This is a genomic window from Clostridium sp. UBA7791 (assembly GCF_002480755.1).
Lineage (GTDB): Bacteria > Bacillota > Clostridia > Clostridiales > Clostridiaceae > Clostridium_J > Clostridium_J sulfidigenes.
Map to the genome: position 1 here is coordinate 299,218 of NZ_DLCT01000013.1, position 57,671 is coordinate 356,888.

The window sequence follows — 57,671 nt, forward strand, 5'->3', positions numbered from 1 at the left end:
TATCTTCTTTATTTATTATACACTAATTTTATACATTCATTGTATTTTTTACTTCTTCATTATATTTTATTTTTTTAAGTAGGCTGAATACCATTAGATATGATATTATAATACCTATTACACCAACAATTATTGAAACAATCACTACTGGTGCCATACTATAATCCATTGTAATTAAACCTAATAAAAAGTTAACAGGATAGTATACTGCCAAAGCATATACTGCCGCCTTTTTCCACATGAAAATTCCTATAGAAATAAGGATAATTATTATACCAGATATGATTGAATATACTACCATACCACTGCTAAGAGCAGCCTCTGGAACTATTTCAGCTAACGACTTATTTATAATAGCAGTTACTATTGAACTAATTCCTCCAAGAATGTAAAATACTAACACTAATGTGGTCCAAAATCCCCTCGTCTTTTTTTCCATTTTATAATTCCCCCTTATATAATTATATTAAATAATTTCTAATACTATTTTAGCAGAAATCTATACTTTTTTGTATATATTACTTAAAATTACTATTTTTATACCTAAAAGTATGTGGAATTAAAAACTATAGAATTTTTTATGCTATTTCTATTTACTAAACACTTCCTAAATCTTCGACTTCTTTTTTATATTTATCATATAACTCTTTTAAATTAAGAAATTCATTTAGAAAAGCTCCTCCATGCTTTAATCCTTCATCAATATACTTCATCCCTTCCTTTGCAAAAATAAAACAATATTTTACTATTTCTTCTTTAGCAACATTACACTTTATATATTGGGGTATTGCTTTCATATTTATATGATTTTGAATTTGATTATAATAAAATTGAGCTATTACATAATTTTTTAGCTGGTCCCTATCCTCAAATTGACTCCATTTAATTTCAGATGCATATACTTCTTCTTTAAAATTTTTAATTATATAATCGAATATAGTAACAGATGAATCTATTCTCCTTTGTAAGTTATGTGATAAATTATTTGAATGAATTCTATAATTTATTACTGCACCATCTACTTTTCCATAATTCCAATTATATTTTATTAACTGCAGACAATTCAATGTATCTGCAGAAAAATCATTGTTTTTATAAACTATCCAATTTATTTTGTTGTCCTTAAAAAAGTTCAATCTATGAAGACAATTCATAGGTATAATACCCGATGCAGATTTAAAAATACGTTCAATGACCTCATCTTTAGGATGAACTTGGTAGTTCCATTGCTGAACTATTATATTATCTTCATCCACTATATTAAAGTCACTAAATACATAGTCCTTATTGGTATTTTTTTCTAAATACTCTACAAATTTGTAAATAGCATCCCTTTCTACAAAATCATCACAAGCAATCCATTGAAAATACTTCCCCTTTGCGTTACTAATAATTTCTTGAATTCCTTTTGATGCTCCACCTGAGTTCAGACTATGATAAATTCCGCGTATATTTTTATGTTTTTTCTCATAATTTCTAATTATTTCATCAGAGCCGTCTGTTGAACAGTCATCTATAAGTAAAATTTCTATATTAGGATAGGTTTGATTTATAAAAGAATCTACACATTTTGATAAGTATTTATTACCATTATAATTTGTTATTCCTATAGTAACTAATGGTTGCTCAATCATTGAAACTTTTTTTATTTCAGATAGAGTTATGAATAATGCCTTTAGTTTTTCTATTTGATCCTGCAACTCAAAATCATTCTTAACAAAACAATTATACTCTTGAGAATCATATTTACTATCAATTACCATCTCAAGAGCATCATTTATTGTATTCCAAATTAAACACTGAGGATATATTTCTTTTGCACCAACAAAATTATGGATTATAGGTTTTATCCCTTTTGCCATAGCTTGCATAACACTAATGTTTTGTGATTCTAAAATACTTGTACATAATATATAATTTTTATCTTCTAGCCATTTATCTAGGTTATCCTGCCAACCCTCATAAACTACATTATTTTCTAATTCAAATGCTTTTATCATTTGATTAAAATACAAAACATCTCTAGTATCTTGAAATTTACCAGCAATATATAATTTGTATTGGCTGTTTTTATCATATATAGCTTTAAAAGTATGAAGCAATAGCATAGGTCCTTTCTTATAGTTTATATAACCTACATACGCAATATTAAACCCAGGTTTTCTATCTTGAAAAGTCCATTTAGGAATATCTATACCATTAGGAATTACTATGGTTTTTTCTTTATCAATATTGAAATTATCAATAGTAAAATTCCTTATATGTTCTGCTACAAATATGATTTTATCAACATTTTTCCAGTAAACATTACATGGATATTCAGTAAAGGATTCATAGCTGTGTATTCTACATATAATATTCTTTTCTTTAGCAATGCTAAGTTTACTTCCATAGGATATTAATTCATCACACCACTCAAACCAGCATATATCGGCACACTTCATCCCTTCATCAATTTGCTTTAAATTTGTTACCACTATTTTTTTAGTCACATAGTCATGAGATAATCCATTAATAATATCTTCTAAAAAACTATCTAGCCCTTGTTTTACAAAAAAGACAATATTTTTTCTATTACTTTTCTCAGAATCAACTCTCATACTACTTACATTTTCAACCATACTATTGCTCCTTCATTATTATTATTAAATATAGTAAGAATAGATACTTATTCTATTGATAACCTATCCAATAAAATCTCATTTATCTTTACCATATCTTATGTTAATTAGTAATCATACAGTTTTATATTAATTTGAACAAAAGATTACTAATTATAGTAGAAACTAATAATCTACTCCTTATATGAACCATAAAAGCTTACAGTCTCTATATCTCCTGGATTTTCCTTTGGTACTATAGCCATATTATAGATTTTATCTACATAAAGAGGACTACTATTTGATAAATTGTTATATTCATCAGTTATATAATAATTATCTGTATGTCCAGTACCACTTCTTGTTACTCCAATATTTACTATGGCTACATACTTTGAATTCTCTGCAACAGTTCCCTTGACATTTACCTGTCTTATAGTGCCTTCCCCTTTGTTACAACAATTGCATTCCTTACAACATTTACACTCGTCGTTTATAACCACTTTCAAAAATGGAACAAGATATCTATCCTTACATATTGAAGAACCAAATTGTGTAAGAATGCTATTACTTCTATCAAGTAATGCTATACCTCTATTACTTAATTTATTCTGTAACCATAATACAACAAAATCAGTTAAATCCACTGTTATAGCCACATCTGAAGTTATTGGATGAAAATTTTTTTTAATATTGATATCTACTTCTGGTCGATTATTGAAAGTTGTATAAGTGCTGAAATAATCACATAGGGGGTATATTGAAAATATTTTCCTACAATCATTATAAAAATTATTTGTCTTAAACAATACAAGTTCTGCACTAGAAATTGATGCATTACTTGGTATACTAGAAATATCAAAAAATAGGTAACTAATATAGTTGTGTATACCATCACTACCTACAGTTATAGTAGGTTTATTCATATTTCCGTTTATCAATTTACTGGTTACCGTAAGACTCTTAGTAGCATAAATTATTATATTTGACAAATTTGTCACCTCTTTTTTAATCCATTAGTTTAAAGCATGGAGCAATAAATTGCTCCATGCCATTATAAATAGTTCTAGATGGTATATGACCATGCAGTTACTACACCAGTAGATTCGTCAACAGTATCACCTGTTATAAATTTTGGTACAATTGACAAAGTATAAGAGGTATTAACAGCTAATGATGTTCCATTTGCTGTATTATCATAAGCAATTACTCTATAAAACGATCTATCTCTTCCTGTTGAAACAGCGTTTGTAACATTAAGTCTAATTGTTAAATAAGCAAGACTATTTCTAGCAACAGTGCCTGTAACTCCAACAGAACGAGGTGTACCAGTTTGAGGAGTATCAAAATCAATTGTTAAAGCCATAAAATTCATCCCCCAAATTTTTTTAGGATTTTGCTCCTGATATATTATATGACCTTATATACAAAATGTGATTTTAAATTTATTATCCTGTAATTACTTTTCTAAATACAAGTATAGTAGTTATACTTTTTCTCCTTCACTCTATTTTATTTCTCACAAATAGAACTAAATATTATTATATAAATAGTAATGTTTACTACAAGAACAGTTCATTAAATTTTTACATAGTATATATGGTAAAACTAATAGAATATTTTATTTATTCAACAATGAAGGTTTTATTTAAAAGAGGAGATAATATATTATGAAAAATGAAGTAAGCTTGTGTATGATTGTAAAAAATGAAGAAAACTATTTGCCAAGCTGTCTTAACAGCATTAAAGATATTGTGGATGAAATTATTATTGTTGATACAGGGTCTACGGATAAAACTGTAGATATTGCCAAAAGCTTTGGGGCTAAAGTTTACTATTTTCCTTGGCACAATAACTTTAGTGAAGCTAGAAATGAATCACTAAAGCATGCTACCAAAGATTGGATACTCATATTAGATGCAGATGATGAATTATCCCCTAAGAATCAAGAAAACTTGAAAGATTTACTATACAGACAATTAGATGAAAATGCGATTTACTACTTTGAAACATTAAATTATTATGGAAATATTGTTGATGATAATTCAATAACTATAAATTTAAATCCTAGACTATTTAAAAATAACCATGGAACTCACTATGAAGGAGAAATTCATAATCAATTAGTATACTCAGAAAACAAATATAAAGCAATTTATCAATTAATGCAAATTAATCATTATGGATATATGACTAAATCAATAGAATCTAAGAATAAAAGAAATAGAAATATACCTATTTTAAATGATCAAATAAAAAAAGACCCCAATGATTCCTTTGCTCACTTTAACCTCGGTACTGAATACGCAGCATTAAACGATAATGAAACTGCGTTAGAACATTACTATAAATCCTATGAGAAATTTGACCCATACAACGGATATAGTTATTTACTAATATTTAGGATAATTTTCTTAAACTATAAAATTAAAAATTATGATACAGCTTTTAAGTTCATAGACATCGGTATTAAGCATTATCCTAAATTTACTGACTTATATTTTTTAAAATCTCTTATTTTTAAAGATATGAATATGCCTACACTTCAGATAAAAGCTCTTAAAGAATGTATTGAGCTAGGTGAAGCACCATCTGAATTAAAATGCTTATACGGAATAGGAAGTTTCAAGGCATACTATGAGTTAGGCAATGCCTACTTCGCACTAAAAGACTATGATGCTGCATACAATTATTATATTGAAACACTTAAATCAAAGTCAGATTTCCTTAATCCCTTATACCTTATTGGAGATATATTAAAATTCAAAAATACCCCAATGGATAACTTTAAAAGGATTATAGAAGATCTTATTTCTAGTTCTCCAAAATCTAATCATATTATTGCAGATTTGTTTTATAATGAAGGACTCTATGAAATAGCATTGGAATACGTAGAAAAATGTGAACTATCTGAAACTATTACTGAAGAGCTGGTATTACTTAAAGCTAAATGTCTTGTAATGTCTGGTTCCTTTACCAAGTGTATTGACATGACCAATATAGTTGATGATAATTCTTCAAATTTATATTTTTCAATGTACAAAGTTATAAGTAGTGTATTAACTAATAATTATGATAAGGCGTTATCCTTATTATCCAATTTTAAAGAGGATTCCTTATTAGGTTACAATAAAAAACTATTAGAAGTGTATTCACAGTTTTTAAAATTATTTACCAAAGAATCCACCACTCTTTTATCCGAAGATGAAAATGAAAGGGAATATCTTGATATTATTCTAGAAATATGTGAAATATTGCTTATAAATGATAAATATGACGAACTTAAAATAGCTGTACACTTACTAAATTTAATAAATAATAAATTTGTGCTTCTTAATCTAGGAAAACTATATTTTAAACATGGATATATTGAGCATGCCAAAAAAGAAATCATTAGGTCAATAAAAGAATTTGAAGTTTATGATAGTGATAGTCTAGATATATTGCAATATTGCATTAATAATAAAGACGTCTCATAAATCTATATAATTAAAGACTCCCAAACGTTAATTTAGGAGTCTTTATTAGTTCTATACTATACTATATTATAGTATACACTTTAATGCATTATCTAAATCATTTATTATGTCTTCCACATTTTCTAGACCAACAGCTATTCTTATTAATCCATCACTAATACCAGCCATTTCTCTTTCTTCTTTAGTGTATGGTGAATGTGTCATTGATGCTGGATGTTGAATTAAAGTTTCAGCATCTCCAAGACTTACTGCTATTGTACAAAGCTCTGTACTGTTTATAACTTTCTTACCTTCTTCGATTCCACCTTTTACCTCAAAAGCTATTACAGCTCCTGGTAAAGACATTTGCTTTTTAGCTAATTCATATTGTGGGAAGCTTTCTAAACCTGGATAATATACTTTTTCCACTGCATTATGTCCTTCTAAAAATTTAGCTACTTTCATAGCATTTTCACAATGTTTTTCCATTCTTATTTCTAGAGTTTTCATACCTCTAATGATTAAAAATGCATCAAAAGGACTCAAGCTAGCTCCTGTCATATCCTTTACACCAAATAATCTAACATTTTTTATAAATTCTCCACTTCCAACTACAAAACCAGAAATTACATCTCCATGACCATTTAAGAATTTTGTTCCTGAATGAATTACTACATCAGCTCCAAATTCTAATGGTCTTTGAATATATGGAGTACAGAAAGTATTATCAACCATTACTATACAATCCTTATTTTGGTGAGCTATCTCACTTATAGCTTCTATATCTGCAACTTCAAGGTTTGGATTTGCTGGTGTTTCTAAATAAACTACCTTAGTATTTTCTCGCATAGCCTGTCTTACTTCTTCAAGATTGGTGGTATCTACAAAAGTTACCTCAACCCCATATCTGCTTATTCCATGATTCAAATAAGCATAGGTACATCCATAAAGAGTTTTTGCTGCTACCACATGGTCTCCAGCTTTTAACACTGTCCAAAATGCTGATGCAACAGCTCCAATGCCAGACGCTGTAGAAATTGCCGCCTCTGCACCTTCTAGCATTGCTAACTTATCTTCCAATTGAGTATTTGTTGGATTTCCAAGTCTTGAATATATATATCCACCTTCTTCAAGAGCAAATCGTCTACCACCTTGCTCTGCAGATTCGAAAGTAAAGGTTGCTGTTTGATGAATAGGAGTAGCTAAAGCACCAAATTGATCCTTAACGTGTCCACCATGAATTGCTCTAGTAGCAAAGCCCATTGTTTTTAAATTATTCCCCATTAATTTGACCTCCCAATATAAATTATTTTTACAATAATATATAGCAATTCTAGTGCCAAATTAAGGATAATTTAAGTGATACTTAGATCTAGGTGAATATAGTTTTAGACAAAGCTTTAATAACAAGGAAAGGAGAATCTCATTTATTTTTATAATATGCAACTCTTAATATTTATACTAATTTAGTGTAAATATATCTTTACTTATCAGAATTTTTTGTAAATGTTTTTTTACATCTGTAAATTAATTTTTACATACTTTAATACAAAAACACCTACATTTTTATATGGTACTTATTAATTTTATTCATTATTGTAGTATGAGAAACTTTAAGTACACTTGCAGCTTTTCTATAACTCTTATAATTATCTATAGTTTTTTTAATAATTTCTTTTTCACATTTCTCCATTATATCTTTTAATGGTAGCTGCAAATATTCATCAGATTTTTTATCTATAATCTCTTTAGGTCCATAGCTATAAATATCATTCTTAAAATTAATAAAAATATCCTCTGCAGTTAATATGTCACCTTTGCATAAATTCATTGCTCTTTCTATAACGTTTTGTAACTCTCTAACATTTCCAGGCCAATGATATTTCATTAACTCGCTAATGAAATCAACATCAGCGCCCTTTATATTTTTATTTAATTTATAATTTAACTTCTCTATAAAGAACTGTACAAACATCGGAATGTCCTCTAATCGTTCCTTTAATGTTGGAATATACATAGGAACTACATTTAATCTATAATATAAATCTTCTCTAAAAGTTTTATCCTTAATCATGTTCTCAAGATTCTTGTTAGTTGCAGCTATGATTCTTACATCTATGGATTCTTCTTTATTACTACCAATTTTTCTAATTTTCCCTTCTTGTATCACTCTTAATAACTTTGCTTGAATAAACATAGGCATTTCTCCTATTTCATCTAAAAATAAAGTTCCTCCACTAGCTTCTTTAATAATACCATCTTTTCCCCCTATCGTTGCACCTGTAAAGCTTCCTGGCTCATATCCAAACAACTCACTCTCTAATAAGGTTTCTGGTAATGCTGCACAGTTAATAGCAATAAAATTCTTATTACACCTAGGGCTTATGTCATGTATTGCCTTTGCAAAGACTTCCTTACCCGTACCACTTTCACCTCTTAATAACACCGTTGAGTTACTCTTTCCAATAGTCAAAGTCATATTTTTAACTTGCTCTATTGCCTTGCTTGTACCAATTATGTTCTTGAATTCCCTATCCTCTATTGAATCTATTATGGCTTTTAACTTTTTTTCTTTCTGTTCATAATATAATAAATCCATTTCTTTAACTGAAATAATATCTTTAATATTACAAATCTCTTTCATTAGTTCCTTCTTTAACCCATCTTCCATGTCCTCAACCTTTACACATACCTTTTGAAAAAACACTTCCATAGAAATCAAGTTAATTTTCCTATTGTAAATTTTCTCTAATATCTCTACTGTAATTCCCAATCTATCTCTTGTAATTATCTCAAATCTAATCATACAAATCCCCCTTTTGTAAGAAAGTACTATGTTTAAAAGTGGCGTTACAAGACTTCTATTGTAACGCCACTTAAGCTATCCCTTAAAATATAAAACTTTATTTTACTTAGATTAATTCTAAATTATTAATATCTAATTTATAAATGACATCTTTTCGTTCCACTATAACATTGATTTTTTTCTTTACTTCTTCATTTTCTATTATCTTTGAAATAAGCTCTTTAGTTGGATTTATAGCATATGGATTTCCTACAGATTTAAACATAGTTAAATCCCCAGAAGTATCTCCATAAGCATAACTTTTACTTAAATCTATATCATATTTTTCTTTTAACTCCATTAAAGCATTTTCTTTACTTACAGAATCCCACATTGGTATAATTTCACCAGTATATTTTCCGTGGTCATCGGCTTTATAAATGGTACCCCTAAAATCGTCCATTTCATATTTCCCTGCCATCTCTCTTACAAGCTCTATGGGAGATCCAGAAATAGCAATTACAACATGACCTTGTTCCTTATGCCATTTAATTTTATCCCTAGAAAATGTATATACCCTATCACCTTTCTGATTAATCACATTTCTAGCTATATGTTCTATATGTTCTTTACTCAAACCCTTAGTTGCCTCAATATAAACGTCAATCATTTTAAGTAAATAGGTATCATAATCCCCTTGTCTAATATCCCACTTGGAAAAAGCTGGCCTAACTTCATTATACCATTTATCTTCTTCAACTAACTCATATTTTATTATTTTCTTAAAAACTTCTGTTATTAAACCTTCTCTATAGATAGTTCCATCTATATCAAAAAATGCTGCAATCTTTCCCATATAAAGCCCTCCTTAAATGACACTTCAACTCTACACTTTTGTTAGTAGATTTACTTCTTCAAATAAAAATAAGAAGAAGTTTCCATTATAATATTTTATCTACAATAACATATTTATGATTTAAAGTCCAGTATTCATAATAGGGTTCACTAATTTGGATTTTACTAATCTATTAAATAAATCCGTCATTTTCTATTATTATAATAATTAAATATTTTATACAAAACCTACATAATAAAAGGCACCCTTTTGTCAATGACATTTTATTAGGAATGCTTTTAAATTTCATCATCTAGTAACCATTTAATCAAAGAAAATCTCACATGTTTAGGAATTTTATTTTCATTTTTTGTTTTAGCTTCTTTTAGATTAGATAAATTCTCGACACTCTTAACATTCATTTGTTGTTTTAAATCTTCATTTTCTTTTTCTTTTTCATCTAATTTCTTTTCCATTAATATTTTTTCTTTATCCTTTTGTAACAGCATCTGCTCTAAACAACTATTTTTCTTTTTTAATACATCATTATCATACATATATATATTAATTTTCTCTTTTTCATTGTAAAATTTATATTTCAAATTTGATATTTGATTTTTTTCATACTGCATATCCTCTTTCAATGTTCTTAATTCTTCATAAGTCTCTTTAAGCTTTAATTCTAATTCTTCTTTTTCTCTTTTAAGTATTTTAACTTTTGAAAAATAATTTTTTAACTCCTCCTTTTTAAATGTAGAATTTTCAACCTTATGCTCTAGGTTTTTATTATTCTCTACTTCAGTATCTATTGAATTTTCTAAAAATTCCGGCAAAAACATTTGTTCCTGTCCATTAACATTCACTACATATATCTCATTAATAAAATAATTGTTTTGTTTATCTTCTATATTTTCTTGATAAAATACTTTCTTAGGCAATATCTTATCAAAATGCCTGTACACTTGAGGATTGCTAAAATTTTGTCCACAGTCTGCAGAAAAACATCCATAAAGCTTGTTATCGCAAATCCACAAAGCCCATAACACCCTATTATATAATATTAATGTGCAAGAATTAATATTTACATGTTGAAACAGTATAGTATTTTTTTGCAGCCCTGCTTCCTTATACTGGTAAATCACTCTATTAACATGATCATCTTGAGTAATAAACAGATAGTGCTTTATATTTTTTTCTACACAAAAAGTAAAATCTATGTATGGTAAGAGAGACATGTGTATAACTTCTTCCTTTCCCCATCGCCCTTCTACAACGTGGAAATTTCTAGAAATTAATTGATATACTCCAGCTACCATAGTGTTTAATAAGATTATATTAGATTCACACGCTTGGCAAGTACCATACGGAAACTTAGAGTAACATTCTAAATTAGCAATTATTTGCGGTTGAGTCCATAACGTTCCATTTTCAGCAAATTGATGAACTAATATTTCTGAATAAGTATGTTTATCTACTACGTTATATAGTAAATGAATATCCTTGGAGCAAAAAAAAGCTCTAATCCGTATAGGTGTAATTACATCATACTTCATATGGAGGAGAGTTTTATGCGTCCATTCTTTTCCTTCCAATGTAGATAAAATAAGATCGCCACAAATATCCTGACAGAAAACATGAATCTTCCCATTCCACTCCTCCAAAACATAAAAATATTCAAAACTATCTTTATAAATGCTTATCTTCTCTGACCACTCATGATTCATAAGTATTTGATAATATATGCCTTGGTTACTATCATAACAAAACTTTAGTAATCTTCCATCTTTCTGCTTAACCAAAAAACAATCATATTTTTCGTTAGTCATCTTTCTTCTCTCCTCTACAACCTTCACAGTCTCTACAAAATGGAATAAATACTATTTCTTCTACAATTACCTTTGTTGAAATCAAAACACTAACATCAAACTTCAAACTGTTGTTTATAATTACTGGAGTGCCTGTTAATTTAGCAAAAGAATTGATTACAAATTCTACTCCCTCTTGTTCTGCATATGCGGGTATATATAATGTCGCTTTTTGTGTTCCCTTAATTTTTCCTTCAACTATATATTTTTGTTCCCGTTCATCTTTGCATTCTATGTAATAGGGAATATAAAAATCATATTGTAGTATTGAGTATTTTTTTCGACTATCTATAATTTCTCTATTCTTTGTTTCTTTTACAATTTCACACTTTTTAAATACAATTTCTTCCACACTTATAATTTTTTCACCTTTTGAAGATACTTCATTTAATACCTGTGGAAAGATTATTTTTTCTTGATAGGTAGATATAACTTTTTTTGCTAATATAGTGGTTACATTTTCTTGTTTTTCTTCATCTTCACACTCTGCGAAAATAAAAGATTCTTCATCTACTTGAAATTTATTCTGAGTAACCACACCTATATCGTATGGAATACTATTATTCTGTACAAAAGTAAGAGTATCTAAAATAACATTATTAGAAATATCAATCCTTTCAAATACCCCTTTCCCATCATTACTTATACTAGTTACAAGTAATGTTTTTTTATCAGGAGATAATTTAATTCTTTGTAATTCTGGTAGAGTAGTTTTTATTGTTGCTATACTTTCTCTTTTTAAGATATCTATAACTTCAATTCTATGCAACCCACTATTTGCTACATATAAAAGAATCCCGGCCTGATCTAAAGATGTAATATCAGACCCTTTTGGGAAATCTATATATGAAATATCCCCATTTTCAAGATTCAATATAGAGACATTGCCCATATAATTTCCTTTATTAATTCCTTTATTACATATATAAATATATTTTTCATCTTCTCCAATAAGAATACAGCTAGGCGCAGTCCCAACATCTTTGTACACTTTTATCAATTGGAAGTCTGATGTATCATAAACATTTATTTCATTCTGAAAAATGTCCAGTACAAATAATTTCTTCTTCTCCTTGTCAAGTTCTAAACTATCTGCAGCCATAAACCCTTTTATGCAACCAAGCTTTTCACCAGATCTTAAGCTATAAATACATACTTCCTCAGTATCACAGACATAGATTTTCTGAGCTATGAAATCTACTTTTATATTACCATTGTTAGTAATATTCCATGTTCTATTTGAATCATATAAATCCTCAATAAGTGTAACTTTACTATTTCTATCACTAGCTATATACACATTGCTTTTTTCATCAACAATAATACTTAGAGGCCTTGGACCAACATCAATCTCTTTTATAATACTATAACTATCCCCATCAATTATAGATACCTTTCCTGTTCCTAAATGCGATATATAATAGATGATTTTCTCTCTTTTATTAAACATAGACTCGCCTTCACCTCCTCCTTTACTAATAAATCATATTGTGCCATCAGTAAATCTTTATATCATTATTCTAGGTCTATTATATAATTTATCTTAATATTCAATTTTCACTTTTCAGCCTATATAAGTGATTTTAATTATAAATTAATCCAAATAATAACTTAAAGAGTGATCGGTACTAAAACTATATAAAAACTATTTTTGATTCTATTTGAAGTTAGTTTCCGAGTTCACTCTTATACTAAAAAATATGCTTTATGCTTGCTTATTATGCAATATAAATATAAAAAAACTAACCAAGCAAATATTATTCAACTAATTCATAAGTTTGGCTTTTTCCTTCTTTAACAATCTTATACATACTAGTTGGGTAAATATTATTTCTTTGTAATTCTTTTTGTATAGCTTCCATATCTATTTCTTTAAATTTCACTGCTTGAGTACAACTAATATTAATTTTATTAGGAGCAGTAACAAGTTTTACCGCTATATTTTTTCTAACTAAACGCTCGTAAATATATAGCGCCCTGTGATGAGAAGTAAAGACCATGATATAATCGTAATCTTCTATTTTCATATTATCACCTCTATTTTGTGACGCCTTAATTTATACAGGCTCCTTACTTTATTGTATGCTTTAAAGCTGTAGAAGTGACTTTATACTCCATTTGTCCTTCTTCTTAGTAATCGTTCCATAATGGATTGATTCTTTTCTAATTCAAGTTCTTCACTCAATCTCCTTTTTTCTTCATTTATGATCTCACCTTGCTGTTTAATTATTACATTTTCTTCTTGGCATTCTTTCAATTTACTTTCTACCGCTACTTTAATCTTCCTTTCTTCTAGCAATTGTTGTTTTGTATATTCTAACTCTTTTTGAATACTTGTTGTAAGGAGTTCTTCTTCCAAAAACTTTTTTTTTGTTCCCTCTAACTCTTTTTGAATGTTCTTCTGCAATTTCAAGAATATATTACAGTTCTCATCTGACTTCCGCTTTTGTTCTAATATTCTAGCAATTTGTTCCTCATATTCATCTATAAATCTTTGATTTTTTTGTAATTGTAAATTTAATGCTATAATTTTCTTTTCTAAATTTTTCTTTTCTAAATTTACACTAGATAATTCAAGTTTTAAACTTTCAATTGATTCTCTTTCCTGAAGTGTTGCTCCTTTAACTTGATTTCCTTCTTTTTTTAATGAATCTTTCATACTTGTTATAATTTCACTTGGATTAAACAAATACAAATCCAATCCACTAGTTCCATAAATTTTTTTTACTTTAGTAGCACTATCCTTATCTATACCAATAAAACAATTATATCTTTCTACTGTAAGCTCATTACCTCTATCAAAATAAACTACGCTACTCCATTTTTTACCATCAAAGGCTGAATAGGAAATCTTCCCTTGTTCTAGCCAACAAACGTACAATTTATTACTTTTAGTAAATAATATAGGTTCTTTCAATTCTTTTCTACTTTCATGAACTCTGAATTCTTTTATACTTCCGATAATATCTATAGAAACATGATCAAGAAAATAAATAGAGTCTTCTCTAGATTTATTTAGTATATGAATTTCCTGTTGATCCATTAACACTTCAAACCCTATATCCTCTCCTTGAATGCCATAAAGTCTTCTTGCAATCGACCATCTGTGATTTTCAAAGTTACAATAGTTTAAAGATATCTCATCACCTTCATCTGAAATAAAAAATGCATAAATATTACCCTTTTTATTTACATGTACTGAATAATATTCTTTTAAATTAGGTATCAATATAATATCCTGTATTGTGGTAATTTTAGTTTCTTTTCCATTCCATATACAATGCATTAACACTCCATGGTCACTACCATCATTACCTACTAGTAAATAAAAGATGTGCATCTCATCTCCGATAATTTCTACTTTTAAGTTTTGTATTTCAAATTCTTCACTTTCCACTTGATATAGTAGCTTTCCCAACCATTGCGTATCTTTCATAGTACAGTATCTCAGTTCCCCTTTAGTATTACTGTATACCACATGTATTGTCTCATCTACACTAACATAAACATCGAATCCTAGCACCTCTACATCAATTAGAGTTTCTTTAGTCCATTTTCCTTCTCTGTACATAATTCTATAACATAACTCTTTATTGTCGTTTCGTGAAAACTTCCATATGTTATCTTTATAGTCACCATATATCCAAGGATATACACCATTCATACTCACTCCCCCTTTATAAAATTATATTTAAATAAAAACTTATTATGCACTTCTATATAACAAAAAATTATATTAACCTGACTTTTTAATATCACCACTTTAATATTCTGACATATGATGTATTGTAAGTATTAAATATATTTATATTTATCATAATTTTTCAAGAGGAGGAGAATTTATGTCCATTAACTTCAAGAAATTTGTGCCACGTCCTGGTCTTGTAAATAAACAAGGACGTTTACCTGATCCTTCAGAATTAGTTTGCATTGAAGTACCTAAGATTTTTGATCAATGCCTAATTAAAAGATGTCTCGTATACGGCGAAGGTCCAGACACAAATACAACAGATAGTCAATTAAGAAGCGATCCGCTCATTGATCCTAAGAGATATATTGGTAGTAGAGACTTCAATGTAGAGCTACTTTCCGTAGATAAGCTTCCGCTCAAAGGAAAACCTGGTTTTAAAAAAGTAGTTCTTAATTATGTGATTTCTTTCTATGCTGATTATATTGATTGCGATGGCGTAAACAAAAGTGAATTATATGAAATTAATAGGACAGATGTAATTGGAAAGTTCTACTGTCCTGATTCCATAGCTCAAATTTCAGCTAGTTTTGTACCTGTTCAACAGGCTGAAGATTTAGATTCTAACATTATAAAACTTGAAATGGTTGCTGAAGCTCTAGACGGTGAATTACTACAAGATCTAAATGGGGATGATGTTCTAGATATTACTTTAGGTTACTACATTGTTGTAAAATGTGAGCTTATTGTACAACTACTTATCCCAGCTTATGACTACTGTCCAGTTCCAAAAGAACCATGTGAAGAAGAACCTGACGAAGATCCATGTGAGAGATTTGATAGAGCCCCAATTCCTAAGTTCTATCCTGATCAAAACCTAGACCCATTATTCCCAGACTGTGACTGTGACGATAATGAAACTGTATTATCGGACTTGCTATAACTGAAGAATAATTAAGGGTTCTATATCTATATGAATAATGTACCTTCGGTAAAATTAGTAATTGTGAAAGGTGATAATATTTTTAAATATATTATTATATTTTTTTATAAATGCTTATCTATCATCACCTTTCTTCTACAAAAATCATATAATATAATAAAACACTTAACAAATAATTGCATACCTTAATTATTCATACAATTGATTTTATTAAAATTTATATAATTAGAGGGAGGATTCTATCTATGAATTCAATGTCAAAAGGTTATTATGATCCTTGCAGAAAAGAAATTAAAGAGGACAAACATTGTCCAACTATTATAAAATGTGGTACCCCTAGTTCTACTACAGTACCTGCAGCTACTGTAGCAGGTACAACTTTTACCGTTAGTTCTGTTACTTTAGATAATTCTTGCTTATGTAACCCAACAACTAAGCTAGAATTTGCAAGTAATCTTGTTGCTCCAGTTGCTTTTACAGGAACTATAAACTTTCAAGTATTTAAACTATGTAGAAGTCAATTTACCCCTGTTCCTGTTGGTCCTGCATGGACATTTGATTTAGTTGCACTACTTGCATCAGAAACATTCTCATTCTTTGTTTGTGATTGTGATTCTTGCTTTGATGATTGCTGTACCTATACTGTAGTTGCAACTGTTACTAGTGCAGTTACTGTTGGTACTCTTAATATCAACAATGCAACACTTGGAGCAATATCAACATGCGGTAGAAATAACTGTTGCTAAAAGTTAGGCATATATGAAAATAATTTGGTTTAGCTAATTTAAAGTTAAGGACATTTAGTTATTGTCCTTAACTTTTTTATTGCAAGCGGTTTTATTGTGGAAGAAGATAGCCATGATAGCAAATATTCCCTCTATTCCATCTAACATTGGAAATCAAAACCTCTTGGGCATAGAATTACAAAATGACCTACATCTAGTTGATGTAGGCCATTGCATTTATACCTTTAAACTTCCGTCTACTCTTTACTAGCTATTATTTGCTTTGCTACTTCATTTGCTGAAATCATTCCACTCTGTAAGGCTCCTTGTTGTGATGCATGTTTTTGTGATATATGCTCTCCTGCAAAAAATACTCTATTCCCCATTTCTGGAATAGTTACAGCATAGGAAAACAGTGTTTTTTCCTGGGGCTTAGATAGTGCTCCTGCTCCCCATATATACTGTACATCAGACCAAATTAATGACTTATAGTCAATAAAATTCTCATTAATATAATGAGGAGGAAGTTCATGCATTTTTTCTAGATATCTTATAACGTCGTTGACTTGCAACTCAGGGTTTTCATTGCCTAATCTCACCGCTTCATGACACCAGCTGTAACTAGCAAGCAATGCACCTGGTTCTTCTGGACTTGCATCAGGCTTTAGCGTCCATTTCCCATATTTATTCGATACTGGTTTCGCATGATCTGATGGATAGTAAACTGAAGTTAGTGGGAGGTCAGTAAAAGATCTTCCGCCTACTATTTTTTTGGATGCATTCCCCATCTCCCAAAACCTTTCCTTAATATATAAATATACCTTTTGCGCTGTTTCATAGTTCATTTCATTTATTGCCTGCATCTTTGTCACCGTAAAAAGAGGATTAATCTCAACTCTCCTCAAGCTTGGAAAAGGCACGGCACATATAACATAATCATATTCCTCTAAATTCTCTTTACTTGTTCCACACTCTGTATATTTAAGAAGAATTTTATCACCTGAAGATGAACTATATATGCCATCAACTGGAGAGCCCATTTTTATATCTACATGACCTAATTTATCTTTAGCTATACCTTTATATACATCTTCTATTTCTATATTATCACAAAGTGCTCCATATATCGAAAGCGGTAAGTTAATCATGCCATCGTTAATACGGTAAGTGCACTCAGAATCAGCAGTATAATATTGCTGTAGGATTTCAGTGAGACTTAGCTTAAAAAACTGCTGACTACCATCTAAATAGCCTAACATTGATATCGCATCTTCACTAAACTCTGCATTTTCATAGGCTCTTCTATAACTTAGTTTATCTATGTCCTCTATACTCTTTAAGTATTCGGGTTTAGTTTCAACTAACTCCTTTCTTGCTTCTGATGTAAGAGAATCTAGATATTTTTGATAAAACTTTCTATAAAGTTGCGAACGAACTTTGCTTCTATCACTGTCTGTTAAGTGAAATCTAGGATATATATTCCTTGATATATATTTCCCTTTAGGATCGTTCACAGCCTTTTCACCTCTTACATAAAACAGAGCATTAGTGTTATTATTTACAAATGGGCTTGTGTTAAGCTTAAAAAGATTGATATAATGCCAGGTAGTCTCATGAGATACTGGTATACTCATTGGTCCTAATTCACCATAATATCTTTTATTTCTATCAAAATAATATGTGTATACCCTACCCCCAATTCTCTGACTTGCTTCAAATAAAGTAATGTTGCATCCTATCTTTCTGAGTTCAAAGGCTGCAGCTAGCCCTGCCTCTCCCGCACCAATTATCGCTACCTTAATATCTTTAGCATACCCTGTTGGACAAATGTTTGTTATATCTTTAGGTGGACTCATTAAATCAATTATATTATTTAGATCATCTAATCTATTCTGCATCTTTAGTATATATTCAAGCATCGTGTATCTTTCACAATCAGAAGGATTGTCTATTTGATAAAGAGAGTTTGAATTATTACAAGCATTCATAACTTTCACATCCTAATGTTTTTTATTACATATATAATTATATATGTACTGTATCTTCCATTTCACATTATTTAAATTTATAAATCATCTTAATTGCTTCTACTAATTTTTCTATATCCTCAAAAGTATTAAAATATCCCGGACTCACTCTCACCGTACCAGCATACTCTGTACCAATTACGCCATGTATTAAAGGTGCACAATGGTAGCCTGTCCGTAAAGCAATTCCGTTTTCATTTAATTGTTCACCGACAATCGAAGCGTCAATTCCATCTATATTTAAAGAAATTACTGCACTTCTTTGTTTTTTAGAATCACTTCCATAGATTTTTACATAAGAAAGTTTTTTTATCTCTTCTAATAAATACCCTGTTAATTCTTCTTCACATTTTCGTATATTATCTATTCCAATTCTCTTAATAAATTTTATACCTTCACATAACCCAGCAATGCCTGGTGTATTTAGTGTTCCACTTTCAAATTGATCCGGGATAAAGTCTGGTTGGACCATAAAGTGTGAGTTACTTCCTGTTCCACCTTCCTTAAAATTCCTTAGTTTAATACCATCTCTTATAAATAATCCCCCTGTTCCTTGAGGCCCCAATAATCCTTTATGTCCCGGAAAAGCTAATAGGTCAATATGATTATTTTCTACATCAATGGGAATCACTCCCGCACTTTGAGATGCATCTACCATAAATATAATCCCATTTTCCTTTGAAAGCCTTCCGATACTTTCGATATCCTGAATAGTACCTAGTACATTAGAAGCATGATTGATAATGATCATTTTAGTGCTTCCCTTGATCTCCTTTTTAATATCCTTAAAATTTACATAACCTGCTTTATCTACACCCACCAGAGTGATTTCAACTCCACCTTCATTTAATGAATGAAGTGGCCTTAAAACAGAATTGTGTTCAATTACTGTACTAATAACATGATCCCCTCTTTTTAAAGCTCCTTTAATTGATATATTTAGGGCTTCTGTAGCATTACTTGTAAAAATCAAATTTAAAGGACTAGGTATATTAAATAATTCACATATACCTACCCTTGTTTCCATGATTTTCAAAGCTGATTTCACTGACATATCATGAGAGCCTCGTCCTGGATTAGCACAGTAATTTTTCATGCAATTTAGCATTTCTTCATAAACTACTGGTGGTTTTGGAAAGGACGTAGCTGCATTATCCAAATAAATCATATAAACCTCCTTTTCTAATCACAATTCAAATAAATATATGACTTATCATTAAAGTAAGAAATACCTATGATGAAGTCTAAAGTCATAAAGCTCTTGCTTATTATATATTATATTCAAAAGGTTAAAGTTTCGTGATTGCTCATGAAAATATAAAGAATATAATTATTTCTAATAATGAAATATATCAATTATTCGCTAACCTATATATAAACATAACAAAATCCCGGCATGGAAAATTCACACTCCGAGACTTTGTTAATATTAATATCAGTAATTTAATTATTTATATATCAAAATTATCTAAACTAATCGATTTATATATGACTAATCTTTAGCAACAATTATTTCTACCACATGTTGATATTGCTCCAAGTGTTGCGTTGTTAATATTAAGAGTACCAACAGTAACTACACTAGTAACCGTTGCAACTACAGTATAGGTACAGCAGTCATCAAAGCAAGAATCACAGTCACAAACGAAGAATGAGAATGTTTGTGATGAAAGTAGTGCTACTAAATCAAATGTCCATGAAGGTCCAACAGGAACTGGCGTAATCTGACCTTTACAAAGTTTAAATACTTGAAAGTTTAGTGTTCCTGTAAAAGCAACTGGAGCAACAAGATTACTTGCGAATTCTAACTTAGTTGTTGGGTTACACAAGCAAGAATTATCTAAAGTAACAGAGCTAACAGTAAATGTTGTGCCTGCTACAGTAGCTACAGGGATTGTGGTTGCGCTAGGAGTACCACATTTTATAATAGTTGCGCAATGTTTGTCCTTTTTAATCTCCTTTTTGCAAGGGTCATGCTTGCAAGGGTCATGCTTGCAAGGATCATAACAATCTTTTGACATTGAATTCATAAATAGAATCCTCCTTTTAATTAAATAAATTTTAATAAAATCAATTGTATGAGTAATTTAGTGTATTATCCTATTTATTAAGTGTTTTTATTATAATATATGAGTTTATTAGGAAAAAGGTGATGATAGATAGAAATTTATTAAAAAATATAGCAATACACTTAAAACTATCATTACCTTTCATAACTACTGATTTTAGTTAAGTTACATTCCTCATTTACCTGTAAAAACCTTAAGTATTCTTTTTATTATAATAAACTCTATAATTTTTACTAATCGTACTCTTCATCATTATCGTCACAGTCTGGGAATAATGGGTCTAAGTTTTGCTCTGGATAGAACTTAGGAACTGGAGCTCTATCAAATCTTTCACATGGATCTTCAGGCTCTTCTTCACATAATTCTTTTGGAACTGGACAGTAGTCATAAGCCGGTATGAGTAATTGTACAATAAGCTCACATTTTACAACAATGTAATAACCCAAAGTAATATCTAGAACATCATCTCCATTTGGATCTTGTAGTAACTCACCATCAAGAGCTTCAGCAACCATTTCAAGTTTTATAATATTGGAATCTAAATCTTGTGCTTGTTGAACAGGTACAAAACTAGCTGAAATTTGAGCTATTGAATCAGGACAGTAGAACTTCCCAATTACATCAGTTCTGTTAATTTCATATAATTCACTTTTAGTAATACCATTGCAATCAATATAATCAGCATAGAAAGAAATCATATAATTAAGAACTATTTTTTTGAATCCCCGCTTACCTTTAACTGGTATCTTATCTACAGATATAAGTGTTACATTGAAGTCTCTACTTCCAATATATCTCTTAGGATCAATAAGTGGATCGCTTCTTAATTCACAATCTGTTGTATTCGTGTCAGGACCTTCACCATATACAAGGCATCTTTTAATTAAGCATTGATCAAAAATCTTTGGTACTTCAATACAAACTAACTCTGAAGGATCAGGTAAACGTCCTTGCTTATTTACAAGACCTGGACGTGGTATGAATTTCTTAAAGTTAATGGACATAAATTCTCCTCCTTTTGAAAAACTGTAATAAAATTTAATCTATTTTATACTTTCAATACATCATATGCTAGAATAGAAAATTGGTGATAATTAAACCGTATATTATATTACATAAATAACTTAAATTAATAATGCCTTATAAAAAAATATTATTATTTAGATTATAATAGGGAATCTCTATGATAAAATATAATTAGGAAACTAAGGAGAATAAAAATGGAAATAAATAATATAATTAAGGAAAAACTTTCTATATTAGCACAGCCTAAATATCAAAAATTTTCTAGTGGCTTATTACCTGGTATTCACAACATCCTAGGTGTTCGTTTACCTGAACTTCGAAAAATTGCTAAAAAACTTGCAAAAGATGATTGGCAAGGTTATTTGCAAAATGCATCAGATGACAGTTTTGAAGAGATTATGCTTCAAGGGATGACCATTGGTTATGTAAAATCTGAGCTTTCTGATATATTGCCATACATCACAAGCTTTGTTAATAAAGTTGATAATTGGTCCGTATGCGATAGCTTTTGTAGTGGATTAAAACTTCCTAAACAATATCCAAAGGAAATGTGGGAATACTTGATGCCCTATCTTTCAGATACTGATGAGTATCATATACGTTTTGGAGTAGTCATGCTTCTTTTCTATTATATAGATGATAATCATATTGATGAAATATTAAAGCTATTGGATGGCATTAAACATACAGGCTATTACGTTAAAATGTCAGTGGCTTGGGCCATATCTATCTGTTATATAAGGTTTCCAGAGAAAACACTAAAATTTCTTAAAAATAACACTTTGGATGATATGACCTATAACAAAGCTTTACAAAAAATTACCGAATCATTACAAATAGATAAGGATACTAAATGCCTAATGAGAAATATGAAACGAAAATAAACAGAGTTCTTTGCTTCAGAGGGAGTTTTTACTCCCTCTGAAGCTTTAGAAATCGTTATCCAGGTACGTAGCAGCTCTTTACTCCCCCGCTTTGAAGAAGATGGGAGAATTAGAGCTGGTAGTCATCGGATAAATCAAAAAAGTGACCTCTAACAGTTCATAAACTGCTACAGGTCACTTTTAAACAACTTCTTCATGTTAAAGGTTTATATGATGAGTTCCTCTGATTGTGCACATTTAAAATTTATCTATCATTTATATCTTTATTAATTGGTCTTCTCATAGATAATAACATTGGTGTAAAATACTTTTTCCAAAACTTATTACCATATAGATTTGCTGTTTCAAAATCAACATGAATATATGGTACATTAAAATCCTTGCAATAATCATTGACGATTTTCAATAGCTCAATACCTATTTTTTTATTTCTATATTCTAATTTTATATAAGCACCAATTTCGTCGATTAAACCACATTTTTTTATAGACATATCTATAAAGTTATTGTTATCAGCAATACTTAAATTAATAAATCCCACCGGAATATCTTCGTGCCATGCAATAAACACATTTCTTTTTAATATTATTTCTTCAATCTCTTCTTTAGTAACCCTGTCTCTCTTAAGAAATAATGGTGCAGACGCATAATATTCATTGGATTCTTCTACAAGCTCATATAAAACATTAGCATTTTCCATGGTAGCTTTTCTAATATCACACATAGATTTTTCACCAGACTGAATATTACAATCATTAAATGCATCTATCAAATATGACCCATATCCTAAATCAAACAATATGTTTTTTAAATTTATATCATTAAAAAATATTGTCCACATATGATTAAAAATATTTTTATTAATCCATTCCTGTGATATACTTTTATATAATTTTAAATATACACTTTCTTTGTATTCTTCAATAGCAGAATGTCCTATTGCTGGACAAAACACTGTATTCTCTCCATTGAAAGGAAATTCATCATATGCAAAGAATCCAACTACCCTGTTGTCTAACTTTGCTACAACTGCACTTTGATTTTTAATTCTTTCAACAAGAAACTTTTCTAATAATTCTGTATCTTGTTTCCAATGTAATGGGAATTCACTATTATCACAATATAGTTCAAATTGTCTAACCCATATCTTTTTCGCCTCATTTATATCTGAGTCTTCCATATTGGTTACTTCTATCTCTCTAATCATTTTTTTATCTCCTTTTCTATTTTGGTATTGTTTATATCATTTTGAAACTTCCTTCTATAATCATCTATATGCTGTCCAGCTTTTTCATTTTTTCTCTTTCTCATCTCTCTTGCTACAATACTTTTATTAAGATTATTTGCCATTGCGGCCTCTGAGAAAGAGTACCCCTCTTCTACCATGTCTAGTGCTCTTTTAAGTTCCGCATCTGTATATTTTCTATTCATATATAGCCTCCACATTATTTTTTTCCTTAAAAATGGACATAAAGATACCGTAGACAATCAACCCTTTGTACTTGGCTACTCTATCTACGGCTACAAAAAACACGACCTTCCTGTCGCGTTACTTATCCTTTATAGGCAGTATTATGAAAGGTTAACTACTCCCGCAAAAATGCAACACAAATAATAGACTATGTCTAAAGTTACATTTAAGCCCATTTTAAGTTTTATACTAAAATCACCCTTTTACTTGTATTCATTAAAAACATCTCCTTTCATAAAATATTATTAGTAAATAACTGTTTACCTTGATAATTATACTTTTTTATGAATATTTTGTCAATTGCAAAATAACAACTAAAGATGTAATCAAAGTAACACCCTTATTCTATATTAACGTTGTTGCATATATAAGGTATTGGGATAGAATCCAAGTTTCTTATAAAACCCTATGGTAGTTTCATTCTCTTGTGATACCGTTACCCCAATTACTTTGCAATTATTTTCTTTCAACCACTCCATATGCTTAATTACAAGTTTCTTACCAATGCCACTTCCTCTATTATGCGCATCAACGTGAAGTGAATCAATTTCTCCTTTTCCATCAATTATCGTTGATATACAATATCCAATATATCCATCATCACTTTTGGCAACAGTAATTTTTATTGTCTGGCTCTCAAAATCTTTGATTCTCTCCTCAAAGCTAATAAACCTATAGGATTCCTTAAAGTATTCTGAAGTATTTTCATGATACTGTCTGTTTTTTTCCCATAAGTTCTTGATAACTTCAACCTCATCATAAGAAATATCAAAAATTTCATTCATATTTATCGCTTCCTTTCAATAGTCTTAATATAAGCATATCAATGTTCCAAATATATACAAGCAATTATGGAGCCGGTCCCCAGAATGTCCCTTGAATATTTCTTTACTTATGTAGACAAGTAGTCCTTTATATTGAGCTGCTGTCTACAGATATACCAAAACACGCCCCTCCTAATTATACTTTTTATGAATACGTCTAAACATTGAAATAACAACTAAAGATCCAATCAAATATAAATACTTACATTTTTCTTGTGATGTAATAAATATATACAAAAATAAAGTAACATCTGTTAATATAAATTATTAGAGTGACTGTATAAAATTTAAGAATATAATTCCTTTAACCATACTAATTTAAAATAAGGAGTGACTTTATAAATGTATGAAAATGACTATATAATGAAAATGATAAAAACAGCCTTACAAGCAGTAGCTTCTATATTTAAAGGGAAAAGTGCTATAGAAAGTAGTATTGATGAAAACAGTGATGATATTACTATTGCAGAAGACCAGCTACTGGAAATAATGATTAGAAAATATATAATTGAAGGTGAAATCAATAAAGCTGAAAATATGCTGTTTGAAGCTATCAATTCTCATAAATCCCCTAGAAACTTAGAACTAGCACTATTCTTTTATGAAGAAATAAGTAAATGGACTGAAGATAAACTCATCAGTTGTAATTTCTCAAAAATAGAAATATTAGAAGGTTTAAATACTGTAAAAAGAATATATAAAAGAAGTTAATAATCAAAACTTCTAAATAAGATTTACAAAATCAGAGAATATACACTAAATTTTTGGACATACTTACCCTCTCATCAATCAAAATGAGAGTAGATAAATTTGTGTTTACACAAACTTATCTACTCCCCCTTTTTATCTATTTAACTTAATTCATATATTATTTTCTTAGCTTCTTTATTGTTAGGATTCAACTCAAAAGATTTCTTATAACTCGCTAAAGCTTGCTTCTTATTACCTTGACATAAGTACATTTCTACTAAACTATCCTAAAGGTTAGCTGATCCTGGAAATATTTTTATTGATAAATTGAGCACATCTATTGCCTCTTTAATTCTTTTTCTCTCCAACAAGTTATAAGCAATAGCGTTAAATTCATCCTCATACACAAGATATTTTTCAATGGAATTTTCCTTTATTGTATAATACTCCTGTAATGCAATTTCAGAATTATTATTAAACATTGTTCTTACTATATGACTAGCAAGTGATCTTTTTATATATTCAACTTCTTCTCCTAAAAGTATATCTAAAATACTCTCGCATAAAACTTTAGTTCCAATATAATCTGAATTAATCATAACAACAACTGCAATACCTCTCTCTGGTAATATTATTAAATTGCTTCTAAATCCTGTATCCATACCACTGTGAGATCTCACTTTATTTTCTTTATATTCTCCCAAAAACCATGCCAATCCAATTTCCGAAGTATAACCACCCCAACCTGTTAAGGCATATTTTCTCCAAAGTTCTAAATAACTATGGGATTCTAATATTTTATTTCCTTTAAATTTTCCGACCTTCATATTAGCAATAGCGTAGTTGCACATTTCAACTACATTAGAATACAACGTAGAGCTTGGACCATGTGCACGATTATAAGGAAAAACTTCACTAACCGTGGCACCATAGCCATTCTTGATATCTAAGACATGAGGACTTGTAAGTAGCTCCTTTGAAACTAAAGGTTTAAAAAAATTGCTTTCTTTCATTTGTACAACATTGAGAATATTTTCTTTCATATATTTCTCAAAAGACATACCTGAAACTTTTTCAATAACATTTCCCAAAATCTCATAAGCAATATTACTATAGGCAAATTTTTCTCCTGGCTTCCACATAAGTTCTCTTCCACTAATGCTTCTAACGTACCTCTCTAAAGCATCTTCATTATATTGAGGCTTATTCCATTCATAATCCTCTTCATCTGGCATACCTGATACATGAGTTAACAATTGCCTTATAGTTATTTTTTTATATCTATCTCCAAAAATTATAATTTTTACACTAACTTGTGAACTTCCTCTTCTGTTAGCATTCGATACTGGCCTTTTTCAAGGGTTTCATCTAAGGTTAACTCCCCAATAGAAATCCTCTTTAAATATACCACATAACAACCAACTGCCTTTAACATACGCTTAACTTGATGTTTACGTCCCTCTGAAATTGTAAGATATCCACAGACAATAGGCTGATTATAATGTTTTGATTCTATATTATAGAACTTTCCAATATCAGTTTCCTGTTCTAACTCTTCATAGTTCCCACATTTCACCACTTCAATTTTAGCAGGCTTTGTTAATGCTTCACCTTCTCCAATGGAAATTCCATTCTCTAATCTATCCCTATCTTCATCATCTAATGAACCCAATGCCCAAAAGAAATATTTCTTTTCGACATGCCTTTCTGGACACATTAATTGATGATCAAAATCACCATCATTGGTAAAAAGCAATAATCCTTCTGTATCTTTATCTAATCTTCCAACATGAAATATCCCATTTATATTATCCTCATGAAAAAAATCAAAGACTGTTTTATTATCAGCATCCTTTCTTGCAGTAATACATCCTGCAGGTTTATGAAACATATAATACACCTTTTCTCTATAATCAACTACTTTATCAAGATACTCAATGATATCGGTACTCTCCTTAATTTCCATTACAGGCTCTGTTATCACTTCCCCATTTACTTTAACCTTACCTTCTTTAATATAATCCCTACTCTTTTTACGTGTCTCAACGAATGACCCTGCTAAAAATTTATCTAATCTCATGTTTATCCTCTTCTTTTCATATGTAAAATAATTTTAATTCTCTTTTCATAAGTAATTAGTAACTCTTTTAATATATAACAGTTTAGTCTATGAGTAAAGCTGTCAGTTTCTTAATAAGATAGTATTCCGATACATATAATCTAAACATAAACAGATTTCTTTGCTTCAGAGGGAGTTTTTTACTCCCTCTGAAGCAAAGAAATCGTTATCCAGGGTCGTAGCCGCTCTTTACTCCCACTTTGAAGAAGATGGGAGTATTAGAGCGGGTAGTCATCGGATAAAAATGACTAAGGTAATAATAAATCATGTCTTAATCCACTATTTTTAAATAAACATGCCTTATCAAAACAATTTTCTTTCATTTAATAGAAATTAAATTGTGGTATTCAATTACAATATAAACTAATGAATATTTATCTATTCTTAACAACAGACCCAAAACCTCTCTTAGTAGATTTTAGGCCTGTTTAATATTATCGAGTAATAAAAAGCTTTTACACTTATATTCATTTAGCAATGTTACACTTTTATATTTATACTATTTAATAATTATAGTGCTGCAATTTTTACCTGTTGTTCTTGTAGGACTTTTAGTGTTAAATTCACTACTATTTTTTCTGTGAATTCAGTAAATATTTGTTCTGCAGGAACTATGCAACTTATAGTTGGATTTATATGAATATCAACCTCAGCAATATCTGCTCTTACTAATTCAGTAAAAGGTTTTTCATTAAAGAATTCTGTAGAGAAAAAACTCTGACCACAAGGATTATGTCCAATTACGGGATCTGAACAAGCATTGCAACCTTGAAGTTTATCTGTAAAAAATTCTAATTCACTCTGAATTTCATTTTCAATAAAAATCGGTTCTCTAATAAAATTAATTCTTGTCGTAAAATTGAAAGGAACTTCAACTGTGCAACATCTTATATCTCCACAAACATTTGGACTTTCAATTATACTACAAGTTTTGGTTGCATACTCAATATTTTTTCTTATAAACCCCTCTATAAATAGTATTCCAGTATCAGGTGCACACTCTTGAAAAAATGGAATAATACGAGATTGAGTTAAAAATACATTTTTTTTAATTCGTTTAATTTCCATAGCTGGTTGGTCTAATGTGATAGTAGCTTCAACAGGAATTGTTATGTTTATCTCTGCTAATACAACTGGAATCTTAACAAATACAGGTCCAGATTTAATAACAACAGGTGTTACAGGAATTTGTTTAGTTAATGATTGTACTTTAGAAGTAATAGTTGCACAAGGATCTGCTACACATTCATAATCACTTGTATTTTTTGGGCTATCATTCATTATAAGATTTCCTCCTTATCTATCTAATTGTTAGTGTAAAGTTTTTTACACTAATTCTTTTTTAAAATTATATATATATCAATGCCCCCTTTTTTTATGTTATAATTGAATCGCAAAGCCAATCAAAACATCCAAAGGAAAAACATTGCTATGGATTCATGATATAAAGATATCTCATGCTTCCGATGAAGCTTATATTAAGTATTGTCATGCTTGATAAAGATAATATTTCTCTTAAAAACAGACCCAAAACCTCTCTTAGTAAGCTTTAGGTCTGCAATATATCATTTAAATAAGATTAATTTTTCAATTTAATTCCTGCATGTTGCTTGTGTTGCTTCTGTTGCTGTAATTTCTACCTGTTGTTCTTGTAATACTTTTAGTGTTAAATTTACTACTACTTTTTCTGTAAGTTGAGTAAATACTTGCTCTGTAGGAACTGCGCAATTTATAGTTGGATTTGTGTGAATATCAACTTCAGCAATATCCGCTCTTACTAATTCAGTAAAAGGTTTTTCGTTAAAGAACTCTGTAAAGAAGGAACTCTGATCGCAAGGATTACGTCCAATTACTCTATCTGAACAAGCATCGCAACCTTGAAGTTTATCTGTAAAAAATTCTAATTCACTCGGAATGCTATTTTCAATAAAAATTGGTGGTCTAAGGAAAGCAATTCTTGTTGTGAAATTAAAAGGTACTTCAACTGTACAATGTCTTATATCTCCACAGACATTTGGAGTTCCAGCTGTCCTACAAGTTTTAGTTGCATACTCGATATTCTTTCTTATAAAACCTGCTATAAATAGTATTCCAGTATTAAATTGATCATCTTGAGAAAATGGAATAATACGGGATTGAGTTAAATATACATTCTTTCTAATTCGTTTAATTTCTATAGCTGGTTGGTCTAGTGTGATAGTAGCTTCAACCGGAATGGTTATATTTACTTCTGCTAACACAACTGGAATCTTAACAAATGCAGGTCCAGGTGCAATAACAATCGGAGTTACAGGAAGTTGTTCAGTTAGTGATTGTACTTGGGTAGTAACAGTTGCACAAGAATCTGTTGCACAAGAGTTTCCTACACATCTATTGTTATTTGCATTTATTTTATTGTCATTCATAATAACATTTCCCCCATTTTTATCTAATTAAACTATAGTTAGTGAGACCTTATACTACATAATATAAGAATTTCTACTTTTTGTTCATATATAAATAAAAAAGTTTCTTTTATTTAGTAAATTCAATCATAAGCCTGTTGAAGAAACTTTAGAGTATCTAAAATAAATAAACAATATCCTCTTTTAAAATTTATTTGCATAAACTCAACCCTTAAAATAAATAAAAAACTAGGTTTCCCTAGTCTTTTATTTATATTTGTTTCAATTCATATACCTTTAGATTTATATCATAAATTAAATACTATTTTAAGTTAAATTGAGCTTTCATTTCTAGTTTTCCATCTGAAAAAGTAAAGTTAGCGTTTGAGCCATCTTTATTTATCCATGCATAGATTATAGCTTCCATATCCATAATTTTTGTTTGAGAAAGTATTTGTCCCTCACCTAATATACCTTTAACTTCATCATATGTCATTCCTTCTTTAACCTGATTATACTTGTCTAATGTTATTTTTGCATCCATACTTTCTAATCCAGCTTGAGCCTTTGCCGTAACTTCATCATTTTGCATGGTAATGGTCAAATTACTTATACCAGAACCATTCCAAGAATATAGATTGGTTTTAATCCCAGCTACCTCAGATGAACTTTCTTCTTTTCCATCTCCAAGTATATTTTTGACCTCATCATATTTAGCACCCATATTTATTTTCAAAAAATTCTCATAGATAACTTTTGTGTCTGTTTTCTTTTCCTCTGTAACTGCTGGCGAATTACTTGCTGTATCATTTTGTGTCTCTACAGTTTTAGAGCTACATCCTACTAATCCTAAAATTAATAATCCACCAGTAATCATTGATAGTATTTTTCTCATCATTTCTCCCCCTTATTAGTTAAGTCCTTTATAATTGTATAATAATATAGGTCTTCTTACAATCACTTACATATAATGAGTAAAACTTATATAAATGAAAAAAAGAGACTAGATTTCTCTAATCTCCATATAGCTAACTGATAATATTGACCTTATTTCTGTTATAAAACATCATTATACTTCTCAAAATAACAGATATCTTGGTGTCTTATTTACATACTCACTATATTCCTTTTTAAATACTTCTTCCATATGATTTTCTTCTTGAAGTATTTGTAGATGTATACCAACTACAACTAATAAACCTACAATTACGATAATAAGATTTGCATAGGTAATTGCAGCTCCAATAAACATCAAGTCCATTCCAACAAAGGCTGGATTCCTACTGAATCTATAAAGTCCTGAAGTTATAAGTGATGTTTTTGTTGATTTATCTATACCTGCTCTCCAAGAAGTTTTCATGAAAACCATAGCCAATATAAAGAGTGAAACTCCTATTAATGTAATGACTACTCCAATAATGCTTACTGTAAAGCCTTTGCCAAGTCCAACAAACCACTTTTCTGTAAATGATGGAAATAAAGCACTAATAGTCCAAATCCCTATCCCTGCAAAAGTCATTGCTTTTAGAAACCTTTCAATAATAAGACTTTCTTTACTTTTAGTACCTTTACCAAAAACATTAGCTTTAATGTTGTTTTTCTTTGATAATATTATTAGTTTACCCATATATGAAATACCAAATATATATAGTAATGTAAATGAAACTATCTCTATTAACCCCATAATTATTCCCACCTTTAAAATTACTTTTTACTAACACGATTTATATGAATACTTATTCATATGTTCATATAAATATTATATTCTCACCTCTAATTCATGTCAATAGACTTTAGCAAAAATTTCTTATATAAAGGAAAACACACTGTACAGCAATAGGCAAAAATATACATCATATTATGAAAGTAAGAGTTATAATTGTTGTAAATCTTATGTTCATTTTTGCTGGCTACTCCTAATTGGAATAATCCGAATAATTTTATCATCACCTATATTAGGATTACCTCTTCCATCTCTATTACTTGTCGTTAGGTAAATCGATCCATCTTTCCCCTGAATAATCTCACGTAAGCGCCCATATCTATTCTTCAACCATGAATCTAAGCTATTTACTTTTGTTCCTTTTCCATTCAATGAAATAGTAAGTAGTTGTTCTCCACGTAAAGTAGCAACTAGTAATTTTCCTTGCCACGGTCCCTGATCTACAAAGGCTATACCAGAAGGTGCCCACGTCTCTTCTTCACTGTGTATTAATGGCTTTTGCACTATAACTTCCTTAGATTCTTCATTTCCTTGAACCAGAGGCCATCCATAATTAGCTCCTGGCTGTATAATATTTATTTCATCATGAGCGGTCTGCCCATGCTCTGATGCATACAATATATTTTTTGAATTCCAGGCTAAACCCTGAGGATTTCTATGACCTAAGCTATAAACAGGTGAATTTACATTTGGATTATCTTCAGGAATACTACCATCTAATTCTATTCGAAGTATTTTTCCTGCTGTGCTTGTGACATTTTGTGCCAATGCAGAATTACCTGCATCCCCCGTCGTAATATATAATTTTCCATCTGGCCCTATCTTTATCCTACCACCATTATGAATCCGCCCACCAGGGATTTTATCAATAAGTACTCTGTCAATAGATGCCTTGTTATTATTTTCAATCAATCTCACAACACGATTGTTAACTTGATTACCTTCTGCATATGAATGCATAACATATATATAATGGTTTTGAGAATAATTTGGATCTAATGCAATTCCCATCAATCCACCTTCCCCTTGGCTTACAAAGGGTGCACTAAATCTGATCAGTGGCTGCGGAAGAAGTTTACCATCTTCAATAATTCTAACTGCTCCAGACCGCTCTGTAAAATATAATTTACCTTCATTGCTTATATCTATGGCCCAAGGTACATATAAATTTTCAGCAATAACTTCAACTTCATAGGGAAGTTCTCTTGAAATACCGCTCTTTGCTTTCCCTCTAGAGGCGTTATCTCCACGTAATATCATATTAGATAAAACATTGTAAATCTTTCTTTTCATGCTACTATCCTCCAAACTTAAATAAATCATATATCAATGCACACTTTATTTATATTATTAAGTATTCATGTTAATGTTCCATTTTTACATAAATAAAAAGAACCCTATTTCTAGAGTTCTTCCTTTAATCATTTCAATATGATGTATTTAAAAATTACATTGCTCTTGATGGAAATACAGCATCTATTACACCAATTACTAAAGCTGCTAATATTGCGCCTAGAAAAGATACCCTCATATTTGGCACTAAAAATTGTGCTACATATATTATTACAGCTGCAATAATAAAACCTTTTATTCCTTTTCCAAAAGGTGATGCATCAACTCCCATGAATGCTTCTACGAAATAGTCTAATACAGTTATTACAACTGCTGCAATTAGATATGACCATAATCCATAAATACTAAATCCTGGAGTTAAAAATGATGTTATACCTAAAATAATTGCAACTAATATCAATCTTCCTGCCCATCTTAAAATACTATTTCCACTAGAACCTTCTTTTCTTACCTCATTATTATCTGGCATAAGAATTCCTCCTTTAATAGAAATTTTAATTTCTTAAAGGTATTATGCCCATAAATTCCAAAAATATAATCTCCTATATACATATTAAATTATTATACTTTTTATATTATCTATTTTCTTCAACTACCTTCTTATAGGCTTTTGTTTCTACAAAAATTTCATCTTTTAGTGGATTAAGTTTATTTTTATGAATCTTATTAAACTGATAAATTACTAATGCTACATTTGCTATTAAAGATAATAAACTTAAAATAAAAAATGCTTTTGGATTATGTGTAGTAGCTACAGGTGCTATACGATCTGCAAAGGAAGGTACTGTCATAACAAACATAATCCATAGGGCAAGTGTCTGTGCACGATGCTGTAGCCATGCTCCTTTTTTGATAAAGAAAGCAGGTATGGTGCAAGAAAGTAACAGTGCCAAACCACAATAAAATGAATGATCTGCTATACAATTATATGTATAGGCAAAATTCCACAAATCATATGCTATAATCCAAGGCCATATCATATCAGGCCATATCATATCCTTTGTTTTATCTTTAGAAATAAAAATACCAACCCATCCGCAAATGGCAATAATGTTTAGTAATCCAGCTATACCATTCATGATATTCCATGATCCTGACATTACCCAAAGATTGTCTACATATGCTCCGTTCCATGCACCATATGTAAAGCATTGAAAATCACGAATAGCTGCTTCGAGAATATTAATTGCCAAAATAAGTGGTGGAAAGCATAATACCCACTTCTTTTTAGCAAGTGATGGAATATAGCGAATAGCCATAAATCCAAGGCACCCTGCCAGTGCTGAGTAAGTTTTTACCCAGTTAAACCAAGTACCTGTTCCATATTCATTTCCTGGAGCTGCAGTTGTTGGCCAAACAAAAATAGTTAAACCTATAGGAACAATTAAAAAAAGTATAATTCCGCCCCATTTTGTTGAACGACCAAGCTCATTAAAAGCCATTAAGGCAAAAAGAATAAAAAGCCAAATAGCCCAACCTGTAAAATTGGTTGACTCATAAAAAAAACCCATAATATTCCCCCCTAAAAATAATATTTGACATAATTCTATTATGTCTCTTCATAACAAGCAAAGATATGTAAATATTTAAAGTTTAAATATCTTTATCTGTTATCTTAGTAATTATATTACATATTGACTCTTTGGTCAAATATTTAAAATGCCCCAAAACCCCCATGAACAGCACAACTATTTATATAGTTTTATATTTATATAGTTTCCTATATAACTATTTTCCTGTTTAAATATTTATATAGACATATAGTTTTATATACTCCTATTTCTCTATAAATCTAGGTTTATATTTCCCTATGATAATATAAATGCTCAACACTATTGCTCATAACTATTTCCCATTTTCCTTCTATATGCTCAATTTTGTGCATTCCAGTAGTAGATGTTTTAGATAGTTTAAGTGACTTATTTGTCCACTTTATATTATTTAATATATAGTATAAAACATTTATTACTCCACCATGAGTAAGAATCATTACATCATCTTCTTCCATTCCTGTTGAAATATTGTTGCAAAGTTCTAGAAAAGTACTTTGTATTCTCTTGTAAAACTCACTAGGGCTTTCCCCATTTGGATATCTCTCACTCATGTCTAGTGTATTAAAAAAGAGTCCAGGATATTTTATTAATGCATCCTTGTTATCCATTCCTGCCAGAACTCCATTATTTATTTCTCTCCAATCACTACAATACTTTACTGGTATATTTAATTTACTTTCAATCTCCCTAGCTGTTTCAACAGCTCGTCTTAAATCACTGCTTATAATTTTATTAATGCTGTACTTTTCTTTATTATCACTTAAATAATTTGCTAATAATTTAGCTTGTTCCATGCCCTCCTCTATTAAACCCAAATCACTCCATCCACCTCTATTATTTTCATTGTCCATACCATGTCTAACTATATATATAGCCAATTTACCACTCACTCCTTCTCAGTATTATAATAAATCTTCTATAATTTTGCCCACACTCGTAAAAAAACACCTACATTATGAGCACATTTCGTTAATTACTTATTATTATCAATTATTTTTTGCAATACTGGATCTGAACCATTAATGTAATCTTCGATACTTAATTCCACTTCATAATCTGGATTTAAGGTATCTCCATTTATATTTGAACTAAAATATTTTGTTGAATATGATATATTTAATTTTGAGTTTGGTAAAACCATATTCTGAATATCTCCATAGTGGCTTGGTTTTCCACCAGTTGGTTCTCCATATAATTTAGCATCTAACTTTTCTTTGAACTGTAATGCATATAAAATACCTGAGGAAAAAGTTTCTCTTCCTATAATCACATCAATATTTTCCACTAATTTTGATGTTTTTAGCTGACTGAGCATATTATTCAAATCATTACCATGAAAATATGTTCCACCACTATTATTTCGAAGATCAACTACTATAGTTTTTACTTTATTTTCTTGTGCTGCATTTTCAATGTTTTTTAATTCCTTTTTATCAAAAATCATTGGACATTTATTTAATTTGCAGTATATTAATTTTTCTTCCTTTAAGTAGGTACTTGTTAAGTCTGCTCTCTGATTTTGTAAGTAAAGTGGTTTATTACTTAATTCCCCTATTAAATTCATATATTTTATATCTGTATTTCTTTTTATTTTTATCTCCTTTAAAACTTCATTGCCTTTATTATCTAAAAGATTTAGTGACACAGTATCATTTTCTACACCACTAAAATGCTCTAATATTTTTGAGTCTTCAATATAATCACTAAATCTAGCTTTAATTAAGCTTTCATTTTCATGGGGTATAAGCACTGCTACCATGTTTATATAATCTTTAATTGGAGTATTATTTATTTTTAAAACTTTAAATCCTAATAAATCTTTATATTCATAATCACAGCTAATTATATATATATCCCATCTTTAAACCAATAAAATTTTAAAGGTAGCAATTTGTTAGATTTAAAATTAGCAATATTCGTATGCAAATCACCAATGACTCCCATAATTTTCATAAGTTGTACCTGTATTTCCTTTGAGTTTAAAGAATTTACATTAGCATCTAGTTCCCTCAATAATGAATTAAATTCTTCTTCTGTTTCATTAAAATACAAATTTGCATGTTTCTTTGGTAATTTTTCTTGAAGATATTTTATATCCTCTCTCCACTGTTCTTTAGAAATATTTTCATTTTTAACACTTACATTCACAAATCTACTAATTACAATAATTATTAAAATTATAATTAATATACTCATGATTAATTTACTACGTAAATTAATTTTTTTCATAAAGACCTCCTTTTCATATCAATATACAGTAGTTACCATTTACCCTAAAATACTATTACTTTAATCGACTGTGATTCCTGATTATTGCAATTGCATACCAATTGCATACTTCTATAATAAATTTATAGCTACAATTTGTAAACTATTTTATTTATTGTAATATAATCCCTATCTAGGTATATAACAACGCTTCACTCACTCTTTAAATTAGATGGAAGTATTAGATATGATATCAACCTCATAAAAATATATAAAAAAGTACCTATAAGCTAAACACTTTTTATGTATCTAACCTATAAGTACTTTTATTTCATTAGTATTTTTATAATGAACTTTATAGAATTTTAAATTTTATTCTTTGCTTTTGTTTCTACTTTTTTTGCTGCTATTAAGAAAATTACCATTGCTACAATTGCACTTACAATTCCTATTGGATATGAAATACTTTGAGAAAGCTTAAAGCCTTCTGGTGCAATTAAAATGTAGGATGTACATACTGCTGTCATAAACGTAGCTGGTATAGTAGCAATCCAGTGTTTTTTACCTTTAGTAACTAAGTACATGCCTGATGTCCATAATACTATTGTAGCTAAAGTTTGGTTAGACCATCCAAAATATCTCCATACTATTCCAAAATCCATCTTAGTTAATATAAAGCCTACTACAAATAAAGGAATACTAATTATAAATCTATTTTTAATAGGTCCTTGATCAAGTTTAAATGAATCAGCTATAGTTAATCTTGCACTTCTAAATGCTGTATCCCCAGAAGTTATAGGACATGCTACAACTCCAAGTATAGCTAGTAATCCACCTACTCTTCCAAGTAAGCTTCCGCAAATTTCGTTTACTACCCAAGCTGCTGTATGACCTTCTATTGCCATAGTAGCATTTAACTCTGCTACTCCACCAAAGAAGCTCATTGCTGCTGCAGCCCAAATTAAAGCAACTACACCTTCTGCTATCATTGAACCATAGAATATTTTTCTACCTTGCTTTTCACTAGTTATACATCTTGCCATTAAAGGTGATTGTGTTGCATGGAACCCTGAAATAGCTCCACAAGCAATAGTTATAAATAACATTGGGAATATTGGATTTTTATCTGGGCTTGAATGCATATTAATCAAATTAGCCGGTATTATTTCTGGTATATCAAATCCACCAAAAATTAATGCACCACCAACACCAATTGCCATAACTAATAAACAAATTCCAAAAATAGGGTATATCTTTCCAATAAGCTTGTCTATAGGAACCATTGTTGCAATTATATAATATGCAAATATAATATATATTAATAATGTAATGTTTAATCCTGTTAATCCTTTTAATATACTTGCTGGTCCAGTTACAAATACAACTCCTACAAGAACTAAAAGTATTACTGAGAATACTCTCATAAAGTTTTTGAAGCCTTTTCCAAGGTATTGACCTACAACTTCAGGAATACTTGTCCCATCATGCCTTACTGAAAGCATACCAGAAAAATAATCGTGAACTCCACCTGCAAATATACATCCAAAGACAATCCACAAAAATGCTGATGGACCCCACATTGCACCTGCAATTGCACCAAAAATAGGTCCTAAACCTGCTATGTTAAGAAATTGAATTAAGAAAATTTTGTATGCAGGCATTTTAACAAAGTCTACACCATCCTCTAGCCTTACAGCAGGAGTTTGAATTTTTTCATCTGCTCCAAAAGCCTTTTCCACAATTGCACCATAAATAAAATAACCTATAATAAGAGCAATAATCGCTAAAATAAATGATACCATTTGGACCCCTCCTAATTAATTATTTGTTAACAAAATTATAATATGTTTTTTAGGAGTTTATACGGTTTCATACATGAAAAAACAAAAAAAGCACATCAAGTGCTTTTATATGCCCATTATATGCTTAAACTCACCTATATTATTTCTACTTACGGGTATATCAACTTTCTCACCTTGTAATTTTAACATAAAGGTGTTGTTAAACCACGGAACTATCTCTGTAATTTTATCAGTATTAATAATATATGATCTATGACTTCTATAAAAGAGTTCTTTGGGAAGTTTTTTATAAAATTCTGAAATACTACAGTTTACATTATATTGTACTCCATTAATATAAATTAAAGTTTCTCGTTCCTTTGCTTCACAATAGGAAATATCTACTATATTTTTTACAATCATCTTATTATCTTTCCAAAGGGTTATTTTATTATTTATACTCTTTTTATCTGAAAGTTTATCAATTTTCTTTAATGTACTAACTATTCGTTCTTCTGAATAAGGCTTTAATATGTAGTCATAAGCTTGAATTTCAAAGGCATCTACAGCATAATCTTTATGGGCAGTAATAAAAATTACAAGGGATTGCTTTGGAAAATGATTAATAATTTTACATAATGCAATGCCATCTAGTTTTGGCATATTAATATCTAGGAAAATAATATCTGGTTTATTTTCTTCAATATATTCTAAAGCCTTAATAGAATCATCAAATTCATTCACTATTTTTATATTACTGAAATTGTTTATAAAATATTTTAGCTCTTCTCTTGAAGGAGATTCATCATCAACAATAATACAATTCATACCATCACTCCCTTATTTTACTTACATTGAAACTGATTCTAGTACCGCTTTTCAATGTTTCTATCTTTAATCCTTCACCATAAATATATTTTAATCTATTATGAACATTTGATATGCCTATTTTATTTTCTTCCATTTTATCTTCATAGACTTTTTCTATAATATCTTTTGAAATTCCAATTCCATCATCTTCAATAATTATCATAATGTTGTCCTTGGAAACTTTTTGAACTTCAATTGTCACTGTCCCTTCACCTTTACCTTTTAAAATACCATGTTTTATGGAATTTTCAACTATTGGCTGAATGATAAGACTTGGGATTTTAACATCTAAATCATCTTCAATATTATAAACTACATGAAGTTTCTCCCCAAATCTTGCTTTTTCTATTTCTACATATGCTTTAACCTGCTCTAGTTCCTTATAAATATCTACATGGTTTTCCCCTATATCTAAATTATACCTTAAGTAGGTAGATAAATTAATAATTAGCTCTCTTGCTTTATTAGGATTAAATCTAATAAAGGAAATTATTGTATTTAGTGCGTTAAATAGAAAGTGAGGATTTATTTGGGATTGCAATGCCTTTATTTCAGCCTTATTTGCCATATTTTTCAGTTCTCCAAGCTTACTTATTTCTAGCTGGGTAGAAATAATTTGGGATAAGCCTACAGCCAAATTTATATTTCTAAAGGAAATGGCATTATCAGTGCAATAATATATTTTTAATGTACCTATTACTTCATCTCCTTCTTTTAAAGGAGCAATAATTGCAGATTTTAAACTACAATTTAAATTAGGACACTCTATCTGATTTGCATTTGTTAGAGAAAGTAAATTTCCTCCTTTAATAACCTTTTTTGTAGCCTCTGTTATAATATTTTGACCCTTTATGTGGTGGTCAGCTCCTACTCCTACGTGAGCTAATATATTCTCTTTATTTGTTATAGATACTGCATCTGCATTAATTGATTCCCTTATTATTCCGCATATCTGTTCTAAGGAATTTTCATTCATTTCTCTAAAATACGGTAAGGTTTTATTTGCAATCTCCAAAGCGATTTGTGCTTGTTTTGCTGCAATTTCTTCCTTTTCTTTAAGTATTTTTTGAATTATCAATATTAGAATTGCAATTCCAATAGCATTAGCAAAACTCATAGGAAAATATATGCTCTTTACAATGGTTAAGGCATTGCTAAAGGGATGTGCCATTGTAAGTATTAGAATCATTTCTAAAATTTCAATTAAAAGTCCTCCAAATAACCCGTAAAACCACTTGTTATTTTCATTTGATTTACTATATATTAAACCCGCAACTATTCCCGAAATTATAGTAGTTATTGTGCATGGTATTGATGTAATACCTCCAATATCTACAAGCAATCTATGAACTCCAGCTATAATACCTGCCATTGTCCCTACAAAAGGTCCGCATAGTATTCCCCCAGTCATTACACCAATAATTCTTGTATTAGCAATGGCTCCATTAACCTCTGTTCCTGTGTAGGTTCCCAAAATTCCAAAGGCTCCAAAAATTATTGAAAGCACAATTAGATCTTTCTTTTTAAATTTATCCTTTTGTACTATTTTCTTAAAGCTCCCTAGTCTTGAAACAAAGAAAGCAATAAGGATTATATACCCTAAATTATTCGTAAGATTTCTTAGTAATTCAACCATTAAAATTAACTCCATTTCACTAAATGCATATTTTAAAAACATATATCGAATATTTTACCAGTTGTTTTTATATCTAAATAAGTTTCTATAAATATTATATATAAAATTCTAAAATATATAAACAAAGTTATTAATACTTGTTGTGTCAAATAAGAATGAGCACCCCTAAGAGTGCTCATTCTTAACTTAATAAATTATAATATAATTAATCTATTATAATAATTCAAAAGTTCCTTTTAAATCATCATATATCTTCTTATAAATCTCATAATATCTTTTATATACTAGGGAATTTTCTTCTTTTGGAAATTGTACACTATTTTCAGAAATTGCTATGCTACAAGCTTCATCTATATCCTTATATACGCCAGTTCCAACTCCTGCTAGTAATGCTACCCCTAAGGCTGGCCCTTCTGAAGACTTATTTGTAGATACTTTGCAGTTAAACATATCTGCTAATATTTGACGCCATAGTTCACTTTTTCCGCCTCCACCTGACACCATCACATTAGTAGGATTCATTCCTGTGTCTTTAATGATTTCCATGCAATCTAAAAGTGAATAGGATACTCCTTCAATTACAGCTCTTAGCATTTCATTTTTTGTATGAGCAGCTGAAAGTCCAAAGAATACACCCTTTGCCTTAGGATTTAAATGTGGTGTGCGCTCTCCCATGAGATATGGAAGATATATTACTCCCCTTGAACCTGCAGGCACTTTTTCTGCTTCTTTAGTCATAAGTACATATGGATTAATTCCCATACCTTTTGCTAATTCAATTTCATTAGTACAAAAATTATCCCTAAACCATTTTAAAGAAAGTCCTGCACCTTGGGTTACTCCCATCATATGCCATGCACCTGGCACTGCATGACAAAAGGTGTGTACTCTTCCTTTCTCATCAATTATAGGTTCATCTAAATGAGCAAATACTACTCCTGAAGTACCTATAGTCGAAGATATTTGTCCACTTTTTATAATACCATTTCCTATTGCACCAGCTGCCTGATCTCCTGCTCCCCCAACTACTGGTGTATTCTCTTTAAGACCAGTAACCTCCGCTGCTTTTTTATGAACTTTTCCACTGACTACAATTGATTCATGTACATCTCCTAAATACTCTATAGGAATATCTAAAGCATTAAGGACTTCCTTAGACCAGCACCTATTTTTAATATCTAAAAGCTGCATTCCTGAAGCATCAGATACCTCCGTAGCAAATTCACCTGTAAGCATATATCTTATATAGTCCTTAGGCAATAATATTTTCCTACATTTTTCATATATTTCAGGCTCATTATTTCTAACCCAAAGTATTTTAGATGCTGTAAATCCTGTTAGAGCAGGATTTGCTGTAATATCTATTAATCTTTTTTCTCCAACTTTTTCTGTAATCTCAACACATTCCTTAGCTGTACGTTGATCACACCAAATAATAGATTTTCTTAATACATTTCCATCTCCATCTAACATAACTAAACCGTGCATTTGTCCAGATAAGCCAATACCACTAATGGATTCCGGATTTATATTACTATCTTTTATAACTTGATTAATTGTTATACATACTGCATTCCACCAATCTTGTGGGTCTTGTTCTGCCCAACCAATCTCTGGCTGATATAATGGATATTCTGCTGTAGAAGAGGAAATAGGATTTCCTCCCCTATCAAATAGCACTGTTTTAGTACCTGAAGTTCCAATATCTATGCCTAATAAGTACTTCATCTTCTAGCCACTCCAATCAAAATTATTAAAGCTTAATAACTGCCTTTACTACATCATTCTTATTTTCTATAACATAGTCAAAGGCTTCCTTTGTGTCACTAAAATCAAATTCATGGGTAACTATTCCATTAACATCAATTTTCCCATCAGAAATTGCTCCTATAGCTGCTGGATATATGTTTCTATATCTAAATACACTTTTTATTTCAACCTCTTTAGTCATTATTTGCATGAAATCGAACTCAATTATATCCTTTGGCGCAAGTCCTACTAATACAATAGCTCCACCTCTTTTTATTAAGTAAGGTGTCTGCTTTATTGTATGCTCAGATCCTGCTGTTTCAATAACCACATTAGCACCAGCATTGTTTGTAATCTCATTTATTACAGCTAGTACATCTTGATTTTTTGCATTTATAACTTTAGTTGCACCTAATTTTAGGGCATAATCTAATCTCTTATCTATAACATCTACAACAATAACATTTGTAGCACCATATGCCTTACAAGCTAATAAAGTTACTAAACCTATACATCCTGCACCTAAAACTACAACCGTATCCCCTAATTTTACATTTCCTTGTGATACGGCATGTAATCCTACTGCTAAAGGTTCGACTAAAGCACCCTCCTTAGTTGATACATTGTCTGGTAGTTTAAAACACATACTTTCTGGATATGTTATATAATTCATTAAAGAACCATGATATGGCGGTGTTGCTAAAAACTCAACCTCTGGGCATAGATTATATTTACCACTTTTACAAAATTCACATTGACCACAAGTTTGACCTGGTTCTAAAGCAACTCTATCTCCAACTTTTAAATTCTTAACTCCAGGGCCTACTTGAACTATTTCTCCAGCACATTCATGACCTAAAATAAAATCTCCATCTACTATGAAGTCTCCTATTCTACCATGCTCATAATAATGTACATCTGAACCACATATTCCTACATATTCTAATTTTATAAGTACTTCTTTATCCTTTGGAGCTGAAACCTCAATATCTCTTGTTTCCATATTATGAGTTCCACACATATATACTGCCTTGTTTATCATCTTTATTCCTCCTAAATTAAGTTCAATTATAGACCTTGCACAAAACTGTACAAGGTCTACATTTTTTATTAGTCTATATTACCTGCTTTTTTATGAATTTCTATAAACTCATCAGCGTTATCCTTTGTGATTAATGGACAATCTACCATTATAGTATCACGCTCTACTTTACCAGTCATAACATCATATGTTAGCTTAACAGCTTTTTCTGCAAGCTCGTAAGCACTTTGAAGAGTAGTTGATGTCATTTCACCATTTTTTATAGCTAAACAAGCTTCTGCTGTTCCATCAACACCATATGATAATATATTTGTCTTTCCTGCTGCTTTAGCTGCTTCAAGAGCTCCTACACACATGTTATCATTCATAGATATTATTGCATCAATTTCTCCATGAGTTTGAATCCAGTCTTCCATTAATCTCATCGCTTCATCTTTATTCCAATTTGCAATTTGCTCATCTAAGATTTTAACGTCTGGTCTCTTTGCAAAGAATTCTTTTTCCCATCCTTCACGTCTCTTATCAGAGTGCATATTACCTGCTGGTCCCATAAGAACTACAACTTTTCCATTTTGAGGAACTTGCTCTAAAGCAAGTTTTGCATTTTTAGCAGCTTGATCTACTGGGTCTGCATCTACTGCAGCTGCTCTATCATTATCATTAATACGGTTGTTTACTGTAATAACCTTAACACCTTTATCCATAGCTGCCATAGCTGGTGCTACTTGTGCTTCAGAATCAAATGGTTGAAGAAGAATTGCATCATATTTCTTTGTAACCGCATTCTCAATATGAGATGCTATAACTTCATTCTTGCTATCTCCATCAAATATATCTACCTGTACATCCTTATAGTTTGCAGCTACTTCATCCTTTACTGCATTTGCAAGCCATGCAGCAAAAGAATCTCCTTGTGCCCTTGCAATATATGCAACTTTATAAGTCTTTTCACCTTCTACAGCTGGTTCCTCCTTTGAAGTATTAGTACATCCCACAGTAAGTGATAATGCTAGTAACGATGACATGGCTAAAGCTAATATTTTCTTTGTTTTCATATCATTTTCTCCCCCTAATTATATTATTTTTATTATATTTTGATTTTTACTTAACTTGATTTAGTTTAAACAGAACTTCCTTTGGTTTTCACTAGGGTTTTGTCTTTTGTTTTATCAGTAATACTACCTAGCTTTTTACTTTCTCTTTTGTTCTTAGATTTTATATCGTAAATTACTGCAAATGCAATAATTACTCCCTTTACTACTTGTTGCATATAAGATTGTATTCCTACTAGGTTCATTATATTGTTTAAGAATCCCATAATGAATGCTCCTGCAAGGGTTCCACCTGCAGTTCCTATTCCCCCAGTAAAGCTTGTTCCACCAATTATTGCAGCAGTCATTCCTTCAAATTCTGCTCCTATACCAGCATTAGGAAGTCCAGCATTAACACGAGACATAAATAACACACCTGCGATTCCAACAAATATACCATTTATAAGATAAGCCTTCATCTTAGTTTTATTTACGTCTATTCCTGAAGCTCTTGAAGCCTCTTCACTACCACCTACAGCATAAACACATCTACCCAGCTTTGTATGTTTTAGGATGTACCAAGTTAAAAGAGTAATTCCAGTCATGAATATTACAGGAATAGGAATAAATCCTATAGAGTTTTGTCCTAGTACAATAAAATCTCCTATTTGATAAATATTTTGACCATTTGTAAATAATAAGGCTGCTCCTCTTGCTACAGTTTGCATAGCTAATGTGGCAATAAATGGAGGTGCTTTAAACTTAGTTACCATTATCCCATTGATAAAGTTACAAATAACACCTACAAGCACTCCAACTAGCACTGCTATTTCCAAAGAACCTGTTGCCTTAAAGGCTGCAACAGAAAGCAGACCTGATAAAGCCAGAACTGAACCTGCTGATAAATCTATAAGTCCACATATAATTAAAATTGTTTCACCAAAAGCAATAATAGTGGTTATTGATATTTGTCTTGATATATTAGTTAAGTTTTCTCCTGATAAAAATACAGGACTGATTAAAGAACATGCCATAAACATAGCAAGTAATACAACGTAAATACTATATTTACTTGAGGTTTTTGACCATTTATGTCTAATATCTATCATCTTCATCCTTCTATTCCCCCCTTGTAGCTAACTTCATAATAGCTTCTTGTGTAGCCTTTTCTCTATCTATTTCTCCAGTAATTTTTCCAGATGCCATAACATAGATTCTATCGCACATACCTATGAGCTCTGGTAATTCAGAACTTATTATTATTACTGCTCTATTTTCTTTTGCAAGTTCTGTAATAAGTTTATATATTTCGTACTTTGCTCCTACATCGATTCCCCTTGTTGGCTCATCAAGTATAAGAACATCTGGATTTCTAAGCATCCACTTTGCAAATATTACCTTCTGTTGATTTCCTCCACTTAGAGAATCAATAGAGGTTTCTAAATTAGGACATTTTACCTTCATTCTTTCACATATATTTGATACACTACTAATCTCTTTTTTACTATGTAGATGACCCTTATAAAAGAATTTTTCTAAATTAGATATGGATACATTTTCAGTTATACTTCTAATTCCTACTATTCCATATCTCTTACGATCTTCTGATAGCATAACTATTCCATTGTTAATACTATCTTTTACATTTTTTATTTTTACTTCCTTACCCTTAACTTTAATCTCACCTGATAGGTATGGGTCTAGTCCAAATATTGTTCTAGCCACTTCACTTCTACCTGCTCCCATAAGACCTGCAAAACCTACAATTTCTCCTCTTTTTACATGGAAATTGATATCCTCAAAATGTTTTCCATCAGTTAGTTCTTTAACCTCTAACATGGTTTCTCCGATTTTAATATCTTCCTTAGGATATGCATTGGTAATTTTACGGCCTACCATAAGAGAAATAACCTTGTCTATATCTAACTCACTAGCTGGCTTAGTATCAATAACAACCCCATCTCTTATAACTGTTATCTCATCAGCTATTTTAAAGATTTCTTCCATCTTATGAGATATGTATATTATACTTACACCCTTACTTTTTAATTCAGCAATCTTATCAAAGAGAATTCCTACCTCTTTTCTAGTAATTGCAGATGTAGGTTCATCCATGATAATAACCTGTGAATTATAAGACATAGCCTTTAGTATCTCTAGCATTTGTATATCTGATACTGTAAGATCTTTAAATTGTGTTGTTGGCGAATAGGGTAAATTTTCTTGTTTTAAAAGTTCTTCTGTATCTTTTCTAATCTTCTTCCAATTAATTTTTCCTAATTTATTTACAGGCTCTCTTCCTAAAAATATACTTTCTTCAATAGTAATCTCAGGTATATAATTTAGCTCTTGAAATATCATAGATATACCATGCTTACGAGCTTCAATAGGATTCTGTATCTTAACTTCTTTTCCATCTATATGAATACTTCCACCATCAGGCTGATATATACCATTTATTATCTTCATAAGTGTAGACTTACCAGCTCCATTTTCTCCACAAAGCACATGAACCGTTCCCTTTTTAACAGAAAAACTTACATTTGCTAAGGCAGTTACTCCTGGGAAAAATTTCTGTATACCTTTTAATTCCAGCTTTGGTATATTGCTCTCCACCTTTATCCCCCCTTGTAAACTTTTAATTTCATTCTATGGCATAATTATAATAAAAAAATAATTAACCTATAATGGAAAATAACCTTAGTTTTGTGCAAATTATTCTCGTCTAATTTTTCACAAAGTTCTTTGTGTAATATATTAATATTTTTGTGTAATATATTAATATATTTGTGCAACATAATTATATATATTTCTACATTTTTTTCATTAATCTTAATTTTATATAAAAAAAATACTACTTAACATAGTTAAATAGTATTAATGTGCTACACTTTATCTATTTTTATATGGTATCTTTATATTGACCTACAGTTAATCCTGTTACTTTTTTAAAAGTCTTATAAAAATACTGTTGATCTGTAAATCCGACCCTTTGATAGATAACTTTCATGCTATCTTCACCTTTATTAATCATTTCCTTCGCTTTTTCTATACGCAGATTAATAATATACGAAGAAATATTTATTCCTGTCTCTTTTTTAAATAAAAATGATAGGTATTGTTTAGATAGATTAATATGAGTAGCGATATCTTCTAGGGTAACTTTACTTGAATAATTTTTTTCAATGTACTCCACAACTTTATTTATAATATATTTAGAATTCTGATCATCCCTTATTCTTAGAACTAACTGACATATCTCCTCTAAAAATTTACACATTAGTTTTGATATAAACATAATTCTTGTAGAATCCATAATTTTATTGTAATACCCCTGATATAAGGTATCATAATCATTACCTTGAAAATATTCTTCATACTTTTCTAATATACTAACAATAATATTACAATACATAAGCTTACATGTTAACTCTGATATTTTACAACCATTTATTTTCTTCTCTATACTCTCTATATGACTTTTTCCACCCTCTAGATTTCCTTCTTCTATAAAGTTTATAAGAATACTCTTAGATTGTTTTTCGAACTTCAGCATATTTATATCCTTCAATTCTTTATTTTCTCTAGTTTCTACTACAGAACCCAAAGGCAAATAGAATATATCTTTTGTTCTTTCTATATATTCCTTAAAACAATTTGGAAATTCTCTAAGCTCACTAAACATAGGTGTATATATTACATCTAGCTTAATATTAAAATATTGCATTACAGTGATCTTTATATATTTAATTACCTCTTGTACTTCACCATATTTAATATCTTCCTTGGATATAAAATATATAAGTCCATCCTCCTGTTCCTTCAGAACACATTGTATTTTTTCTTTAGAAAATATCCACGTTATAAGCTCTATCATAGCATTTTTCACATTTTCATTTTCTCTTTCTTTAATGGATGTAATAATATCATTAGTTTCAGGGAAGAAACCTAAAATAGAATATTTTCCTCCATAAATATTAAAGTCTATCTGTTTAAACCCCTCAAAATCTACTTCATCAAAGGAACTTGAACCATCTATAAGATATTCTATAAGCTGACTTTTACCCTTCATTAAGGTTTCACTAGCCTTATCCTTACCTAGTGCATCCTTATCCATATTATCTAAATTTCTTTTTACCTCTAGCATGGTACTTATAAGTTCCTCATCCTCTACCTCTGATTTAAGAATATAATTATTAGCTCCACATTTTAGAGCTTGTCTTACATTTGTAAAATCATCATAGCAAGTTAATACCAGTATTTGAGTTAAGCTATCTTCTTTTCTTACTTCTTCAGTTAACCATAAACCATCCTTCTTAGGCATTTTTATATCTGTTATAATTACATCTGGGTTATATAGCTTATACATCTCATAGGCCTTTTCACCATTTGGAGCCTCACCTATAACTGTAAAGCCTATGCTATTCCAATCTATTGTGGATTTTAATCCTACTCTTACAAGAACCTCATCATCTACAATTAAAACCTTATAAACTTTCATCACCCTCTTTATCTACTAAAAAGTCACCAGTAGGTTTCCTCATTATACTCCTAGGAATCGTCACCTTAACATATGTACCTATTTCACTTCTATTTCCTATCTTAATCCCATATTCTTCACCACAATAAAGCTTTATTCTTTCATTAACATTGTTTAATCCAACTTTACTAAATTTATTTACATCCTTTTCTTTAGTAAAGATTTTTTCTAAATCCTCTTCACTGATGCCAGGTCCATTATCTTCTACAAGAATAATTAAGTTTTCACCTTCTATACATGCTTCTATAGATATTTCCAATGGTTCCTCTTCTTCATCTTCCCTAATTCCATATATCAAAGAATTCTCTACAATAGGCTGTAAAATTAATTTCGGTATTGAGCAATTAAGGCAGTCTTCATGAATATTATAAATAATGTTAACTTTTTCATTGAATCTTAGATTTTGTATTTTAATATAATTCTTAACGTAATCTACCTCATCTTCTAGAGTAATCATTTCCTTTCCTAAGTTTATACTTACCCTTAGAAGTTTTATCAGTGAAGTTACTGCATTACTTACAGATTTATCTCCTTGTATCTTTGCCATCCACTTTATAGTATTTAGTGTATTATACAGGAAGTGTGGATTAATCTGAGCATGCAATGTCTCAAGTTCTAACTCTTTTTTTATTCTTTCTTCTTCTACTAGCTTATCAACAACTTCATTCATCTTCCCTATCATATTATTAAAGCTGTTTCCAAGTTCCCCTAACTCGTCAATTCTATCTATATTTATGCGCACATGTAAATCTCCATCTTCAGCCTTCTTCATCATATTTCTCATACTCACCATGGGTTTTGAAATTTGAGACGAAAAGAATAAACAAATTATTATAGTTATAACTACATAAATTATTACACCTATTAACATATATCGTTGCATATTTGTAATTTCTTTGTATAGATAATCTTTAGTTACTATTTTTACAATCTTCCAATCTGTTGATGTAATATTAGAGTATATACATACCTTTTCAACATTATCATCAGTAAACTCTATTGAACCCATATCTATTTTAGATGATAGAACTTCTTTTGCATAATTTTTTTCTTCTATATTCTTTCCTATAATTTCTTTATTAGGATGACTAATTATTTGACCCTTTTCATTACAAATAAATAATTCACTATTCTCCTCTGTAATTAGACTTTTATAAGAATCCTCTAATATGGTTTCATCTACATCAATAAATATTGTTCCCATATCCTTTAAGCTATTTAAGTCTATTATCTTTCTTCCTAAAGAAAAATAGTTCTTAGGAATTTCTCCCGACAATATCTTAACTCTAACAGGAATTGTATCAAACCAAACTAACTCACCATGAGTCATATTGATATTATTAATATCAATTCCCTGTTTAACATAGGTTTTGCTAGCCCCTACATTATAAATATTATGTTTAGTTGTAAGGTATATACTTTCCACCTCTTCATTTGTAGTACAAAAATTTCTCAGTATATTATTTAATTCCTCATGACTTTTAGTTGATGAGCCTTTCAAGCTTTCAATAAAATCTCTATTGGTAACAACCATGTCTGACAGGTCAGCAATGCTATCAATTATAAAATCAATATTGCTTCCTGCCTCATATACAGATTGTTTTGCAGATTCACTATACTTTGTAGTAATAATTGATTTCATTACATTGTTATAAATAATATATATAAATCCAATAGGTATAAATATTAATAGAATAAAAATAACTAGCAATTTATTTCTAAAGCTCTTTCTAATCCATGAAGTTCTCATTTTATCCCCGCTCTTCATTGTAGTAAACTCAACTCTTTTAAAATTTTATCTGCTACTACCTTAGGATCTAAATCATTCTTAACCATATCTCTTACATTATTAATAATAATTTGCTCTACAAAATAGAAATTACTAATCTTAGATCTAAAATATACATTATCCTCTTTCCAGACCTCTAGTAGTGCAGGTAAGTGGTTTAAATTACTTATTTCATTTGTATTACTTTTTACATTTTCTATAATGTCTTGTACATCCTTGCTATTATATACAGATTTTCTTGGTGGCATGCTTCCACCTTCTGGTTCCCATAAAACCATACTTTGAGTCTGAGGTGCAGTAGCCCAAACTATAAATAACCAGGCAGCTTTCTTTTCAATTTCTGAAGCATTACTATTAATTCCTATTCCTGCTCCTCCATATATATTGGCACTTCTCACATTTCCATAGGGCAAGATGCTATAACCAACCTTACCTGCCACTTTAGATAAATTAGGATTTTCTACTACAGCTCCATTTTCATCCCAGTTTGCCATCATTGCAATTTCACCATTCTTAAAAGCTTCCGCAGTATCAGTCCAATTCCAATTAATACTATCTGGTTCACCCACTTCTACCATCTGCTTGTACATACTTAATCCATCTTCAAGGTTATGATTTTTAACTGAAACCATTTTGGGTTTTTCTACTCCTAATGTATTAACATAGGGATCATCAAAATAATCCCCTCCATAGGATTCAAGGACATTAGAAAAATCGCAATATACTGAATTATGTAATTGAGCCATTTGTGCACTTCCATATTTAACTTCCTCATCTGGAACATTTTCATCAATCCATTTTGAAACAATACAATACCTTTCCCAAGTAAAATCTTTCTGTCCTGGAGTCCAATCAAATCCATTTTCAGCCATAAACTGTTCTCTATACTTTTCGAAAATATCCTTTCTATAGAAGAAAATCATAGTTGTAGTATCAAAAGGTATAGCACATAACTTAGTTTTATCTCCAAAGTAGGATAAAATATTTACCTGATCATCAAAGAAATCCTCCATACCACCTGGTATATGAGGCATTTTAGGATCATTATTATATAAATTTAAATCCTCTAGATTGTTATGAAACCTGTTAAGAGTTTGATATGGATCTACATAAACAAGTTGAAACTTTGCTCTTTCAGATATAAAATCATTATTTATCTTATTTATCATTGTACTATAGTCCATTGGTCTAATGTTTACTCTAATACCAGTTTTTTCAGTAAAATTTCTACACTCCCTAGAAAGAATATTAGCATTTATATTATTTTCTACTACAAAATTAAGGGTAGTACCTTGAAATTCCCTCCATTGAAATCCCTCTGGTGTTTCTATATTGGGTAATTCATTATCCCATGGATAAAAAGGCGCTTTAATTTTATTACTAATTAATTCATCATCTTTAGACTTAGCCATTATTATATTTTCGCTATAAGTAGTTAAACAAAGCATCATTACAGCCATAATTACAATGAAAATATAAATTCTTTTATTTCTAATAATAATCACCTTCCTCCTTTGTTTTTATATAAAATACTATTCCATTTAGCTACATTATACATAATAATTCTACATATTTAAATGATTAAATCACTATTTTTTCATTAAAATGCTACTCTATTAAAAAATAGAAAAAAAGAACCCTCATAATGAGAGTTCTCCAATGAACTTATTTTTCTTTTAATGCTTCTGGTAATAATTCTTCAATCTTGTTTACTGGTATACCATTTCTGAATTTAACATCCATTCCACAAACTACAGCATAAAATCTAGCATATACCTGTTGAATTTCTTCAACTTCTGGTGAATCTGTTCGATATGAAAAATATAAATTAGTCAATTCAATGGCAACATCATATTCATTCCTTTGTATTGGTGTTGATTTCAACTTCATGTCTTCTTCCATCTTAATCACCCCCTAATAATATTTTACATTAAATACCATCGAAATGCAACAAAGGATAATAAGCCAGTTTGTAGATAATAAATTTCAAGGTAATGTTTATAAAAGTTAAAGCCGCTACTTAAAAACTTAAATAACGGCTGTTTATTAAATATCAGAATTATATTACTGCAACCTATGATGTGGAATAAATCACTAAATAAAATTTAAAACTTATTCACTTTACATATGTCTATGATTATCATTTTAAAAGTGCATTAGCTATTAATTTATCCAATTTACGGATATCTACTCCCTTTTGTAGATTTACTTTGATTTGACCTGCTCTAGTCCATAATTCAACTTCTGCACTAAGATCAAAAAGCTTCCCTGCATTTTCAGTAGACCACATGTTAATAGAAGAATATGGTAAAGAATACACCTCTACTTTCTTGCCAGTAAGCCCTTGTGCATCTCTTACAATTAATCTTTTATTAGTAAAAATTGCACTATCTCGGAATGTTTTATAAGCAGCAATTGCTACTTCTCCTTCAACCAATAAATCATTAACATCATTTGGAATTGGGCATTCAGATACTAGTGTCCATGTTAATATACCTTGTGTTTCTGCCATTTTATTTACCTCCTATAGTAAATCTTTGTCTCTATTTACTATTCTGCATCTATGTAGAAAAACCTTCCTCAATAAATGATTTTTTTCAAGCTTTTGTAAAAGTATTAGATCCACTTCATTTATTGATGATATTAATATACATAGCTATAATAACCTCTATAACTTATGATACTAATATTTAATCGATATTCTTTTCAATTAAAAACAAAAATGCGATAACTTAAATACTAAGATATCGCATTTTACTTTTTAGTTTCATACTCTAGTAATAATAGTAACCCCTTGCCATTTTACTCTCTGCAAGCAGTTTAGATGCACCTGTCCTTTCCCACTCTTCCACCTGTTCAATAGCTTCCTGAGGAGTTTTTCCCAAACCGACAAGGACACCTGATAGGATAAATTCTTGATATAAATGTTCAGGATTAATCCCTTCTCTCGCTTCTGCTAAAGCACGAGTTACTAATGGAGTTATATACCTTACCCAGTCATCTGGCGTAAATTTAGAAGTATCCTGCATTGAACGTCTATTCATAGATGGACTTTCCATACTTCTGTTCAAAGTAAAAAGATAATTATATTTTGAAGAGTGTTTCAATTCATCTGTAATTATATCAAATAAAACATCTCTTTGTGGGCCCATACCTAAAGCTTTTCTAATATCTCTATATCTTTCTACCGCTCTTAGCTCTCCGAATAAAGCTTTTTTAATACCATCTATATATGACTCTGGTCTTTCAAAAGACTCGTCTTCTACCGTTGGAATCTCCATACCGGTAAAGTCCTTATAAATTTTTCTAAACTCTCTATTATGTCTACGTTCATCATCTCGTATAGACGTTATAATGTCTTTTTCTTCCACAGTAGGTGCCATACTTATGAGAAAATCATAAAAAAGTTCATCTTCTCTTTCACCTTGAACTGCCTCTTTCACTCTCTCAAGAGCCTCTTGTAACTGAGTATTATACATCATTTGATTCTCTACTCTAGGCTTAATATACACTAAAATTTCCTCCAGAAATAATAATTCAATAATATATTATGCTAGGTATCTATAAATGTGAAAATAATTACTCTTTTCCTTCCATATTCCACACCTTGTCCATCTATAACTACAATTCGCATTTTATCCCCCTATATTATACCAAATCAAAAGCCATAATTATTGGGTGGTTTATATGTTATAGAAATCATTTTTTGAAGCTCCACAGATTGGACAATTTTGAAGTGAAAGAGGTATTTCTAATCCACAATCATTTAGTAAATCCGCGTTACTTAAAATATCCACTGTGTTTCCGTCTGCAGCAATTTCACCCTCTTTTATCACAATAATTCTTTTACAAGTATCAAATACCATATCTAAATCATGACTAGTTATTATTTTTGTGTGCTGAAAGCCTTTTAATAAATTGATTAATCTTCGTCTTGATTTAGGATCTAAAGCTGCTGTTGGCTCATCCATAACTAATACATCTGGTTCCATTGATAGAACCGATGCAATTGCAGCAGCTCGCTTTTCTCCACCTGATAATTTAAAGGGTGCTCTATCTTTCAAGTGAGATATTCCTACTAACTCTAAAGCCTTTGTAACTTTGATTTCAACTTCTTTTTCATCAAAATTATAATTTCGTGGTCCAAAAGCCACATCATCATATACAGTTGTCATAAACAACTGATCATCAGGATCTTGAAAAACCATTCCTAACCTCTGACGAATCAAGGGTAATGTTTTTTTTGATACATACACATCTCCTATGACCACCTCTCCGTTACTTGGAAATAGAACTCCCATCAAAAGCATTAATAGTGTGGACTTTCCTGCACCATTGGCACCAATAATTCCCACAGATTCACCGTGATGGATTGTGAATGATATATCTTTTACTGCTACATGTCCATCAGGATAGGAAAAATATAAGTTCCTTACCTCAAGTTTATGACAACTCATCTATTTAATCACCCCCGTAATTAATGAACCTATAAGCATAGGTATATTATAAATTCTTGCTAAAATGAAAAATATACTCCAACCTGCTAAATATGCAAAATCACTAAAGCTTAATTTTTCAATATTTCCTGTATTATACTCACCTGTAAATCCTCTCATATTCATAGATTGATACACCCGTTGTGCCCTATCAAATGTCCTAAGTATCAACTGTCCTGCAAAAGAACCCCAAACATTTCTATGTATGCCCTTTTGTCCAGGCGCCCTAAGTAAATATGCTCTCATCATTCTAGAAACCTCTTCTATCAGCACAGATATATATCTATATGTTAATAATAACTGTAATACAAAGATTTTAGGAACTTTCAGCATACGCAATGCTACAGCCAATTTATCCATTCCTGTAGTTGCAATTAATAAAATACTAACAGTTACCGTTAAACCACATTTTATAAAAATAGATAAAAATATTACCCATCCTCTTGAAATAACAATACCTCCTAGAGCCATTGTATGATGATTAAATAAGGGGTTTAATATGCCAATTCCAATAATAAAAGGCTCTACAAGTAATAGTCTTTTAAGGATTGGAACAACTGGCAGCTCTGCTAACACAAAAATAACCACAGGATAGAAAATAAAAGACAAAAGACTACTAATTTCATATCTTCCAAATGATACAACTACAGTTAGGTAAACAATTGTAGTTAATAACTTTGTAATGGGATGAAGCCCATGTATTGTGGTTTCTTTCCCTGCTAAATCACCTAGAAGTCTCATATTATAAAGAGAATTTATTACTTTTGCCATGTAAAATCAAATCCTTATTGTAGAATTTTACTGGTGGTTTCATTACCACCTAGCTTATTTTTATTATTAAACTTTTCTTTTCTTTTTTTAACTAAGCTGATAACAAATCCTGTGAATGCTGCCAGTGCAAGTGTCAATATTCCACCAACGATACCTGAAACACTTGTTCCAGCACTAACTGCAGGCCATTGCTCTTCAACTTCTACAGCTGCTTCTTTTTCACTTTCGTCTTCCTTTGCCTTAAAACTGTAATCAGGCAAAAACGCTATCTTACTTTGTATTTCTGATAATGTATTATGAATTCCATCTGGTGTTTCAAATTCTGCTGTTCCTGAAGTTTTTTCCATAGCCCATTCCAATCCATCAGGATTTGAAGAGGCAAACCAAGAAAGCGTTCCGCCAACTAAAACTACTCCAATTACCAGGCTAGTAAGTATCTTTTTCATAGATATATTACCAAGAGCTTCTCCTCTAGCTGCCTTTTCTAGAATTTCTGGTCTAGCCTTCCATACAAAAGTAACAATTGCTGATGTAACAAACCCTTCAGCTACTCCGATTGCTAGATGTATTGGTTGCATTAACAATAAAAAGGTTCCAAAAGGCAATTCAGTCTTTCTAGACATAAGAGTCTGAAGTACAACGCTAAAAGCTCCTATTTGAAGACCAACTATAGTAGATGCCATTGAGGCACCAAAGATCTTCTTAGTAGTAATCCCTTTACGTGTAAACCATTTAT

General features: G+C 30.2%; 52 protein-coding genes (1 of these 52 running past the window's edge). 5 read left to right on the forward strand and 47 right to left on the reverse strand.

The window, feature by feature from the left end; translation table 11 throughout:
- Positions 1–28: 28 nt before the first annotated feature.
- The 4 genes from B3Z56_RS16850 to B3Z56_RS16865 all read right to left on the reverse strand — a co-directional run bounded on the left by B3Z56_RS16850 (position 29) and on the right by B3Z56_RS16865 (position 3,966).
- Complete coding sequence (locus tag B3Z56_RS16850; protein WP_346846454.1) at positions 29–439, reverse strand: hypothetical protein; 411 nt, start codon at positions 437–439, stop codon at positions 29–31.
- A gap of 157 nt (positions 440–596) precedes the next feature.
- Positions 597–2,621 carry a glycosyltransferase gene (locus tag B3Z56_RS16855; RefSeq protein ID WP_346846453.1) on the reverse strand — a complete coding sequence of 675 codons (2,025 nt, stop codon included), beginning with the start codon at positions 2,619–2,621 and terminating at the stop codon, positions 597–599.
- A gap of 173 nt (positions 2,622–2,794) precedes the next feature.
- Positions 2,795–3,592 carry a DNRLRE domain-containing protein gene (locus tag B3Z56_RS16860; RefSeq protein ID WP_150844549.1) on the reverse strand — a complete coding sequence of 266 codons (798 nt, stop codon included), beginning with the start codon at positions 3,590–3,592 and terminating at the stop codon, positions 2,795–2,797.
- A gap of 74 nt (positions 3,593–3,666) precedes the next feature.
- Positions 3,667–3,966, reverse strand: coding sequence for a hypothetical protein (locus B3Z56_RS16865; RefSeq protein WP_150844550.1), 300 nt, complete (start codon positions 3,964–3,966; stop codon positions 3,667–3,669).
- A gap of 304 nt (positions 3,967–4,270) precedes the next feature.
- Between B3Z56_RS16865 and B3Z56_RS16870 the strand changes: the two genes are divergently transcribed.
- A complete protein-coding gene (locus tag B3Z56_RS16870) occupies positions 4,271–6,079 on the forward strand; it encodes a tetratricopeptide repeat-containing glycosyltransferase family 2 protein (protein WP_346879230.1) in 1,809 nt (602 codons plus the stop codon).
- 66 nt (positions 6,080–6,145) lie between these two features.
- Here the strand turns inward: B3Z56_RS16870 and megL are convergent, their stop codons facing one another.
- The 7 genes from megL to B3Z56_RS16905 all read right to left on the reverse strand — a co-directional run bounded on the left by megL (position 6,146) and on the right by B3Z56_RS16905 (position 15,207).
- Entirely contained in the window at positions 6,146–7,342 is a 1,197-nt protein-coding gene (gene megL / locus B3Z56_RS16875) for a methionine gamma-lyase (RefSeq protein ID WP_346846451.1), read from the reverse strand.
- A gap of 274 nt (positions 7,343–7,616) precedes the next feature.
- Positions 7,617–8,864, reverse strand: a complete 1,248-nt coding sequence (locus B3Z56_RS16880; RefSeq protein ID WP_346846450.1) for a sigma 54-interacting transcriptional regulator — start codon at positions 8,862–8,864, stop codon at positions 7,617–7,619.
- A 106-nt stretch (positions 8,865–8,970) separates the two neighbouring features.
- On the reverse strand, positions 8,971–9,699 hold the full coding sequence (locus B3Z56_RS16885) for an HAD-IB family hydrolase (protein ID WP_346846449.1): 729 nt from the start codon (positions 9,697–9,699) through the stop codon (positions 8,971–8,973).
- Positions 9,700–9,977: 278 nt separating this feature from the next.
- Positions 9,978–11,504 (reverse strand): hypothetical protein, encoded by a 1,527-nt coding sequence (locus B3Z56_RS16890; RefSeq protein ID WP_346879231.1) that lies wholly within the window; start codon positions 11,502–11,504, stop codon positions 9,978–9,980.
- Positions 11,497–12,993, reverse strand: coding sequence for a hypothetical protein (locus B3Z56_RS16895; protein WP_346877013.1), 1,497 nt, complete (start codon positions 12,991–12,993; stop codon positions 11,497–11,499). The genes B3Z56_RS16890 and B3Z56_RS16895 overlap by 8 nt, the downstream gene beginning before the upstream one ends.
- A 307-nt stretch (positions 12,994–13,300) precedes the next feature.
- Positions 13,301–13,570: a DUF3343 domain-containing protein gene (locus B3Z56_RS16900; RefSeq protein WP_346846446.1), complete on the reverse strand. Its 270-nt coding sequence runs from the start codon at positions 13,568–13,570 to the stop codon at positions 13,301–13,303.
- Positions 13,571–13,650: 80 nt separating this feature from the next.
- Entirely contained in the window at positions 13,651–15,207 is a 1,557-nt protein-coding gene (locus B3Z56_RS16905; protein WP_346879232.1) for a hypothetical protein, read from the reverse strand.
- A 178-nt stretch (positions 15,208–15,385) separates the two neighbouring features.
- Between B3Z56_RS16905 and B3Z56_RS16910 the strand changes: the two genes are divergently transcribed.
- Both B3Z56_RS16910 and B3Z56_RS16915 read left to right on the forward strand, forming a co-directional pair.
- The gene (locus B3Z56_RS16910) at positions 15,386–16,174 is read left to right on the forward strand and encodes a hypothetical protein (RefSeq protein ID WP_346846444.1); all 789 of its coding nucleotides are present in this window, start codon (positions 15,386–15,388) and stop codon (positions 16,172–16,174) included.
- Positions 16,175–16,419: 245 nt separating this feature from the next.
- Positions 16,420–16,920, forward strand: a complete 501-nt coding sequence (locus tag B3Z56_RS16915) for a DUF4489 domain-containing protein (RefSeq protein WP_346879233.1) — start codon at positions 16,420–16,422, stop codon at positions 16,918–16,920.
- A 236-nt stretch (positions 16,921–17,156) separates the two neighbouring features.
- Here the strand turns inward: B3Z56_RS16915 and B3Z56_RS16920 are convergent, their stop codons facing one another.
- The 4 genes from B3Z56_RS16920 to B3Z56_RS16935 form a co-directional block, all read right to left on the reverse strand.
- On the reverse strand, positions 17,157–18,887 hold the full coding sequence (locus B3Z56_RS16920; RefSeq protein ID WP_346879234.1) for an NAD(P)/FAD-dependent oxidoreductase: 1,731 nt from the start codon (positions 18,885–18,887) through the stop codon (positions 17,157–17,159).
- Positions 18,888–18,954: 67 nt separating this feature from the next.
- Complete coding sequence (locus B3Z56_RS16925; RefSeq protein WP_346879235.1) at positions 18,955–20,094, reverse strand: aminotransferase class V-fold PLP-dependent enzyme; 1,140 nt, start codon at positions 20,092–20,094, stop codon at positions 18,955–18,957.
- Positions 20,095–20,425: 331 nt separating this feature from the next.
- Positions 20,426–20,956 carry a DUF4489 domain-containing protein gene (locus B3Z56_RS16930; RefSeq protein ID WP_346877016.1) on the reverse strand — a complete coding sequence of 177 codons (531 nt, stop codon included), beginning with the start codon at positions 20,954–20,956 and terminating at the stop codon, positions 20,426–20,428.
- A 272-nt stretch (positions 20,957–21,228) separates the two neighbouring features.
- Positions 21,229–21,999 carry a hypothetical protein gene (locus B3Z56_RS16935; RefSeq protein WP_346846439.1) on the reverse strand — a complete coding sequence of 257 codons (771 nt, stop codon included), beginning with the start codon at positions 21,997–21,999 and terminating at the stop codon, positions 21,229–21,231.
- Between the two features lie 222 nt (positions 22,000–22,221).
- On the opposite strand from B3Z56_RS16935, the gene B3Z56_RS16940 reads away from it, so the two are divergent.
- On the forward strand, positions 22,222–22,905 hold the full coding sequence (locus tag B3Z56_RS16940) for a DNA alkylation repair protein (protein WP_346877190.1): 684 nt from the start codon (positions 22,222–22,224) through the stop codon (positions 22,903–22,905).
- 244 nt (positions 22,906–23,149) lie between these two features.
- Here the strand turns inward: B3Z56_RS16940 and B3Z56_RS16945 are convergent, their stop codons facing one another.
- The 3 genes from B3Z56_RS16945 to B3Z56_RS16955 form a co-directional block, all read right to left on the reverse strand.
- Entirely contained in the window at positions 23,150–24,112 is a 963-nt protein-coding gene (locus B3Z56_RS16945) for a GNAT family N-acetyltransferase (RefSeq protein ID WP_346879236.1), read from the reverse strand.
- Positions 24,109–24,336, reverse strand: a complete 228-nt coding sequence (locus B3Z56_RS16950) for a hypothetical protein (RefSeq protein WP_346846437.1) — start codon at positions 24,334–24,336, stop codon at positions 24,109–24,111. Before B3Z56_RS16950 ends, B3Z56_RS16945 begins: the two co-directional genes overlap by 4 nt.
- Before the next feature lie 390 nt (positions 24,337–24,726).
- Entirely contained in the window at positions 24,727–25,161 is a 435-nt protein-coding gene (locus tag B3Z56_RS16955; protein ID WP_346879237.1) for a GNAT family N-acetyltransferase, read from the reverse strand.
- Positions 25,162–25,542: 381 nt separating this feature from the next.
- Here B3Z56_RS16955 and B3Z56_RS16960 point away from each other — a divergent pair, with 381 nt between their 5' ends.
- Entirely contained in the window at positions 25,543–25,911 is a 369-nt protein-coding gene (locus B3Z56_RS16960; protein WP_346877019.1) for a DUF6483 family protein, read from the forward strand.
- Positions 25,912–26,177: 266 nt separating this feature from the next.
- On the opposite strand, the gene B3Z56_RS16965 is transcribed toward B3Z56_RS16960, so the two are convergent.
- The 29 genes from B3Z56_RS16965 to B3Z56_RS17105 all read right to left on the reverse strand — a co-directional run.
- The gene (locus tag B3Z56_RS16965) at positions 26,178–27,191 is read right to left on the reverse strand and encodes a serine hydrolase domain-containing protein (protein ID WP_346879358.1); all 1,014 of its coding nucleotides are present in this window, start codon (positions 27,189–27,191) and stop codon (positions 26,178–26,180) included.
- Between the two features lie 2 nt (positions 27,192–27,193).
- Entirely contained in the window at positions 27,194–27,970 is a 777-nt protein-coding gene (locus B3Z56_RS16970; protein WP_346879238.1) for a pseudouridine synthase, read from the reverse strand.
- Between the two features lie 549 nt (positions 27,971–28,519).
- A complete protein-coding gene (locus tag B3Z56_RS16975; protein WP_346877021.1) occupies positions 28,520–29,290 on the reverse strand; it encodes a CsxC family protein in 771 nt (256 codons plus the stop codon).
- A 311-nt stretch (positions 29,291–29,601) separates the two neighbouring features.
- Complete coding sequence (locus tag B3Z56_RS16980) at positions 29,602–30,414, reverse strand: CsxC family protein (RefSeq protein ID WP_346846432.1); 813 nt, start codon at positions 30,412–30,414, stop codon at positions 29,602–29,604.
- Positions 30,415–30,715: 301 nt separating this feature from the next.
- Positions 30,716–31,291, reverse strand: coding sequence for a DUF3862 domain-containing protein (locus B3Z56_RS16985; RefSeq protein ID WP_346879239.1), 576 nt, complete (start codon positions 31,289–31,291; stop codon positions 30,716–30,718).
- Between the two features lie 180 nt (positions 31,292–31,471).
- Positions 31,472–32,077: an isoprenylcysteine carboxylmethyltransferase family protein gene (locus B3Z56_RS16990; RefSeq protein WP_346879240.1), complete on the reverse strand. Its 606-nt coding sequence runs from the start codon at positions 32,075–32,077 to the stop codon at positions 31,472–31,474.
- 213 nt (positions 32,078–32,290) lie between these two features.
- The gene (locus B3Z56_RS16995) at positions 32,291–33,409 is read right to left on the reverse strand and encodes a PQQ-dependent sugar dehydrogenase (RefSeq protein WP_346879241.1); all 1,119 of its coding nucleotides are present in this window, start codon (positions 33,407–33,409) and stop codon (positions 32,291–32,293) included.
- A 154-nt stretch (positions 33,410–33,563) separates the two neighbouring features.
- Complete coding sequence (locus tag B3Z56_RS17000) at positions 33,564–33,938, reverse strand: phage holin family protein (protein ID WP_346879242.1); 375 nt, start codon at positions 33,936–33,938, stop codon at positions 33,564–33,566.
- Positions 33,939–34,044: 106 nt separating this feature from the next.
- The gene (locus B3Z56_RS17005) at positions 34,045–34,980 is read right to left on the reverse strand and encodes a DUF5692 family protein (protein WP_346846427.1); all 936 of its coding nucleotides are present in this window, start codon (positions 34,978–34,980) and stop codon (positions 34,045–34,047) included.
- Between the two features lie 287 nt (positions 34,981–35,267).
- Positions 35,268–35,900, reverse strand: a complete 633-nt coding sequence (locus B3Z56_RS17010; RefSeq protein ID WP_346879243.1) for a histidine phosphatase family protein — start codon at positions 35,898–35,900, stop codon at positions 35,268–35,270.
- A 95-nt stretch (positions 35,901–35,995) separates the two neighbouring features.
- Positions 35,996–36,781: a hypothetical protein gene (locus B3Z56_RS17015; RefSeq protein WP_346879244.1), complete on the reverse strand. Its 786-nt coding sequence runs from the start codon at positions 36,779–36,781 to the stop codon at positions 35,996–35,998.
- An 83-nt stretch (positions 36,782–36,864) separates the two neighbouring features.
- Positions 36,865–37,251, reverse strand: coding sequence for a hypothetical protein (locus B3Z56_RS17020; protein WP_346879245.1), 387 nt, complete (start codon positions 37,249–37,251; stop codon positions 36,865–36,867).
- A gap of 344 nt (positions 37,252–37,595) precedes the next feature.
- Positions 37,596–39,032 (reverse strand): carbon starvation CstA family protein, encoded by a 1,437-nt coding sequence (locus B3Z56_RS17025; RefSeq protein WP_346879246.1) that lies wholly within the window; start codon positions 39,030–39,032, stop codon positions 37,596–37,598.
- A gap of 105 nt (positions 39,033–39,137) precedes the next feature.
- Positions 39,138–39,839, reverse strand: coding sequence for a LytTR family DNA-binding domain-containing protein (locus tag B3Z56_RS17030; RefSeq protein WP_346846424.1), 702 nt, complete (start codon positions 39,837–39,839; stop codon positions 39,138–39,140).
- A gap of 4 nt (positions 39,840–39,843) precedes the next feature.
- A complete protein-coding gene (locus B3Z56_RS17035) occupies positions 39,844–41,517 on the reverse strand; it encodes a sensor histidine kinase (RefSeq protein ID WP_346879247.1) in 1,674 nt (557 codons plus the stop codon).
- Between the two features lie 213 nt (positions 41,518–41,730).
- Positions 41,731–43,245, reverse strand: a complete 1,515-nt coding sequence (gene xylB / locus B3Z56_RS17040; protein WP_346846422.1) for a xylulokinase — start codon at positions 43,243–43,245, stop codon at positions 41,731–41,733.
- Between the two features lie 25 nt (positions 43,246–43,270).
- Positions 43,271–44,308, reverse strand: a complete 1,038-nt coding sequence (locus tag B3Z56_RS17045; RefSeq protein ID WP_346846421.1) for an NAD(P)-dependent alcohol dehydrogenase — start codon at positions 44,306–44,308, stop codon at positions 43,271–43,273.
- A 68-nt stretch (positions 44,309–44,376) separates the two neighbouring features.
- Positions 44,377–45,363 (reverse strand): sugar ABC transporter substrate-binding protein, encoded by a 987-nt coding sequence (locus B3Z56_RS17050; protein ID WP_346846420.1) that lies wholly within the window; start codon positions 45,361–45,363, stop codon positions 44,377–44,379.
- A 65-nt stretch (positions 45,364–45,428) separates the two neighbouring features.
- Positions 45,429–46,445 carry an ABC transporter permease gene (locus tag B3Z56_RS17055; RefSeq protein WP_414632291.1) on the reverse strand — a complete coding sequence of 339 codons (1,017 nt, stop codon included), beginning with the start codon at positions 46,443–46,445 and terminating at the stop codon, positions 45,429–45,431.
- Between the two features lie 13 nt (positions 46,446–46,458).
- A complete protein-coding gene (locus B3Z56_RS17060; protein WP_346846418.1) occupies positions 46,459–47,955 on the reverse strand; it encodes a sugar ABC transporter ATP-binding protein in 1,497 nt (498 codons plus the stop codon).
- A gap of 286 nt (positions 47,956–48,241) precedes the next feature.
- Positions 48,242–49,840: a response regulator transcription factor gene (locus B3Z56_RS17065; protein ID WP_346846417.1), complete on the reverse strand. Its 1,599-nt coding sequence runs from the start codon at positions 49,838–49,840 to the stop codon at positions 48,242–48,244.
- Positions 49,827–51,647 (reverse strand): sensor histidine kinase, encoded by a 1,821-nt coding sequence (locus tag B3Z56_RS17070; protein ID WP_346846416.1) that lies wholly within the window; start codon positions 51,645–51,647, stop codon positions 49,827–49,829. The genes B3Z56_RS17065 and B3Z56_RS17070 overlap by 14 nt, the downstream gene beginning before the upstream one ends.
- A complete protein-coding gene (locus B3Z56_RS17075) occupies positions 51,644–53,173 on the reverse strand; it encodes an ABC transporter substrate-binding protein (RefSeq protein WP_346846415.1) in 1,530 nt (509 codons plus the stop codon). Before B3Z56_RS17075 ends, B3Z56_RS17070 begins: the two co-directional genes overlap by 4 nt.
- A 160-nt stretch (positions 53,174–53,333) precedes the next feature.
- Entirely contained in the window at positions 53,334–53,570 is a 237-nt protein-coding gene (locus B3Z56_RS17080) for a hypothetical protein (protein WP_346846414.1), read from the reverse strand.
- A gap of 238 nt (positions 53,571–53,808) precedes the next feature.
- Positions 53,809–54,180: a PH domain-containing protein gene (locus B3Z56_RS17085; RefSeq protein ID WP_035130653.1), complete on the reverse strand. Its 372-nt coding sequence runs from the start codon at positions 54,178–54,180 to the stop codon at positions 53,809–53,811.
- 262 nt (positions 54,181–54,442) lie between these two features.
- Positions 54,443–55,180: a ferritin-like domain-containing protein gene (locus B3Z56_RS17090; RefSeq protein WP_346846413.1), complete on the reverse strand. Its 738-nt coding sequence runs from the start codon at positions 55,178–55,180 to the stop codon at positions 54,443–54,445.
- A gap of 171 nt (positions 55,181–55,351) precedes the next feature.
- Positions 55,352–56,125: an ABC transporter ATP-binding protein gene (locus tag B3Z56_RS17095; protein WP_346846412.1), complete on the reverse strand. Its 774-nt coding sequence runs from the start codon at positions 56,123–56,125 to the stop codon at positions 55,352–55,354.
- The gene (cbiQ, locus tag B3Z56_RS17100) at positions 56,126–56,935 is read right to left on the reverse strand and encodes a cobalt ECF transporter T component CbiQ (RefSeq protein ID WP_346846411.1); all 810 of its coding nucleotides are present in this window, start codon (positions 56,933–56,935) and stop codon (positions 56,126–56,128) included.
- Positions 56,936–56,949: 14 nt separating this feature from the next.
- Positions 56,950–57,671, reverse strand: the 3' portion of a protein-coding gene (locus tag B3Z56_RS17105; protein ID WP_346846410.1) for an energy-coupling factor ABC transporter permease. 379 nt of this gene lie beyond the right edge of the window; 722 of the gene's 1,101 nt are visible here — the last part of the coding sequence; the start codon falls outside the window, past its right edge; the stop codon is at positions 56,950–56,952.

Coding starts and splice junctions, on each gene's coding strand:
- B3Z56_RS16850 (WP_346846454.1), bottom strand. CDS start 439: ATGGAAAAAAAGACGAGGGGATTTTGGACCACATTAGTGTTAGTATTT.
- B3Z56_RS16855 (WP_346846453.1), bottom strand. CDS start 2,621: ATGGTTGAAAATGTAAGTAGTATGAGAGTTGATTCTGAGAAAAGTAAT.
- B3Z56_RS16865 (WP_150844550.1), bottom strand. CDS start 3,966: ATGGCTTTAACAATTGATTTTGATACTCCTCAAACTGGTACACCTCGT.
- B3Z56_RS16870 (WP_346879230.1), top strand. CDS start 4,271: ATGAAAAATGAAGTAAGCTTGTGTATGATTGTAAAAAATGAAGAAAAC.
- megL (WP_346846451.1), bottom strand. CDS start 7,342: ATGGGGAATAATTTAAAAACAATGGGCTTTGCTACTAGAGCAATTCAT.
- B3Z56_RS16880 (WP_346846450.1), bottom strand. CDS start 8,864: ATGATTAGATTTGAGATAATTACAAGAGATAGATTGGGAATTACAGTA.
- B3Z56_RS16885 (WP_346846449.1), bottom strand. CDS start 9,699: ATGGGAAAGATTGCAGCATTTTTTGATATAGATGGAACTATCTATAGA.
- B3Z56_RS16890 (WP_346879231.1), bottom strand. CDS start 11,504: ATGACTAACGAAAAATATGATTGTTTTTTGGTTAAGCAGAAAGATGGA.
- B3Z56_RS16895 (WP_346877013.1), bottom strand. CDS start 12,993: ATGTTTAATAAAAGAGAGAAAATCATCTATTATATATCGCATTTAGGA.
- B3Z56_RS16900 (WP_346846446.1), bottom strand. CDS start 13,570: ATGAAAATAGAAGATTACGATTATATCATGGTCTTTACTTCTCATCAC.
- B3Z56_RS16905 (WP_346879232.1), bottom strand. CDS start 15,207: ATGAATGGTGTATATCCTTGGATATATGGTGACTATAAAGATAACATA.
- B3Z56_RS16910 (WP_346846444.1), top strand. CDS start 15,386: ATGTCCATTAACTTCAAGAAATTTGTGCCACGTCCTGGTCTTGTAAAT.
- B3Z56_RS16915 (WP_346879233.1), top strand. CDS start 16,420: ATGAATTCAATGTCAAAAGGTTATTATGATCCTTGCAGAAAAGAAATT.
- B3Z56_RS16920 (WP_346879234.1), bottom strand. CDS start 18,887: ATGAATGCTTGTAATAATTCAAACTCTCTTTATCAAATAGACAATCCT.
- B3Z56_RS16925 (WP_346879235.1), bottom strand. CDS start 20,094: ATGATTTATTTGGATAATGCAGCTACGTCCTTTCCAAAACCACCAGTA.
- B3Z56_RS16930 (WP_346877016.1), bottom strand. CDS start 20,956: ATGAATTCAATGTCAAAAGATTGTTATGATCCTTGCAAGCATGACCCT.
- B3Z56_RS16935 (WP_346846439.1), bottom strand. CDS start 21,999: ATGTCCATTAACTTTAAGAAATTCATACCACGTCCAGGTCTTGTAAAT.
- B3Z56_RS16945 (WP_346879236.1), bottom strand. CDS start 24,112: ATGATTAGAGAGATAGAAGTAACCAATATGGAAGACTCAGATATAAAT.
- B3Z56_RS16950 (WP_346846437.1), bottom strand. CDS start 24,336: ATGAATAGAAAATATACAGATGCGGAACTTAAAAGAGCACTAGACATG.
- B3Z56_RS16955 (WP_346879237.1), bottom strand. CDS start 25,161: ATGAATGAAATTTTTGATATTTCTTATGATGAGGTTGAAGTTATCAAG.
- B3Z56_RS16960 (WP_346877019.1), top strand. CDS start 25,543: ATGTATGAAAATGACTATATAATGAAAATGATAAAAACAGCCTTACAA.
- B3Z56_RS16970 (WP_346879238.1), bottom strand. CDS start 27,970: ATGAGATTAGATAAATTTTTAGCAGGGTCATTCGTTGAGACACGTAAA.
- B3Z56_RS16975 (WP_346877021.1), bottom strand. CDS start 29,290: ATGAATGATAGCCCAAAAAATACAAGTGATTATGAATGTGTAGCAGAT.
- B3Z56_RS16980 (WP_346846432.1), bottom strand. CDS start 30,414: ATGAATGACAATAAAATAAATGCAAATAACAATAGATGTGTAGGAAAC.
- B3Z56_RS16985 (WP_346879239.1), bottom strand. CDS start 31,291: ATGATGAGAAAAATACTATCAATGATTACTGGTGGATTATTAATTTTA.
- B3Z56_RS16990 (WP_346879240.1), bottom strand. CDS start 32,077: ATGGGGTTAATAGAGATAGTTTCATTTACATTACTATATATATTTGGT.
- B3Z56_RS16995 (WP_346879241.1), bottom strand. CDS start 33,409: ATGAAAAGAAAGATTTACAATGTTTTATCTAATATGATATTACGTGGA.
- B3Z56_RS17000 (WP_346879242.1), bottom strand. CDS start 33,938: ATGCCAGATAATAATGAGGTAAGAAAAGAAGGTTCTAGTGGAAATAGT.
- B3Z56_RS17005 (WP_346846427.1), bottom strand. CDS start 34,980: ATGGGTTTTTTTTATGAGTCAACCAATTTTACAGGTTGGGCTATTTGG.
- B3Z56_RS17015 (WP_346879244.1), bottom strand. CDS start 36,781: ATGGTAGCAGTGCTTATACCCCATGAAAATGAAAGCTTAATTAAAGCT.
- B3Z56_RS17020 (WP_346879245.1), bottom strand. CDS start 37,251: ATGAAAAAAATTAATTTACGTAGTAAATTAATCATGAGTATATTAATT.
- B3Z56_RS17025 (WP_346879246.1), bottom strand. CDS start 39,032: ATGGTATCATTTATTTTAGCGATTATTGCTCTTATTATAGGTTATTTT.
- B3Z56_RS17030 (WP_346846424.1), bottom strand. CDS start 39,839: ATGAATTGTATTATTGTTGATGATGAATCTCCTTCAAGAGAAGAGCTA.
- B3Z56_RS17035 (WP_346879247.1), bottom strand. CDS start 41,517: ATGGTTGAATTACTAAGAAATCTTACGAATAATTTAGGGTATATAATC.
- xylB (WP_346846422.1), bottom strand. CDS start 43,245: ATGAAGTACTTATTAGGCATAGATATTGGAACTTCAGGTACTAAAACA.
- B3Z56_RS17045 (WP_346846421.1), bottom strand. CDS start 44,308: ATGATAAACAAGGCAGTATATATGTGTGGAACTCATAATATGGAAACA.
- B3Z56_RS17050 (WP_346846420.1), bottom strand. CDS start 45,363: ATGAAAACAAAGAAAATATTAGCTTTAGCCATGTCATCGTTACTAGCA.
- B3Z56_RS17065 (WP_346846417.1), bottom strand. CDS start 49,840: ATGAAAGTTTATAAGGTTTTAATTGTAGATGATGAGGTTCTTGTAAGA.
- B3Z56_RS17070 (WP_346846416.1), bottom strand. CDS start 51,647: ATGAAGAGCGGGGATAAAATGAGAACTTCATGGATTAGAAAGAGCTTT.
- B3Z56_RS17080 (WP_346846414.1), bottom strand. CDS start 53,570: ATGGAAGAAGACATGAAGTTGAAATCAACACCAATACAAAGGAATGAA.
- B3Z56_RS17085 (WP_035130653.1), bottom strand. CDS start 54,180: ATGGCAGAAACACAAGGTATATTAACATGGACACTAGTATCTGAATGC.
- B3Z56_RS17095 (WP_346846412.1), bottom strand. CDS start 56,125: ATGAGTTGTCATAAACTTGAGGTAAGGAACTTATATTTTTCCTATCCT.
- cbiQ (WP_346846411.1), bottom strand. CDS start 56,935: ATGGCAAAAGTAATAAATTCTCTTTATAATATGAGACTTCTAGGTGAT.